Genomic DNA, 57,671 nt, shown 5'->3' on the forward strand with positions numbered 1-57,671 from the left:
GTAAACAGTTTTTTACTCATAATTCTCCGTCTCCATGTATATCTCTATGTTGTTCTTTAAATTATACAAAAAATACCCTATAGAAAGAGCACTTTTTTAAAGTGTCTATACTATAGGGTACATTTTATCCAGAGTGGCTTTTTTTGTTTTCATTAAAACCCTTTTGTTGAATAAGAAAAAGTGCTGCTGCTTGAACCCCTTTTCTGCTCTTGTTTCCTTTTACATAACTGAGATCCATTCATTATGCTCTTGAATATGAAAGAACGTATTACCGATGATGAATTAATACCTTGTTGCTATTCATGTAGTATTATAATTAATGAAAACACTAGGTCTTTCAAGAAGGAAGATTGCATTGCACGTTACTCCAAACCATTATTTAAGCCAACTAAACCTCTACTAAAACCATAATGACCAATTGGCATAAGTGCTGGTCCACCCTCGATAAGTTTTGCCCCAGCAATCCTCTTAAAGTAAATCTACCCGATCGTTTAAGTACAAACTTTTACAATTGTTATTTTTTTAGGAATGTGTGTAATGTTCAACAAAAATTATTTCAATCATTTTACTTTAGCTACTCCTAATGCAAAATGGCTCCATAGTATATCTTCTACTAATTCAGCTTGTGATTCTTCACAATCCACAATTAAGATTACCTCAGAATGTTTTCCTTTTAAAACTCTTTTCTTTTTCTTTATCACCAACTCCATAAAAAGCCGAATAGCAAATCCAAGAACAAATCCAACAAACGCACTTATCAGCCCCCAATAAATTGGTCCCCAGGCTAATTTAAACCCAATACTTGCTCCAATAACGGAAAATGCAGTAGCTAGACCCATCCCAATATCAATCAGGCTTGTTCCGTCTGAGCGATGAAGGGTGTCAAGAATTTTACTTTCTTCGGCTCTATTATCCAGAGGAACAGCAAATATGCTATTTTTTTTAATCCCCTTTTTTTCTAAAGTTGAAATGGCCATTTCTAAAAATCCGCTGGTTTCAAATGTTGAAAATAGCTGCACATCTATCACTTCACTTTTTTCCCTTTTAGTATTTTGAACCCCTTCGATTGATAATGCTCACTTAAATGATTCCTAATCTCTTTTTCGAAAAGTTTGTTATTTTCTACGGTATTGATATAAGAATCATACGCTGCAAACCCATAGTGTGAAGGAATAAAAAGAAGCCATTCTGGCTTTAAAACCGAGGTTGCTTCCTTTACTTTTCCTAAAAGTAAAAGTACAACAGCTTCTTGAACATGAGAATAATAATAAAATACTACTAACCATATGATGACAAAGAAAGCAGTTAATATCCTATGTATATAAAGCTGCCCCAGCCCAGGGATAAACAACGACCACATAACGGAAAGCATGGGATTTCGCTTATCTAAGTAGTTAATCTCAAACGCTCCTAATGAAAATGAACTAAAACGGTGCTCCTCCCGCTCGGCTAAAAGATAGACCTTATTCATATCTACTGTAGTCCGGTAACTGTCCCAAATACCGAAAAGGTAAACAGGAATATACATTAGTAGCCATCTAGTGTCTAATACCTCTTTTGCCATGTCAATATTCCCCTGAAAGGAATAGATCATGGATGAATTAACATGGGCTTTAACATTTACAACTACTTCCCAAATAAATAAGGCATATCCTCTAAAATATTTGGATAATAGCATATGACCAAATCCAGGAAAGGCTGCGGACCACCATGCAATAATATAAGGATTTCTTAAATGCAATTGGGTTGTTCCTAAAATACTGACATGGGCTTTATATCTTCTGGCAGTATTATCATTTGTATAGTTGTTCATTTAATCCACCTTTAGGAATTATTAATACTATATTTCCAATAGTGGGTTATATTTATCCTGACCTGTTCATGCTAACCTTTATTAGTCCAATAAGAAAAAAGCATCTTCATTTATTGTAGAAATGCCCCCATTAGTATAAGTACATTTATTCACAATGATAAAAGAAGGTTGTAAGATTACCTACTTTTAATGATAAGAGAACTTATCCCTACAATCCAAATATACGCAAAGAAAAAAATCCATAGATAAAGAATTGAAATCGACTCGTTTCCTAAAAGGGTGAACACTGCTAAAGCAATAAATAAAATAGCCAAAGTAATATGTGATGCAAATGCAAAAAAACGGAAAATATTATGAATGACTCGTTCATCTGCTTCAGGTAAGTTATCTTTTTTACTTTTTTGTTTAATCACTTGAATTACTGTCAGAATGATAGTTGCTACCAAACCACCTGTAAGCACTTCATACGGAAATTCACCTTGAAAAAAATAAGCAAGAGATGAACCCAGTACAGTACCTATAAAGGTACAAATAATAGCAAAGAACGGTGTCCATTTTTCTAAAACCCTTTTCCATTTCTTTCTGTTTTTTACACTCATTTAGCATCCTCCTCTAAAATAAATATCTCATCAATTGGCATATCAAAATATGTAATTATTTTTAATGCTAATTCCAGACTAGGATTATACTTGTTATTTTCAATCGCATTCATAGTTTGACGAGTAACTTGTAGGTCCTCAGCCATTTTAATTTGAGATATCCCCTTTTTTTTACGGATTTCTCTAATATGGTTAATCACCGTCATTAATCAGCCCTCATTTAACGTAAAGATATCTTTACAAATATTTTAACAAAGGACCGCACGAATGTAAAGATATCTTTACGTTCGTGCGGCTCCTACATTTCAATTTTTAGTTATTTATATATCTATAATTTAACTCCTCGATTATTTCTCTTCACTTCTTGTTGAACCTGCATCGTTACTTTAAGCGAAGGATTTTACATTCCCTTTAAATTTTTATCTGAAACAAAAACCTACTCCAAATATTTAGCCTTTTCCCCGTTTTGGAGACAAATTGTAAAAACCGAATTTATTCTTGGAGTGGCTGAACTACTTGTCGACACGATTAATGTTAGGGAATATCAACATATGCAAGAGAAACTGTCCGAAATCATCATTGGTATTGAAACCATGAAAGCACTCTTAGAAAAGGCAGAAAATGATGCTGAATTAGATCAATGGGGATATATGCGTCCAAATATGATCCCATTACAAGTCGCCAGTAACATTTTTCCAAAAATTTATCCCCGTTTCAGCGAAATTATACAGATCATTGGTGCAAGCGGAATGATTTCTTTACCAGCAGAAAACGCCTTTGATTCTGAAATTAGACCAGAGCTCGACCAATATCTTCAAACAGATGGTATGAATGCTTTGGACCGTGTGAAACAATTTCGTTTGGCATGGGATCTTACAATGAGTTCCTCCGGTACGAGGCAAACCCAGTATGAAAGATACTTTTTTGGTGATCCTGTTCGCTTATCCAGTAACTTATACAAAAACTATCAAAAGGATCAACATGTAGAAGATATTATCAAATTTTTAAATCAAAAAAATTAAGGGTATGAACAAATTGTCATTTTTTGCAGTATCCTTCAGCCATAAATCAAAAACTTCTCCATACCCAACAAGAAACAGGCGTTTCTACTATTGCAGAACCACGCCTGTTTCACAGAAGTTTCTGTTCCTTTTTATTTGAACGGCAAGTTTATTAGCAAATTTTAATAAGGGTAGTAGTGGTGGTGGTACGGATAGTGCGGGTAATACGGGTAGTGGTTATGGTAGTAGGGGTAGTGTCGGTTTCGAATCTAAAGCACCAATTATTTCATTATATCCATTAATCATACAAACAGTCATACTCCTCATTTCATTTTACATTAGAGCATATGCATATTTGGGATAAATTCCTGGGTATTCGTCCTGATTCTTAAAATATTATATAACAAATGCGGATAGGGTAATTATTTAAGCTAACCTGGGGCTACTAGGAATACATCCAATCCAAGCTTTGATCTGAGCATAAACTGGTTATATGTCTAATTTCATTAAGGAGTGAACCTCGAATTATGGTTTATACAACAAATGTCACCCTATGCTCAGAATCCCTTGGGTCTTCAACATTGTTTGTATCGTTTCACGTATATGCGGCTTAGAAACGGAGATAATTTCTGGTTTTATTTGACGAATGTCGGGGAATCAAGAGTTTATGGCTTTAGGTTTTTCGGAGGAAGATGGAATCATTATTCGGTTGCTTTAAGAGATATTATTTCCGCCCATTGTTCTCCCCCGAGTCCAACTCTATATTAAAACACTGCTCCTGACCTTCGAAATTGTATCGTTCAGTCTTACTTTAGAAGTTTTACATTCGGATTGTTTTGGTCAACTTTAAGCCAAAACACATCTTTTTCACTGCCATTTGCTATGCCCCTGTAATTTATGGCTTCCAATTATTCATAACTCATAAAAAATCCAGTAAGTAAGACTGGATTTTTTTCGTCGTATTTTGGGTCAAATAAAATATTTAATAACAACTTCTTTTTGAAGTAAACTGCATCGTTAGCACAACAAGAAAAAGAGACCGCCGCAGCGATTCCATCTTAAGCTCTTGCCCCAGTTAGTTCAATAAAAAGCGGATCGCTGCAATAACACAACTTTTTTAAAAAACCCTGCTGCCAGACCTCAGTAAAGGACAAAGGCGTAAATTTAGCGTTGGTTTTTAAATTATTTTCCTTTAAATGAACAATAATAAAACTAAATGTCAAAAAGTAAAATGGTGGAAAATGAGAAAAACGAAAAATCTTTTCAATATGAACTCCATTCCTTTTTTGTTGTTAGCAGTCATTCACTTAGGTATTTTTATTATATTGTTAAAACATAAGAAACCTAAGGATATGTGGATGTTACTTTTTTCAAATATAGGTTTCGCTTTTTTATTTGAGTACCCGACCCTCAACTTATTTCATGGTTATAGATACAAACCGTCCATTATGAAAAAGCCTATTTTTGATTCAATCTTAGGAGCTATCTTCTCTCAAGCGTTTTATGTACCAATTACTGCTGCTTTTTTAAGCTTAAACAACAAAAATTGGAAATGGAAATTCAGTTTCAGCTTTTTTTATTATTGTGTTGAGAAATTATTTTTACAATTAAATATCTATAAAGTAAGTTGGTGGAAGCCTATATATACACTCGTTTTATTGAATGTATATTTTTTTGTTAGTGATGGGTTTTATAAGGCGATTTCAAATAAAAGAAGATGGGCAATGGGAATTGCTCATTACTTGGCGATTGAAGTAGTTTGGATTACTTTAATGTATGTTTCTGCAATGAAAGGTTTTATTCGGTTTGGGCGTGGATATATCCATACGTGGACTGAACATTTTAAAATAATACCTGTATACAGTTTGATTCTCTCTTTTATCGCCGCCATAACTTCATCAAAGGATGGATTGTTTTATAGGGTACTGCTCCCATTTATACATATTATAATGGATATAACCTTGGTAAAAATGGAGATTTTAAAAGTGAAGATTAAACCATTTTTAGTTACTGGTCCAAGATACTTACTAATGACATTTATTTCAAGATTCTTTTATAAAACCATTTACAAAAAATAAAGTAACTGTTATATTTCGATATCACATTATTTAATAAATTTCTTTAATTCGTTTTCCATACTATCTTCCATTCATAATTAATTCATTAAGATTCTATTGCCGTTATCCTTCTTCAGCTAAACTTAAGGTTAGTATAGTGCTCAAAAAAAGGTGTTAATTATTCTTCGATTAACACCCCTGCTGTATAATATTTACAATTTTGATGGACTATCAACACTACAGACCTCTTGTTTGATTAAAAAAATTCAACAGGTATTGGAATTCATGTTTTTAATGGATGCTAGAAGAACCCCTTCACCAAAACATAAGATTTCATTCACGTTATTCGAACTCTTCAGTAAATTACTTTTTCAATTCCATCTGTTAAAAAATCTCGCATGTGGATGAGATGGATTTCATTCGTGGCCTTGAATTACAAATTACCCTAACAGCATTCATTTGTTTTGGGGACGTGAAGGTTGTGGAGTCTGTGGAGGTTTCGGCAATTCTACAGGAACTCCGCTACATCCTCCGCCACATCGAAATCCACATCGCAGTCCAAATCTGCTAGGTATTTTATTTTGTTGGCTATGTTGAACCATAGGAATAGGAGCATCTATCCGGTACTCGTCCATTTCTAGCATTTGTAATTCATTTTGAAAAGTTTTCATATTAATACCACCCTCCCCTGTTTTCGAACTAAAGACATATATTAAGAGGTAATAAGAACCCATAAGTTACCGTTTGTCCTCTATTCAATATATTATGTTTAGTTTTAAAATATTGTTACGGAAGGAATTGACTATTTTCCATTTAGACCCGCGAGTTAAATACCTTTCGTTCCCATCTTTATATGAAGAATTTCTTTAAGAATCCATTAAAATCAATTTTATTTCGAGGAAGTTTATCCTCAAAGCTATTCATTTTATCTCCTTCAGAATTAAGAATTTACTTTTTAAACAAATGCACCCGTTCGTATAAGCTGCCGTTTGTTTAAGTTAATACTCCGGATAATCCCAGCAAAAAATATCATAATAATGAAAAAAGGAATGTGAGTTTATGACAAATGAGACTGTTATCGAGGAATTAAACACATTATTAAGAGGTACATATATGGGAATACATGGGTTTGAACAATATATTCAAAAGTTAAACCATCCTGATTTAAAAAGAAGCTTTCAACAAATTCAGCAAGAGCAAAAGCAAAATGCCCAAAAAATAGCAGAACAAATTCAGAATTTGGGAGGAGTTCCAGCAGACGATGAAGGGATCTCTGGTTCAATGATTAACTTTATGCATAAAATGATGGTCCCTGATAATGAAAGAAGAATCATTGAGGAAGCTATAGAGGGTTTGGACAAATATGGAGTCCATTATTCAGCGGAGCTTGTTAAAGGTGATTTGGATCCAAACAGTAAACAAATTGCCGATGAAACAATTAATGACAGTCGAAGACATGCTGAACAGTTAAGGCAATTAATGCATTAAAAAATCAAGATACAAAAGACCTTCAGCCTTGTTGATGGTCTTATTTTATTTTTTGGAGATTTAGAAAAAAATTTAACAAAGCCTATGAAAAAATGTTGTCGCAGCATCAAGAGTTTACTCATAGTAAGTAATTTAGTTATTTATAAACAAACCCTAATTAATCTTTCGTTCTATGATAATGAATGAAAAACTCCATAAAAAAATGGAGTAAAGACAACCATCCTTACTCCAATACTTAATAGATCTTCGAAACTTGTCAAAACTTTTTTTATGCTTATACCGTCTGTTTCACCTTTACCTCCTGTCGTTTTTCTATAATAAGCATTCCGCCAATTAATCCTAGCAAGGTGAAAGCTGCTGGGATGATAAATCCGTAATGATATCCGATCATACTTGGTGCTCCTTGGAAATGATCTAATATTTTTCCAAATAGGCTTGGCAGTAAAACAGCACTTAGGAATCCCCCGGTGTTGGCAAACCCTGAAACAACACCGACCTCTTCAATCGGAAAAGATTGACGTACAACCGCAAAAGTCAGTGCACTTGCCCCGTTCCCATATCCAATCAGAAAGAAAAGAATGACGAGTAAGGAAAATGGAGGCTTTCCATTACATACTAAAAATGTGGCCCAGCTGATAAAAATAATAATATGAGCCACCACGTAGGGCCGTTTAATAGAATGTAATCTTCCAGAAATCCAACCGGTAAGCGGTGCGCCGATAATTGCCCCAAGCAGCCCAATCATGATGAGCTGACTCGCATGGGACCGGGTCATTCCGAATACTTCCATTCCATATGGCACTGCCCAGGTTCCAATAAACCCAACATATGTACCAACAGCACCAAAGTGACAAAAGAAAGTTGCCCATGCCTGGCGGTTGGTTGTAATCCTGCGTAATAATGCAAAGGTATTTTCTTTCTTTTTAACAGCTTTTACTTTCGGTTTCGATTCGGTAATTCCCTTGTCTTGAGGAATTTTTACCAGAACAAAATATAGCATGATGCCGGCAATACATAAGACAACCCCTGTAATTAAAAATGGAGCCCTCCACCCAGCAATAGAAATCCATTTTGAGAAAGGAACCGTCGCAAGTAAAAAGCCAAAGCTCCCAGCCATTCCGGCAAATCCAATTAACTTGACAAATTCATTCGCTTTAAACCAGATACTTAAAATTAGGACAAGATTGACCCAAATCGTAGCATCCCCCATCCCTACGAGAAATCTGGCAATAAGTAAAACATATTCGTTTGCTGCAATACTATAAATTAAGGTTCCCACACCGTTAAGCAATGTACCTATTATGAGAAAAAAATTAGGACCATATCGATCAGACAGGATCCCAATAGGTATTTGCAAACATGAATAAGCTAAAAACTGAATACTTGTAATTAACCCAATCATCGAGGCTGTCATATTGAAATCTTTCATTAATTGATTAGAAATTAATCCAGGTGCCGTTCTTTGTGTCACAATAATAAGGTATGCAAACAGCACACTTACCAACACGACCCACCGGTATTTGCTATTTTGTTTATTCACTCTTCACTACTCCTGATCTCTTTTTATACTTTTCATATTATACTCCATATTTTCTCCTTGGGAATGGCTTTATCAAATGTAGACGTTTACTTCAAAAAGAAATTTAAGGCAAGTGAGCGCGCCAATCAGCGCGTAGCCTTTTCCTATTAGAGGATAACCCTTTTTAATTAGCGGATAACTCCTTCCTATTAGCGCATAACCCTGCTATTAGCACATACCCTTTCCTATTAGCGTATAACCCTGCTATTAGCACATACCCTTTCCTATTAGCGCATAACCCTGCTATTAGCGCATACCCTTCCTATTAGCGCATAACCCTGCTATTAGCGCATACCCTTCCTATTGCGGATAATATCACCCTCTCCTATTAGCACATAACGCCCGAAATGGACGGCACACCCTCAATTTACGCTTTTTCAAAAAACTGCTAAAATAGTAGATAGAGAAAATGCTTACATAAAAATGGGGGTGCAGGGATGCTGGAATTGCTGGTTACAATGGTGGAGCGGCTTGGTATTTTGGTGACAATTGCTTTGGTATTAACACGACTTCCTTTTTTTAGAAGTATGATTTATCAAAATCAACTGAATCGCAAACAGCAAATAACCGCTATTTTATTCTTTGGTTTTTTCGGCATTATCGGCACATACTCCGGGCTGACTCTTAATACAGACAGCCTTCAATTTAACAAATGGAACTCTGGACTTACCGGTAATGAAGCTATCGCCAATTCCCGAGTCATCGGAGTTGTATTAGCTGGACTTCTGGGCGGCTATCGTGTTGGGATTGGAGCGGGGCTGGTTGCTGGTATTCACCGATTTACGCTCGGAGGCTTTACTGCCCTGTCCTGCGGTACGGCGACCATTATTTCCGGTATTCTGGCAGGACTGTTTTACCGGAAAGATAAGCATGTGAAATTAAGCTCTGCTTTTTTCATCGGTGCCGTAGCAGAAACATTACAAATGCTCATTATTTTGCTGATTTCCCGCCCGTTTGAAAAGTCCTGGGCACTGGTTGAAATCATTGGTATGCCGATGATACTTGCAAACGGACTAGGCTCTGCTTTATTTCTATTAATTATTAAGTCTGTCATTAATGAAGAGGAAAAAGCAGGAGCCATCCAAGCACAAAAAACACTGCTGATTATGCAGAAAACACTTGCTCACCTTAGAAATGGGCTTACTGCGGATTCTGCTAATGCCGTATGCGAGATTATTCATAAAGAAATTAATACAAGTGCTGTTGCGATTACTAACACTTCGGAAATTTTGGCCCATATAGGTGTTGGGGATGATCACCACTGCACGGGCAGTCCGATTCAAACACAAGCTACATGGGGCGTCATCCAAAATGGGAAAATGACCGTAGCTGACCAGGAAGCTATCCATTGTCAGAAAAAAGGATGCAAGCTGGGGGCATCGGTGATTGCACCATTAAAACAGCGGGACAAAACAATAGGAACACTCAAATTCTATTTCCGCTCTGAGAAGGAAATCACTCCTGTTATTATGGAACTAATGACTGGACTGAGTTCGCTTCTCAGCAACCAGCTGGAAATGGCAGATTCAGATAAAGCCTATCAGCTTGCAAAAGAAGCTGAAATCAAAGCGCTGCAAGCACAAATAAGTCCTCACTTTCTATTTAACACATTAAATACCATTCTTTCTTTAATTCGGGTTAATCCGGCTAAGGCACGGAAATTGCTCGTCAATCTGTCACATTTTTTACGTCAAAATTTATCGGTGACAACGCAGAATCTTACGACACTAGATCAGGAATTAAAGCAGGTAAAAGCTTATCTTGCCATTGAAGAAGCGAGATTTATTGACAAGTTAACGGTCATTTATGACATTGAGAAACAAGCATTACTGCAAAGCATACCTCCTCTCACCTTGCAGCCAATCGTGGAAAATGCGATAAAACATGGCATGAAAGATAAGGAACGCGGTGGTATGATTCAAATAACGGTCTTCACACAAAATCATGAGGCCTATATTAGTGTAAAGGATAACGGTCATGGAATGAGCGAAGAACGGCTGGAACAAATTTGTAAAGCACCGATTTCTTCTGATATCGGCAGCGGTGTAGCCCTTTACAATGTAAACCGAAGACTGACAAGTATGTATGGCAGTCAAGCAGCATTAAAAATTAAAAGCGAACTTGAAAAAGGAACGGAAATTTCTTTTTCTTTTCCTTTTATGGAGGTGAATGAGCCATGGAACCAACCTTTATCCGAGCAATCATTGTCGACGATGAACCGTACAGCAGGGACGAATTAAGACATTTATTAGGCTGCTTCCCTTCCATTCAAATTGTGGATGAGGCAGAAACAGGCGAATCCGCGGTGATGAAGACGATACAGCAGCAGCCTGATGTTGTCTTCCTTGATGTAGAAATGCCAAAAATGAATGGAATGATGGCTGCCAAAGCCCTAATGGAGCTAAAAAAAGCCCCTTTAGTCGTTTTTACCACAGCCTACCCGCAATTTGCCGTCGAAGCCTTCCGCTATGACGCCGTTGATTATTTGCTTAAACCTTATGATGAGGATCAATTAAAAGAAACCATCGAGCGGATTGAAAAGAAATTTATCATGAAAAAGGAAGCGGATCCTGGTAAATCAACTGGTAAACTTGCAGTAGAATCAGATGGTGAAATCTATTATCTTGAACCAAAGGATCTTCTTTATATTGTCAGAGATGACAAATTAACAAAACTGATAACAAAAAATGGAGTATATGAGACGAAAACCCCCTTGAAAGACCTTGAAAGCCGGCTCGTTGACTTCGGTTTTTTCCGGATTCACAAAAGCTTTCTAGTAAACTTGGAACATGTCACCCGCCTCTCTCCCTGGTTCAATGGTGCCTATCAATTACAGATAGATGGAAGAGAGGAAATGTTATCGGTCAGTAGAAATTATGTGAAGGCCTTAAGGACAAAACTGGAAATATGATGTACTATAACACTATTTTAATTTTTTGCATTTTAATCCTGTTATAGTACATCATAACCCTCGATTTCTACCTTTTAATCTTAAAACACACCGTAAGGCTTCTAACTTTTTTATAATAGTAAATGTAACCGCATTCATTTCTTTATAAAAAAAGGGGGAAGAAAAATGTATACATTCCTTGCAGGTATTGTCCTTCTCATCATTGGTTATTTCACATACGGAAAATTTGTAGAAAAAATCTTCGGAGTAAAAGAAGAACGAGCCACTCCGGCCTATGTCAATAATGATGGAATTGACTATGTGCCAATGAGTACTTCTAAAAACTCATTAATTCAGCTGTTGAATATTGCCGGCACAGGACCGGTATTTGGTCCGATTATGGGTGCGCTTTATGGCCCGGTTGCTTTCATCTGGATTGTGGTCGGCTGTATTTTTGCCGGAGCTGTTCATGATTATTTAACAGGTATGATTTCCATCCGCAACAAAGGTGCTCATCTTCCTGAATTGGCAAGCAAATTTTTAGGGAAAATCATGAAGCATGTTGTCAACGCTTTTGCTGTTCTGCTTTTATTATTGGTTGGCACCGTGTTTGTAACCACACCGGCTGCCCTATTAAATGTTTTAATGGATGGAAAATTGGCCCTTGGCATTATCATCGGTGTTATTTTCATTTACTATCTTTTAGCAACACTTCTGCCGGTGGATAAAATCATCGGGCGTCTTTATCCCTATTTCGGTGCTTTACTTGTCATAAGCTCTATTGGTGTTGGAATTGGACTAATTGCAACTGGTGCAGACATTCCTGAACTTTCATTGAAAAATTTCCACCCAGATCATGCACCAATTTTCCCATTATTATTCTTTACTATTACATGCGGCGCGTTGTCTGGCTTCCATGCAACCCAAACACCTATTATCTCTCGTACAACGCAAAAGGAAAAACAAGGTCGTAAAATTTTCTATGGCATGATGATTGCAGAAGGAATTATTGCGATGATTTGGGCTGCTGCGGCCATGAGTTTATTCGATGGTTATAATGGCTTGAATGAAATTCTTGCTGCTGGCGGACCTGGTGCGATTGTGAGTGAAGTTTCTGTCAAAATGATGGGGGCAATCGGCGGAACAATTGCTGTTCTGGGTGTTGTTGTCCTGCCAATCACATCTGGCGATACAGCTTTCCGCAGTGCCCGTATGATTATTGCTGAATACTTGAACATCGCTCAAAGAAAATTATCCAGCCGTCTTTGGATTGCAGTTCCATTATTCGCCGTTTCTATTGTTTTAACACAAATCGACTTTAACCTTTTATGGAGATATTTCAGCTGGGCAAACCAAGCAACAGCCGTCATTGCCCTGTTTGTTGGCGCGATGTATTTATACATTGCCAGAAAGAATTACTGGATTTCGCTGGTCCCTGGTTCCTTTATGCTGGTAATGGTAATTACGTACATCCTGAATGCAAAAATCGGCTTCAATCTGCCAATGAATATTTCCTGGATTGGCGGTTTCGTCGGATCTGCTATTTTAATCGGATTATTCTTCCGGGCGGCAGCGAAGGCTCGTGCCAACAACCTTCCACTGGAAGAAGATATTTCAGACTGGAAAGAGATCGCCTAATATGGGATGCTGCAGTCCAGAATATCGTAAAGTTGTGAATGAACAAGAATCAAAGATAAATCAAAAAGAAAAGGAAACAATTCCTCCACTAGCGAAGATTGTCATTGTGATCATAACAGCAGGAGCGATTGCAGCCACAGCTTTTCTCAGATAGCAAAAAAGTGCACGCGGTGTATGCGTGTACTTTTTTTGTCTAGAATAAGGTAAATTTTTCCGGTACAATAGTTGAAGGAAAGTGTGGTGTATTTCATTTGTTTAAACTTTTATTAATTGAGGACGATACAACCCTATTTCAAGAAATGAAAGACCGTTTAACCGGATGGTCCTATGATGTTTACGGCATTTCTGATTTCGGCCAGGTTCTGCAGGAATATACAACCCTCAAACCTGATTTGGTCCTCATCGATATCCAGCTTCCGAAGTTTGATGGTTTTCATTGGTGCCGGATGATCCGCTCACACTCCAATGTTCCTATTTTATTTTTATCATCTCGGGACCACCCTTCTGATATGGTCATGTCGATGCAGCTTGGGGCGGATGATTTTATCCAGAAGCCCTTTCATTTTGATGTGCTGATTGCCAAAATCCAGGCGATTCTAAGACGTGTTTATAATTACAATACAGAACAGATTGAGTTGAAAACCTGGTGTGGTGCTGCCGTCGATTATCAAAAAAACACCGTCACAAATGAGACTGGCACGGTGGAATTGACTAAAAATGAAATGTTCATTTTAAGACAATTAATTGAGCAGAAAAATAAAATTGTCAGCCGCGAAGCCTTAATCAAAAGCTTATGGGATGATGAACGTTTTGTCAGCGATAATACCTTAACTGTTAATGTCAATCGAACGCGGAAAAAACTTGATGTACTTGGTCTTGGCCGGTTTATTGAAACAAAGGTTGGACAAGGGTATATGGCCGTTGAAGAGGCGGAAACATTATGATAAAAAAATTTCTCATGGAACGCAGGAGCTGGATTATCCTGTTTCTATTTCTTCAGCTGTTAACCATTTTTATTGGTTTCCTTGATGCGGCCATCCCTTTTCCTCCCCTGCTCTATATTGTGTTTTTATCATTTGTCATCTTTAGTGGTTTTCTAGTGATCCGATATCATAAGGAAACGAAATTTTATAAAAGTCTTGAGGAATGGGATAATAATCTGGATTTAATAGAGATAGCGGATGCCTTGTCTCCTTTTGAAAAAATGATTGAAACAAGTGTGATTCAGCAAACGGAACGGCTGCAGCAGGAAGCTGCCCAAAATCGTACTGCATTGGAGCAGGAAAAAGATGAATTGTTGTCATGGATTCATGAGGTGAAAACACCGTTATCAGCGATGAAGTTAATAATTCATGATCTGGATGATGCGAACATAAAGACAAAATTAAACTATGAGTGGCTGCGGATTCATCATTTGCTAGATCAGCAGCTCCATCAAAAACGTATTCCCTTTATGGAAAATGATTTATACATCGAAGAAACTGATCTAAAGGCTCTCATTTTTAAAGAAATAAAAGATTTGCAGTCTTGGTGTTTTCAAAAAGGGATTGGTTTCGAGATTGATTTAGCTGTACCCCATGTGCTGACAGATGGAAAATGGCTGTCATTTATTATCAGACAGCTGTTAACGAATGCGGTAAAATACAGCGAGGAATCCGATATTTTTATCAATAGCTTTGATTGTGACGGTCAAACGATGCTGAAAATTAAAGATTTTGGCCGTGGAATTGATCCAAAAGACATGCCGCGAATTTTTGATAAAGGCTTCACGTCCACAATTGTACATCAAGACAATGCGGCAACAGGCATGGGCTTGTACTTAGCTAAAAAAGCTGCACAACCGCTTTTAATCAAGATTGAGGTGCAATCCAAGCTTGGTGAAGGAACTACCGTCAGCTTAACGTTTCCAAAACAAAATGATTTTGTACATATTACCGGCATGTGACAAAAATGTCACATGCTTTTATAAATTGTTCGCTCATTCGCAGGAAGATAAACCCACACCCCGCTATACTAAAGCTATCGAAATAAGGAGTGTGTCGAAAATGACCATATTAGAAGCAACGAAAATCTATAAAACCTATGGAAATAAATTTAATAAACAGGAGGTCTTAAAAGGTCTTGACTTAAGCATTGAAAAAGGAGAATTTGTCAGTATCATGGGGGCATCCGGATCCGGAAAAACGACTTTGCTAAATGTCCTTTCCTCCATTGATAAGGTAAGCCAAGGCTCCATTCAAATTGAGGGAAAAGAAATAACCCGAATGAAGGAAAAGCAGCTCGCAGAATTTCGCAAAACCCATTTGGGATTTATTTTTCAAGAATATAATTTATTGGATACTCTCACGGTGAAGGAAAATATCCTTCTTCCGCTGACAATTACGAACATGTCAAAAAAAGATGCCGAGCAAAGATTTACGGAAGCCGCCCAAGATTTGGGGATTTATGAAATTAAAGATAAGTATCCTAATGAAATTTCCGGCGGGCAAAAGCAGCGGACATCTGCTGCACGGGCATTTATTCATCAACCAAGTATTATTTTCGCCGATGAACCTACGGGTGCGCTGGATTCTAAATCCGCCTCCGACCTGTTAAATAAATTAAGTCAATTAAACCAAAAGCATCATGCGACGATTATCATGGTTACACATGATCCCGTTGCGGCGAGCTTCAGCAGCAGAGTCATTTTCATTAAGGACGGCCAAATATATACCCAGTTAAACAAGGGGGAAGAACCGCGGCAGACATTCTTCAAAGATGTGATGAAAACACAGGGTGTCTTAGGGGGCGTACAATATGAGCATTAAGCAGCTTATTTTTCGAAATTTGAAAAAGAACTTAAAAAACTATTATCTTTATGTATTTGCCTTAATTTTTAGTGTGTCGCTATATTTTGCATTTGTTACCTTACAATATGACCCTGCTCTGGATAAGGCAGAAAGTTCAATGAAAGGTGCCGCGGGAATTCGGACCGCCTCCATCCTGCTTGTTGCTATTGTCTCCATCTTTTTGCTGTATGCCAATACTATCTTTATCAAACGCCGCGGCAAAGAAATTGGCCTATTCCAGTTGATTGGGATGACCAAAAGCAGAATCTTTCGCATTTTAAGTGCAGAAAACTTTATACTATATTTTGGTTCTTTACTAATTGGAATATTGATTGGATTTTCCGTTTCAAAATTAATGATTATGATTCTATTTAAGGTCACCCAGATCAACGCTATTGCGACTCTGCATTTTTCATCACATGCCTTCATCCAAACCTTAATTGTCTTTGCTGTGATTTACTTATTCATCATGTTGATGAATTATATTTTTATCAAAAGGCAGAGTATTTTAGCGTTATTTAGAGTCCTTTCGACTGCCGAATTAAGCGTAAAGAAAACGTCTGTTTGGGAAATCATAATAGGCTCCGCCGGCATCGTCTTGATTCTTTCAGGATACTATGTTTCTTCAAAATTGTTCAGCGGTGATTTTACCACAATGAAGGACCTTTTCCTTGCCATGATCTTTATTCTTGTATCCGTGATCATCGGCACTTATCTGTTTTATAAAGGCTCCGTCAGTTTTATTTTTAATATCATTCGAAAAAGGAAAAATGGGTATTTAACGATTCATGAAGTTTTATCCCTTTCTTCTATCATGTTCCGAATGAAATCAAATGCAATGCTGTTGACCATTATTACTACGGTATCAGCGCTAGCCATTGGCTTATTATCGCTGAGTTATATCTCTTACTATTCCGCAGAACAAGGAGCGAAAAATAATGTAGCAGGTGATTTTTCCTTTACGAATGAAACAGATGCTGCTCGGTTCACAAAATCACTAACTGCAGAGGGCATTGATTTCCATGAAAGAAAAATAGAAGTTTTACAGGCAGAGGCCAATATAAAGAATATATTAGATGCCAATTTCGAGGAATTACAATTAGACCCGAAAAAAATGAATATTCCAGTCATCAGCGAAGAGGCTGTTAAAAATATCAATGTACCTCCAGGCGAAACGGTATTTGCCGGGTACAGTGACCTGCTGCAAAAATTTATGGCATTTAAGGATTCTGGTAAAATTGAAATAAAGAGTAAATCGCAGGCTATTCCCCTCACCTATTTAGGGTTAAGAAAGGAATTTGTGATTTCAGGATATTTTACAAACGGCGGACAGCCGGCTGCTATCGTTGATCAATCTGATTACGAACGGCTGCAAAAAGATGTCGACCCGGAGATTCAAAAGAAATCTTCCTTGTTTATTGGTATTGATTTGAAAAAACAAGCCCAGTTAGAAAAAGCGAATCAGCTTTTTCAGAATTTGCATTTTACTGACAGAGATATGGCTGAATCAAGGCTTGAAATTAGCAATAGACAGAAACAGCTTATGGGTCTAGTTATGTTTATTGTTGGCTTTTTAGGCTTAACCTTCCTAGTTACTTCTGGCTGTATCCTATATTTTAAACAAATGGGTGAAAGTGAAGAGGAAAAGCCAAATTATACGATTTTACGAAAGCTTGGCTTCACGCAGTGGGACTTGTTAAAGGGAATCCGCGGTAAGCAGCTCTTTAGTTTCGGGATTCCATTAGCGGTTGGTTTAGCCCATAGTTATTTTGCGGTCCAATCTGGCTGGTTCCTATTTGGAACAGAAGTTTGGGCACCGATGATTATTGTCATGGTTTTATATGCTGCCCTATACTCCATTTTTGGCATACTTTCCGTGCTTTATTATAAAAAGATTATCCGCGAAGCACTTTAATTTGCTAACTGCTGATAAATTGGCATTATTGCAGATATTTTATTAAAAACGGCAGATATAGTTAAAAATCTGAAGATATACCGCCAAAAATGACAGATTTATCACCGAAAACAGCAGATATAGTTTCTAAAAAACGGCCGCCAAACATCAATTGGCGGCCGTCCCTCTACTTATTCCAGTCCTTCATCCATCCTCTGTTTAAATTCAACAAAAAATTCAATTGATGCCGGGTTTGCCAATGATCCCAAATTTACCGCTTTCTCCACAGGCGTTCCCATCAGGATTTTTTTAATCGGAACTTCCAGCTTTTTACCGTTTAATGTTTTAGGAAGCTCTTCAATAGGAAAAATTCCATTTGGCACATGCCGCGGTGAACAGTTTTGCCGGATCACTTGATTAATCCGTGTTTTCACATCATCGTTTAATACCGCACCCTCTTTTAGGACTATAAACAATGGCATATAAGATTTTTCGCTGGAGACTGGAATATCTACGACTAAACTATCAACTACTTCTGGAATCCTTTCTAGTGCACTGTAAATCTCACTCGTTCCCATGCGGATTCCGCCGCGGTTAATCGTCGCATCCGAGCGGCCATAAATAACTGCTGATCCGCGCGAAGTAATTTTAATAAAATCACCATGACGCCAGACGTCAGGATATACATCAAAATAACTGTCCAGGTAACGTTCCCCTTTTTCATCATTCCAAAAATAGATGGGCATGGACGGCATTGGTTCTGTAATAACCAGTTCGCCAATCTCATCGATTCGTTCTTCCCCATGTTCATCAAATGCCCTTACCGCAGCACCCAGGGCACGTGCCTGCAATTCTCCTGCATAGACTGGCAGCAATGGTGACCCACCGACAAATGCTGTACATAGGTCAGTTCCTCCGCTTGTGGAGAAAAGCCATAGATCTTCTTTCACTTCCTCATATACCCATTCAAAACCGCTCACAGGGAGTGGTGATCCAGTTGAACCAAGGCTTTTTAATGAAGAAAGATCAAATTGCTCTTTCGGTTTCACACCAGCTTTCATGCAGGCTGTTATAAAGCTTGCACTTGTACCAAAAACCGTCATCTTGGTTGATTCAGCAAATTTCCATAATGTTTCAGCATTCGGATAGCCTGGATTCCCGTCATATAACAGTATCGTCGAGCCTGCCAGCAGTCCGCTGACAACCACGTTCCACATCATCCAGCCTGTTGTGGTATACCAGAAAAAGCGGTCCTCTGGTTTTAAATCATTTTGCAAGCCGCCCAATTTCAAGTGCTCCAGTAAAATGCCTCCCTGGCTTTGTACAATTGCTTTCGGCTTTCCAGTCGTGCCTGAAGAATACAAAATCCAGAGCGGGTGCTCAAATGGCACAGCCTCGAACCTTAGTACTGCATCTTCATTTTCTTCCAATGCCTCATCCCACAATACCGCATCTGTTAAACCGTTTACATTTGGATGCTGATTCAAATATGGGATGATAATAGTTTTTTCCAGTGTCGGAAGTTCTTCCTGGATTTTTGCGACCAGTTCAAGCCTGTCAAAATTCTTTCCTCCATAACGATAACCGTCTACAGCAAATAACACTTTCGGTTCAATTTGTTTGAATCTGTCAATCACGCTCATAATGCCAAACTCAGGAGCACAGCTGGACCATACAGCACCAATGCTGGCACATGCCAAAAAAGCGGTAATGGTTTCATGAATATTGGAAACATAAGCGGCAACCCGGTCTCCCGGGCCGACTCCCAGTGATTTTAAGTATGCGGCAATCGCAGCTGTCTTCTTTTTTAATTCATACCAGGAAATTTCCCCTTGCGGCCGGACTTCTGTTTTATACATAATGGCGGCTTTGTCACCGGCATTATGGCGGAATACATGTTCAGCATAATTTAATTCAGCCCCCTTGAACCACTTTGCACCCGGCATGCGGTTATTGACTAATACTGCATCATAAGGGGTTTTCGCCTGGACATCATAGAAATGCCAAACGGCTGACCAAAAGCCTTCAACACTGGTCACTGACCATTGCCATAGTTCGTCATAGGTTTCAAAATGAAGTCCCCTTGTCTCTTCCAGCCATCTCATAAATTTTTTTAAATTTGATTTAGATTGCAATTCCTGGGAAGGCTCCCACAACAGTTTGCCCTCAACTTTATCTACTGTCATTCCTAGTCATCCCCATCCCTGAATTGTTTTTATTTTTAAAATTTTCCTATTACCTAGCATATACGATTTACGTTTCCTATTTTCCTTCTTGACTATAAAAATATTTTGGACGAATATAGATTTTCTTGATAAAACAACACATTTTCATTTCCGTTTCGTCCATTCCATGTGGGGAAACCAGCATATTTTAATAAGAACGAAGGAGGAAAATAAGTTAGGAGGACATTCTTTTGGACACTGTTATGCATTTAAACTTAAGAGCAGATCCCACCCAATATATCCCCCAAATCCGTAATGTTCCTGGGTATGATTATATTCATCTTGTACGGCATCCGAAATATATGACGGATCTTTCTCTTTTGAATGAAAAGGTTTATTACCTTAGCGAAATATACTCACCAAAGGAATTTGTGAAGGAAAACCATGTCACTCTATTACATGCACACCATGGTCAATTAGGCGTTCTGCTGATGCCGTTTCAAGAAAAAACCAAACTGCCTCTTGCCACCAGTATCCGCGGCCGGGACGCCACGATGGCTAATCAGCCGGCAGGCTTTTTGGAAGGCATGAAAATGCTTTTTACACAAGGGCAGGTCTTTTTCCCGGTTTGTCAGTATTTAGCGGACCGCATCAATCTGTGGGGCTGTCCCCATGATAAAATCAGGATTCTATATGGCGGTGTCGACCTGAGTCAGTACCATTACCGAAAACCAAAACAAACTGAATCCCAGAACATTTTATCTGTCGGCAGATTAGTAGAAAAAAAAGGGCACCACATTCTGATGAAGGCCTTCCAAAAAATTAAAAATAAATTCCCTCATGCCACCTTGACCATTATTGGCAGGGGTGAATTAGAAGAAAACTTGCGTTCGCTTGCCTCCAAGCTTCAATTAGGGGATTCTTTCCGTCTGCTCCACCACCTTCCAAAGGAAAAAGTGCGTGAACATATGGCTACCGCAGATCTATTCTGTGCGGCGAGTATTGTTGCCTCCAATGGGGACGTTGAAGGAATTCCAAACACGTTAAAGGAAGCGATGGCGCTTGGCGTGCCAGTTATCTCCACGACCCATGCCGGGATACCGGAATTAGTCACCCATGAGGAAAATGGATTTTTAGTACGGGAAAACGATGCAGATGAACTTGCACTTGCCCTCGATTATATGCTGTCAAATCCGGAAAAATGGGAAGGCTATACCATCAGCGCCAGACAAAAGATAGAGCATCTTTTTGACCAAGAAAAACAGCTTCTGAAGCAGGCTGAATTTTACGATGAGCTGTTAGGAGGAGAAGGATGAGAAAAGCATTTTACGGAAATGGAAAAGGGATGAGAAAAGACAAACAAGGGAACAGAATGACGGCCAGCCCCTACCGCTTCATCAGCGTAACAAAGGAAGAAAAAGAATTAGTGATTTATAACCCCACTGAATATCCCCTTATTGGGCAGGGAGCTCATGCAGCCGTATTTAAGCTTTCTGAAGATCGATGTGTAAAAATTTATGCTGATGCTGAACAGGCTGCAATGGAAGCAGAGGCACTTAAAGCCGGGCAGCATTTATCTTTTTTTCCTAGATTATATGAATCTGGTGAAAACTATGTCGTGATGGAATACATCCAAGCACCAACCTTAAAAGAATACCTCAAGAATTCCACCTATATCCCTGCTTCTATCGTAAAAAACATGCTTGGCATTTTAAAGAAGTTAAAAAAAGCCGAATTTACGATGCTTGATTTTCCGTTAAGACATATCTTTGTCCTTGAAAATGAAGAACTCAAACTCATTGATTATGTGTATGCTTTCAAACGAGAACACCCTGTGCCTATTAAATTATTAAAAGATTTAAATACCATTTTCTTGAGAGACCAATTTTTATTGCAGGTGAAAAGACTGGAACCGGAAATATATCGCGAATGGGAGAAATATTTCAAGCAAAACAGATTTGATTATCGAAACCTTACTGCTGAGCCCGGCAGTGATGGTGAAGCAGTGAAAGTGAATGACGCCGATCTCCATTCTCTTATTGGAAAGGGACACCAGGGGGCTGTATTTCGTGTTTCCGAACATCAGTGCATCAAAATTTATGGAAGGCCCAGACATGCCGAGCAGGAAAGCAAGGTCCTCCTTAAAGGAAAAAAATTACCCTTTATCCCGAAAGTCTATCAAACTGGAGACAACTTTGTTCTAATGGAATTTTTGGCGGGCCCTGATTTAAATTCGTTTTTAAAAAAACAGCAGCAATTATCAGAGGATGTCACCAGACAGCTGCTGGCCATCTTAACTTTGATGAAGAAATCAGGATTTAAACTGATTGATGCTCCATTAAGGCATACCATCATCACAAAAGACGGTTTTAAATTAGTAGACCACGTCTATTCTTTCGTACGGGACCAGGAACGACCGTTAGAATTATTTCGCAATCTTCATGAGAGAGGTTTTTTAAATACTTTTCTCGAGCAAGTAAAAGTGATGGATAAAGAAACTTATAAAGAATGGACAAAAAATCCGATTCCAGTCGATAAGGAAGGAACGGTATGGATACGATGAATATTTTAGTAACGGGAGCTGCAGGTTTTATTGGTTTCCATTTGTCAAAACAGCTGCTAACTCAAGGTTTTCGAGTGATTGGTATTGATAATCTTAATGATTACTACGATGTCCGCCTTAAAAAGGAAAGGCTGCGTATTCTGGAGCAATACCCCCTTTTTCAATTTGAATTGATTGACCTTGTGGATCGAGAGAAATTAAATCGTTTATTTGCTGATAATCCGGTTGATATGGTGGTCCATCTGGCGGCTCAAGCGGGCGTGCGCTATAGTCTTGAGGATCCCCATTCCTATGTACAATCCAATTTGGTTGGGTTTATGAATGTGTTAGAAGCATGCAGGAATGTTGAAATTAAACATTTGATTTACGCCTCCTCCAGTTCAGTTTACGGAGCAAATCAGAACACCCCCTACTCAACAAAGGATTCTGTCGATCATCCCATCAATATCTATGCAGCCACAAAAAAAGCTAACGAGCTAATGGCGCACAGCTACAGTCATTTGTATAAGCTGCCAACCACCGGCCTTCGTTTTTTTACCGTCTATGGTCCTTGGGGACGTCCGGACATGGCCTATTATACCTTTACAAAAAATATCATCGAAGGCAAACCAATCAAATTGTTTAATAATGGAGACATGAAAAGAGACTTTACGTATATTGATGATATTGTTGAAGGAATCACCCGCTTGTTAAAATGTCCTCCTTCACCGGGACCTTCTTTAATAGATAACCAAAGTTCAACGAATGCCCCTTATAAAATCTATAATATTGGCAGTCATAAACCGGAAAAATTAATTCATTTTATTCAGGTGCTGGAGAATTTAATTGGTAAAAAAGCCATTATTGAGTCCTATCCCATGCAGCCTGGCGATATGAAAGTAACCTATGCAGATATTGAAGACTTACATGCCGATACAGGCTTTTTTCCGACCACTACGATTGAAGAAGGGCTGTCTCAATTTGTCAATTGGTATTGGGAATGGAGAAAGTCCACGACGATTTAACATGCTGAATTTCTTAGGAAAAATGAAACCTATGATTCTCACAGATTATACTCACCATTCATAAACTAATTACGGAGTTTACTAAAGGGAGGTTTAACCTTAATGCTGAACGAGGAACCTCACCATCGTCCTAATTCTGAAGATGCGATGGTTGATTTATTTGGTTCAATCGCCATGGAAGAGATGGCCATTTCACATTTATTAAATGCGGAAGCTAAAAAAATGCAGGCATTTGTGGGGCAGGAGTTGGATTTTCCGACCAATCCAAGTAATAGAGAAATTTTACAATTTAATAAGGAGGCATCTCGATTTATCGAAACATTAGTCATGAAGGAATGGCTATTACTTAGGAAGCTTCAAAATGTGGCAGATTTTTTTTCAAACGAAAAAGAACATCATCATGGACACGATTTTGATCTCGATCATGAACAGCCGCCGACGCTTTGTCCAGACCCTCCAGAAGTCTAAAAGTATGAAAGGGGGAAATCAAAGATGAATCCTAAAAAAACGATGATCCCCCCCCTCTGCTGCCTAAATACTGCTCTTAAAGAATATATTTGTATACTAAATGAGATGGTAAGCGCCCTTTTGATCCGTAAAAATGAAAATCATGTTGATGTACAATTGAGTGATACGATTAAACATGGCGTCGTTCCCCAGCTCCAATTCATTGCTGATTTACAACGGCTGCTTTTGCGAAAAATCGTCTGCCTGCTTGAACAGTATCAACTTGATGATTGGGAGTTTTCCATGGAAGATGATTCTTCCCTGCAAAGGTTAAAAATCATCGAATTATACAGGGGGCTGAACCAGTTTTGTCCAAATGATGAACTTGTTGATGAAACGATTGAGTCATTGTTAAAATTAGAGACCCAAAAAGCAAAGATATTGCAATCAATTACCCTCTTTAAACGGAATAATGACCCGAAGACGGTATGGAAGCCAAATTAAAAGTCCAAATCTTAGCGCATTTTGCGCTTTTTTCATTTGAAGACCTTTCTTTTTTAATGCCTTTTTTAACGTGCTAAAATGAAGAAAAAAGATTTAATATCAGAAGGGTTTAACAAATGAATATAAATTTAATCGGATGGATTGCTGCACTTATTTATGCATTAATTGGTGGGTTTGTGTTCCAAGCCCTGCATACCCCTATCCCTTGGCTTCTTGGGCCGATGACAGCGGTTTTTATCGGGGCTAGATTCGGAAAGATTCGGTATAACTGGCCAAGCAGGATGCGAAATGCAGGTTTAATTATTGTGGGATATTCCATAGGATTGTCTTTTACCAAGGATGCACTCACTATTGTTATAGGAGAACTGCCGTCCATGCTGCTAATGACCGTTTTGCTGGTTTGTTTTTGTGCTGCAATTGCTTTTTTTGTGTCCAAACTGACCGGAGTCGATTATCCGACCGTCCTCACAGGCAGTATTCCTGGGGGGCTTTCGCAAATGATTATTTTTGCGGAGGAAATGAAAGGGATTGATTTGACCACTGTAACATTTCTGCAAGTGGCAAGATTGATGATGATCATCTTTTTTGTGCCCTTTCTTGTTTTTGGGCCATTTTTCCAACATACATCCCACTCGTCTTCAGCAAATACACTTATGAATAACGGGATGATCACCCTGCAGGAGCATGCCGGAATTTTTATTCTCTTACTAGTTATTTGTATTGTTTCTGCGTTCCTTGCTAAAAAGCTGAAATTGCCTACACCATTTTTATTAGGGCCTATTTTAGGATCAGCCATCGCCAATATCTCAGGCCTGCACGGTCCTGCATTGCCTGTTTCGCTGATGGATCTTTCACAATTTTTAATTGGCGGCTACATAGGGCTGCTGATGCATCCAGAGAAACTGGAGCATAAAGCACGGGTTATTTCCCTTGCTTTGATCAGCGGAATTGTCATGATTATAGGTTCCTTGGGGCTAAGCCTGCTTCTCGTCTACTTTAGCGATATTACCCCTTCCACAAGTTTTCTGGGTGTGGCACCGGGCGGGATGGACCAAATGGCCATCCTTGCACACGAAGTGGGAGCAGATTTATCTGTTGTAACTGGATATCAATTGTTTCGCTTATTTTTCATCTATTTTGCCGTCCCGCCGTTTTTAAGGTTTATTTTCTTGAAGCGGAAAACACAGGTTGAACAAAATTAAATTTATAGCCCGCCAATATTTATTTACTTAACAGGTTCACTTGTGATGTGCGAAAAGGGAAAAACAAGTTAAATCCCTTATTGTACATCACATGTTTTTTAATACTTCATTTAGCAGACAATTCACATATGTTTCCTTAAGTTAAAATTAAGGAATGGATCTAACTATCTTGGATAAATTTGTCCTTGATCAGCTTTATGAAGGACTTTTGCTTTGGCTTTCTTCACCGATAAGTCCTTCATCGGCTTTATGAAGGACTTTTGCTTTGGGTTTCTTCATCGATTTGTCCTTCATCGGCCTTATGAAAGACTTTTGCTTTGGGTTTCTCCATCGATTTGTCCTTCATCGGCTTTATGAAAGACTTTTGCTTTGGGTTTCTTCACCGATTTGTCCTTCATCACCTTTATGAAGGACTTTTTCTTTGATTTCTTCATCGATTTGTCCTTCATCACCTTTATGAAGGACTTTTGCTTTGGCTTTCTATGTCGATTTGTCCTTCATCACCTTTATGAAGGACTTTTGCTTTGGCTTTCTATGTCGATTTGTCCTTCATCACCTTTATGAAGGACTTTTTCTTTGATTTCTTCACCGATTTGTCCTTCATCACCTTTATGAAGGACTTTTGCTTTGATTTCTTCACCGATTTGTCCTTCATCACCTTTATGAAGGACTTTTTCTTTGGGTTTCTCCATCGATTTGTCCTTCATCGGCTTTATGAAAGACTTTTGCTTTGGCTTTCTCCATCGATTTGTCCTTCATCCGCTTTATGAAGGACTAACTCTTTGGCTTTCTTCACCGATTTGTCCTTCATCACCTTTATGAAGGACTTTTGCTTTGATTTCTTCACCGATTTGTCCTTCATCACCTTTATGAAGGACTTTTTCTTTGGCTTTCTCCATCGATTTGTCCTTCATCGGCTTTATGAAAGACTTTTGCTTTGGCTTTCTCCATCGATTTGTCCTTCATCCGCTTTATGAAGGACTAACTCTTTGGCTTTCTTCACCGATTTGTCCTTCATCGGCTTTATGAAAGACTTTTGCTTTGGCTTTCTTCACCGATTTGTCCTTCATCGGCTTTATGAAAGACTTTTTCTTTGGCTTTCTCCATCGATTTGTCCTTCATCGGCTTTATGAAGGACTTTTTCTTTGATTTCTTCATCGATTTGTCCTTCATCGGCTTTATGAAAGACTTTTGCTTTGGCTTTCTTCACCGATTTGTCCTTCATCGGCTTTATGAAAGACTTTTTCTTTGGGTTCTTCACCGATTTGTCCTTCATCGACTTTATAAATCAGGGACATTTCCAAATTTTATATATCCATCAGGTGTTTTTGATCCCAAATCTACTTTTCACCACCTGATCTCAACGAATTTAAAACCCTTCAATAATTTTTTCTCTGAAAAACACAATATGTAAAATTTGGTAAAAATACAAGAAATCAATTTTTCAATCAACAAGAATTTATGTCCATTTACCATCGATTGTTAATTTGTTGCACTTAATAAAGTAACAATCCAATTTTTGCTTGGCGGGCTATTCTTTATTCCAAAATTTAGAATCTCCATTCCACCATAAAAACCCTTTCATCCCCACTGTAAAAGCAACCGGCATTTCTATAATTTAGGTTTAAATGCAGGAGTTAAAAATTTTGTCTAATTTTGATAAAAAATTACGATGGACTATTTTTAAATCCCTGTTATAATGCAATATATAAATATATTACACTTACAAAGGTGGGCACTATGGGGAACACATGTAGATATGTTGTCAATGCTCTTGGTAAGGGTGGGGAAACATATTATACACAATGTCGTGACAAACACGAATTAAAAAAATGGATTACTGATAATCAAGAAAGACTTGTCATGAATGAGCTGAATATTACTGACAAGAATCAAAATCCCTTATTAAAGCTTTTTAAGTCTAAAAAACTATTTTAAAAAATTAAGACGCAGGGGTGCTTAAACCTGCGTCTATTTCATCTGCTCTGAAACAAATTTCCGCTTTTGGATATAAAGGAGCCTAATGGATAATGCGATACCTGCCGCAAGCAGTCCTGTCGTTAACCCAATCCAATATCCTCTGACCCCAAGCTGGGTATAATGGGCGAGGATAAAGCCAACAGGAAGACAAATTGCCCAATAAGCGAATAATGTCATGATAAAGGCAATGTTGACATCCTTATATCCTCTTAATGCCGCTTGAGCCGTTACTTGGATTGCGTCGGAAATCTGAAAGAACAGTGCAAAAATCAGAAAATAGGCGGTTAAATGAATCACTGCTGTTTCATTAGAATAAAAACCGGCAACCTGATAACGGAACCCAACTACAAACAATCCGCTTACCAAGGCCGTCAATACAGCAAGTACAATTCCGAGCCAGCTGTAATCCCGCGCATCTTTATAACGCTTTGCTCCAACTTCATACCCTACCAGAACAGTCAGCGCCATGGAAATGCTCATTGGAATCATATAAAGGAATGTAACAATGTTTAACGCTGATTGATAAGCCGCTACCGTTGTTACGCTAAATTTACTAATTAATATGGTGACAACAGCAAACATGCTCGTTTCAAAGAAAGTAGAGAGCCCCATCGGCACTCCGATTTTCAAAATTTCCTTACATCTCATCCACGTAAATTGCTTGAAATTAGTAAAAATGCGAAAAGTTCGAAATGGTTCTTCTGCTTTTACAATATAAATGGTAAAAGCTAAAATCACCCAGTAGGTAATCGAGGTTGCATACCCTGCACCAGAGCCTCCAAGCTCTGGAAATCCCCATTTTCCAAAAATTAATACATAATTCAAAATCAAATTAAAAGGCAGCGAAGAAATCATGATAATCATAACTACTCGTGTTCTGCCTAATGCATAAATAAATGATCGTAAGACATTAAATAAAAATAACGGCAAAATCCCTAAACTAAGTCCTATTAAATAACCGCGGGCGGTCTCATGCACTCTGGAAGGGAGATCCATCTGAGTTAATAGCGGCTCTAATAAAAGGAACCCGCTGATTAGAATAATCACGGTTATAAATAGGGACAGATACATCCCATGTCTGACAACGGCTGCCACTTCACCGCTTCTTTTCTCACCAAAGTACTGTGCTGCAATTGGCGAGACTGCCAGCAGGATACTGCTTAATCCAGTAAAAATCGGGCTCCAAATCGATGAGCCGATTGCTACGCCGGCAAGTTCGGAGGAATTATATTTACCGGACATGATCGTGTTAAAAAACACCATCGAAAACATACCAAGCTGTGTAATTAAAATCGGAATTAACAAAATGAAAATTTGCTTTGTTTTATCTTTTAACGAAAAAGTTTGATTCATGCTGCATACTCCTTGAACATTATGTACCAAAATACCATTATAAGCTAAATTCATGGATTTTTCCCATAAGAAATACAAAAAGACAGGAATAATCCTGCCTTTTTCGTAATACAAATCTTTTCAGCTTTGCTTTATCCCGCATTACCGGGCAGTAAAACCCTGCTAATTGAATTTTATTGTCCCTGGCCGAAAGTGCTTTGGCCATGATGATAGCCGTATCCCGGATAATAACCTCCATGGCCGTGGTGATAGCCGTGGCCTGGATAATAACCTCCGTGGCCGTGGTGGTAGCCGTGGCCTGGATAATAACCTCCGTGGCCGTGGTGATAGCCGTGGCCAGGATAGTAACCTCCATGACCGTGGTGATAGCCTTGACCTGGATAATAGCCTCCATGGCCTTGATAGTAGTCCATACCTGGAGTACCAGCTCCTACATTCGCACCCATTCCGGGCATGCCTGCTCCAACATTCATACCCATTCCTGGAAACCCTCCAGGCATCCCCATAAATTGTCTATCCATTCTGCATCTCCTCCTCATATGGTTGCACAATAGTGTATGTGTCTACCTAAAAAAAGGAATAGGTATCTGCCCAAACTAGAGGAAAATGCTAATGAAACCAATTTTTTAAAAATGAATGGAAACATGTGATTCTGGTCACCTCCTCCATTGCCCAAGTATTTTACAATATAATCAAAGGAGTAAGGTGACGAATATGGAAAAACCATTAGAAAATGTAACGATATTTGAAGACTATCACCATCGCCAGGTTGTATTAAATTACTATCAGGATGAAGACTTTTTATGGAAGCGGGATGGGTTTCATTTTGCAGCCATTCAGGTAAAAGACCGTACATTAGTTTTCATTAAAGAAAACGGTCCAGCCGTCCAAATCATGCTCAATGATTATCAAACTTCTTCAATTAGTACCGATTTTCAAGATTATTTTATTTTTAGAAATGGAAAAGACAGACTAGAAATTTATTTTCCGCATTGAAAAACTAGGACTCTTCTTTTTATTAACGCGGCGGCCCGTATAAAATAAAAGACTATCGAAAGTTTTTCGACAGCCTGACTCGGTCTTGATATTAATTTTAGTGAAATAAGCTGTTCAGTTGGTAGTTAGCAGGGACAATCTTTAAATCTATTCAGATAAAGTGAAAAATTGCCGAGAAAAATACACTTTCTCGACAATCTGACTGGGACTCTTTCTTAAGCCCCAGTTATTTTTTCGCAATTTTAGATGGATTGTTGATTTTATACAATACAGGATCTGCAACTAAAAATTCTTCCTCCACATCTTTTCCTTTCGCCAGCTTCTTCGCCACAACCTTCCCATCAAATTCAAGATCCATTCCGGTTTCAAGCTCAAGTTTTTTCAATGTTTTGCTATGGCTGCACCAGGCAAGCCCAAGTTCAAGCGGCGGCTCTTGAATGATGTGCACATTTTCCAGCACAACTACCTCATCATTTTCCTCATTAAACGGATTATAGGTGAGGGCAAATTGTTTTACTTTAGCAGTAAAGTGGACCTTATCTGCTGGCAGCTCCACCTTTTCCTTCTTCGGCTTTTGCGGTTTCGATTTAGAGGCCTTTGCAGACTTGGAATCACTTTTTTGGCTCTCCGGTTTTTCTTTCGGTTCCGAATCAACCGTTTTCGTTTCGGCCTTACCTGAAGCTGCTCCCTTGCTTTCTTTATCAGCTGCAGCAGAAATCAGGCTTTCTTTTCCGAAACTTGACTGCTGCATCTCTTTTAAAAAGGCTGGGTGAATGCTGCTGAGCTTCCCATCCGAAAATTCAATGATGACCGTATTGAAGTCTCCAGTATTCCCATAAATTTCGTATCCTTTAATGGAAACAAGCTGCTGAACATTTCGATCCTTATACCAAAATTCCTTTTTCGCAGCAGAAAGACCCCACTCCTTCAGCTTTTCTTTCAAGTGATCCTCATCCCGAAATGTTTCATAATCGCCCTTTGGCGGCAGATACTGAATTTGTTCCGTTTGAGGTGCTTCGGTTGTCATAAATCGTACACCCTTCCCTTTGAATGATGAACCTATTATAGCATGTTCCTTCATGGATGATAAAATGACCCTCCTAATGAGTCTTAAGATTTCGCATTAGATAATAAAACCTTCAGTAAAAACATATTCTGTATCGAGGAATTATTTTCCATGTGGAGGTTAAATCATGATAAGAATAAACTATCTGATTATCAAACCGGAAGACCTTTTTGATCAAATTACCGAATCTCAGCATCAAACCATTATCAAACAAATGGCCGCCTACCAGCAGGTCTATCAATACCCCTCTATCCAGCATTTAAAATTTGAACTTGCCTTCCGCTCCCATATCATGAAAGCGGCCCGGGAATTAAATAGCAGCGGAGTGAAATTTACAACCTTCACCTATTCCTTCCCAAATAAAAAGTACTGGGACCGGCTGAGTAATGGCGGATTTCTTCTCAAACAAAATGCCAGCCCATCCACTGCTATTCTTGACATTATCAATAACGGAAAACTTTATGCCTTCGAATGTTCAACCGCCATCGCCATTATTTTCTATATTGCCACCCTCTACTCAATTGGCAGCAAGCGGTTTGATTACCTTTTCACCAGACTGTACCTGATGGACTGGCAATTCGACGATGATCTCCCGATTCATCAAAAATATGGTGACGATTATTTGCCAGGTGACGTCCTTCACTTTAATAATCCTGATTTTGACCCAAAACAACCCCATTGGCGTGCTGAAAACGTGGTTTATTTTGGTGACGACAAATACTATGGCCACGGGGTCGGCATCCGCAATTCAAGTGCCATCATTAATTTTTTGAATAAAAAAAGAAAGCCGAATCCGAAAATTTCAGCTTATCTGATGAACATGATTACCCGTCCTGATTATTTGTCGTTTTTATAAGGGATGGTCACAATAAAGGTCGTCCCGCTTCCCTCTTTCGAATAGACTTCAATGTCTCCCTTCACTCTTTCTATGCTTTGCTGTACCAAATATAATCCTTGCCCGCGATTAGGGCCCTTTGTGGAAATACCTTTGATAAAGATTTGCTTCTCCATCTCTTTGGCAATTCCGCCCCCCGTATCATGTACTTCCAGTACAAGAATATCTTTATAAAAATCAAATCGCAGAGTCACTTTTTTTACCGGCCGATCTTTGACTGAATCCAAAGCGTTATCGATTAAATTTCCAAGAATCGTGATCATTTCATGGATGATTTCCTGTCTTTCAGGTTTAGGAATACTTCCATCCCCTTCAATCACAAATTCACAGCCCTTTTCCCTTGCATAGCTGAGTTTTCCTAAAATAAATCCTGCCAAAACAGGATCTTTAAAACGGCTGACGACAAATTCAAGATCGTTTCGCTGCTGGTCCGCAACCTTTGCAATGTAAGAAGAAACCATCTCATAATCTTTCATTTGAATTAACCCGGAAATGGCATGCAATTTATTTCGAAATTCATGTGCCTGAGTCCTTAGGGCTTCGGCATAGAGCTTGACTCCGGTGAGCTGTTCGGCAAGTATTTTGATTTCTGTTTTTTCCCGGAAAGTCGTTACTGCTCCGACAAGGGTTTCATTTACTTTCACCGGTACCGTGTTTGCGATAATGGTGATCCCATTTAGTTCGTGTTCCTGGTCTAATAAGGATTCTCCTTGTCCGAAAACCGTATCAAGCTGAAAATTTGGCATGTATTCTTTAATTTCTTTTCCAATCGGCGAGCCGTTAAAACCTGCTTGATGAAAAAACCGGATTCCTTCCGTATTTACAAGTGTAATCATTCCTGTCTGGTCCACCGCTAAAATTCCTTCTTTTGTCGATTGAAGGATGGCGCTTCGTTCTTCTAACAATTTTGCAATCTCTTTCGGCTCCAGGCCAAATAAAATTTGTTTCACTTTTCTTGCCAAATAAAGAGCACCGAGAATTCCTACGATTAAACCGACTCCTACACCGACATAAATATTCATTCTGCCTTTCCCAATGGCTTTATTGACCTGTTCCAACGAGATTCCTACAGCTACAGCGCCAACTTGTTTATGCTGCTTGTCATATACAGGTGTAAATGCCCGTAACGACATCCCCAATGTTCCCCTGGCAATCGAAACATGTTCTTTTCCATTTAAAACCGGTCCCTCATCTCCACCAACGAAATGCTTTCCAATTTCTTTCTCGTTAGGATGGGATTTGCGGATTCCTTTCATATCCATGACCACTACAAAATTAACCCCGGTTACACGTTTTATTTCACTTGTAAAGGTTTGAATTTCGTTTTCATCCACATGATGGGTGAGGCCATTTATCACAATTGGAGAACGGGCTGTAATCCGAGCTATATTGGAGGCTTTTTCAGCCTGGCTTTTTTCTATCCCGTCTGAAAGCCAATTGGTTATTAATAAATCGGAAACAAGCAATGCCAACACAACCACCATCAATACCAGCATGATAATGGTCGTTTTTAACGTAAATCTATAGGTTTTAATTCTAGTAAATTCATTCTGCCCCACCACACTATTCCTCCTGAAGAATTGCCGCCTTACTTCATGGCATACCGGTTAACAGGTCTTCCCACCCCGCCATATTGAATGTGGAGCTCCACTTTTCCTTCTTTTTCTAAATAATCCAGGTACCTGCGTGCTGTGATACGCGCTATTCCAATACTTTCCGCTACCTCTTCCGCAGACACCGGTTTAATCTGTTTTGAAATAAACATCGTCACTTTTGTCAATGTATTGGAATTAAGGCCCTTCGGTAACTGCTCATCCTCTATCTCTTCTTTTTCATGTTTAAAAATAATTTCGTCTAAATCATCCTGTGCAATGGATTCCTTTTCAGAAAATTTTATCTGGAATAATTTATAATTCTCCAGCGACTTTTTGATCCGTTCAAAAGTGAACGGTTTAATGATGTAATCCATGGCTCCCTGCTGAAGCACTTGATGGATAGTATCAACATCATTTGCAGCGGTAATGGCAATGACATCAACGGATAATGCCTCAGAACGAATCTCCCTCAGCATTTCCACTCCCCCCAAATGCGGCATGTATAAATCAATGATAGCGAGATCTGGCTTTAATTCACGAGCCAGTCTAATTCCTTCCTCTCCATTTGAAGCTGTCCCAATGATGGTAAATCCCTCTATTCTTTCAATAAACTGACGGTGAACTTCTCTGACCATTGGATCATCTTCTACTAATATGACTCTTATCGGAAACATCTTTTGCCCCCATCTCTACTTATAAATCCTCTTATATTTTATAAAATACAGCTAATTCTCACAACCTTGAATGAACTGTACCATTACTTCCGTTTTGTTTCACGTCTTTGTTATATAACAATAAGAACAATAAGAACAATATGACCAAAATAACAATGTTATCTGAATTTTAATTATTATTTTCTCAAGGGATAAGAAATTTTGTTGAAACCGTTATCAACTTTAAAACAAAGGGGAATGAGAGATGAAGATTAATTTTAAAAATCTAACCGTCCAAGTGCTCTGCGGGATTATTCTAGGAATCCTGATTGGATTTCTTTTTCCGAAATTTGGGGCTGAATTAAAATTCTTAGCAGATATTTTTATCAAACTAATTAAAATGGTGATTGCTCCAATCGTTTTCTTTACGATTGTTATTGGAATCGGTAACATGGGAGATTTAAAAAAGGTTGGGCGCATTGGCGGTAAAGCACTGATCTATTTTGAGATTATTACCACTTTTGCCCTGGCGATTGGCTTAATTGTTGTAAATGTCATCAAACCAGGTTCCGGGTTTAATACTTCTGGTGCAAAAGCGAGCGATATTTCGCAATATACAACTGCTGCAAAAGAATCAAGCCATGGAGCAATCGATTTTATTCTTAACGTGATTCCGGATAACTTTGTCGGGGCGATGGCTAAAGGCGATCTTCTTCCAATCCTTTTCTTCTCTGTATTATTTGGTATTGCACTCGCTTCTTTCGGGGAAAAAGGAAAACCGGTTGTCCAATTATTTGAACAATTAACAGAGATATTTTTCAAGATTGTCAATATTGTCATGAAGTTTTCACCTATTGCAGCTTCCGGCGCGATGGCCTATACCATCGGTAACTTTGGTCTTGGTTCACTCTTATCACTAGGAAAATTAATGGGCAGTGTTTATCTCACCATGTTCCTGTTCATCGTGTTTGTCCTAGGTGCAGTAGCGAAACTTTACGGCTTTAATATCTTAAAATTCATCAATTATATTAAGGAAGAAATTCTATTAGTTCTCGGAACTTCTTCATCTGAATCAGCACTGCCAAGAATGATGGAACGTTTAGAAAAATACGGGTGCTCTAAATCAGTTGTCGGTCTAGTTGTACCTACTGGTTATTCCTTTAACCTGGATGGTACAGCCATTTACCTTTCAATGGCAGCCCTATTCATTGCACAAGCATATAATGTAGACATTACGATTTGGCATCAAATCACATTAATGGGTATTCTAATGCTGACTTCTAAAGGGGCAGCAGGTGTTACAGGCTCTGGTTTCATTACCCTTGCAGCTACCCTTTCAGCCTTCCCGGTTATTCCAGTTGAAGGTATTGCCTTATTAATTGGGGTTGACCGCTTCATGTCGGAGGCACGTGCGATTACAAACTTAATCGGAAACGGTGTTGCAACAGTAGTTGTTTCTAAAATGGAAAAGGAATTTCATCCAGCAATAGAAGGTAAAACGAAAAAAGAGGATATGTCAGTTAGTGCTTAATAGAAAAGCATAAGCGCCTTTGGATGGGCTCCTGCCTTGACCATTCTCATAGTCAGAAAAAGTAACAGAGGTGCGAAACGGTTTTCGCACCTCTGTTTTTTTATTAGTAAAAAAGGATAAAATTTTTGACCTTAAAATTGTCCAGCTCAAGCGACTAGCCCCTCGAGGTCAAATAACCATAGGCTTTAAGAGCCGAAGGTTATTTGCTATGCCTGAGGCTGACCAAGGCACTTGCGCTTTTCTTATCTCTTATTTAAAATTAACAAACGCATCAGCAGCATTTACTTTTTGGTCAATGACTTTATTGTCTTTCAGCCATTCTCCAACTTTCTTCCATGTTTCTGGATCTTGGTAACCGAATGGTTTGTCTTTGGCATCCATTAATGGTAAAAGGATGTCTAAGCTTTTCGTTTCAATATCTTTTTCAAGTGGCGATGATTTTTCTTCGTGTTTCAAAAGGATGGATAGTCCTTCCCCTGGATGGGCTTCTACATATTTTTGTCCTTTTGTCATGGCCGTGATAAATTTTTTATATACGTCAGGTTTTTCTTTCAATCCTTTTTCACTGCCGACCATGACTAATTCATAATAATCCGGTACACCATAATCTGCCGGGTTCAGTGTCCGCATTGGGTGGCCTTCTTTATCGAGTAATAGTTTCTCATGATTGATATATCCGCCAATTAAGGCATCCGTCTTTTTCGTTGCCATTGCCGGAATCAAATCCCAGCCTACATCAACCATCTTAACCTTCTTGGTATCGCCTCCGTCCGCATTCACCATTGTATCAATAATCGCTTCATCAAGCGGGATTGACGGATAGCCGACAGTTTTTCCAGCCAGGTCTTTTGGAGATTTAATCGTCCCCTCTTTAGGTACCATTACTTGATTTAACGGATGACGCACAATAGCGGAAAAAGATTGGACTGGAATATCTTCTCCACGGGCAACCAGCACCTCTGGCTGATAGCTCATCGCCATGTCAATTTTTCCAGCTGCCACCAGTCTTAACGGGTCATTGGTATCCGCTGGCATTTCAATATCAACATCCAAGCCCTGCTCCTTAAAATACCCTTTTTCGTCCGCTGTAAAAAGAAATGAATGAACCGCATTTGGATACCAATCAAGCATAAGGCTTACTTTTTGAAGCCCCTTATCTTTATCCGATGATGGATTGGTCTCTTCTTTTCCACATGCTCCCAGTACAACTAAACATAAGCTAAAAACAATAAACAGCATTTTTTTCATTGAAAGAACTCCCTCTTATTGAAGTAAAAATAAATGATGTAACAGACCGAAGATTTACCGGCCCCGCGCTAAATTTTTCAATAACCGCTTTTCTATTAAACGAATGAATAAAAATAAAATAATTCCCATCAACGATAATAGGAAGATGGCAGCAAACACAGAGTCTGCCTGGAGATTTCCGGACATCCGCCGGCTGAAATATCCCAATCCCTCGCTTGCTCCAAGCCATTCACCGATTGTTGCCCCAGTGACACTGTATACAACAGACATCTTTAGACCAGATAAAATAGAAGGCAGAGCCATCGGCACTTGAACCTTTTTAAACACCATCCACCGGCCTGCCCCCATGGTTCTCAGCAATTCACGGTATTCATCCCCTCCTGCCTTAAGCCCGTCATAGGTACTTACGACAATTGGAAAAAAGGCGATTAAGAAGGTAACAGCGACTTTGCTCCAAATGGTATAACCGAACCATAAAATAAAGATGGGCGAGATGGCAATCAATGGCACTGTTTGGGAGATGACTAGGAATGGATAGAGTATTTTTTCTAACGTTCGGAAAAAATGCATCCCCACTCCAAACAGAAGACCGCCAATTAAAGAGATTCCAAATCCAATCAAGACTTCCCAAAAGGTTGCTGGTAAATGAACACCAAAAAGAAGGTCCTTATTTTTCAGCAGTGCCTCCCAAATAGAAGAAGGAGAAGGCAAAATAAAGGATGGGACTCCCCCGGCCTGCACAATCCATTCCCAAATAGCGACAAAACCAATCACTACCAGGACAAATAAGCCGTAATCACTTGTCCACTTTTTCCATTTAATTTTCATGATGAATCAGCCGCTCCAATTCTTTTCTTAATTCGATAAACTCTGGTTGATAGATTTGGTCGGAATTCCTTGGTCTTGGAAGATTCACTTTCCATTCACGAACATGGGCATCACCTAAAAGATAGATTCTATCACTTAATAGAATTGCTTCCTCTAAATCATGGGTAATAAACAAAACGGTTTTTTGTAAATCCTCCCATAACCCTAATAACCAGGTGTGCATATTCCGCTTGGTCATAGCATCCAGTGCCCCGAACGGTTCATCCAGCAAAAGAAGCTCTTTCCCTGTCATAATCGTTCTTAAAAACGCTGCCCGCTGTCTCATCCCGCCAGACAGTTCATCCGGAAAAGCATTTTCATATCCCTTAAGACCAAACCGCGAAAACCATTCATGAATCTCAGCCAGATTGCCTTTCTTCCCCTCCACTTCTAATGGAAGCATGACATTGTCCAAAACGGTTCTCCAAGGGAGCAGCAGGTCTTTTTGCGGCATATAGCCTACTTTTCCTAAACGCTCTCCGGATATTTCTCCATTGATACCGATTTCTCCCTTGTCTGGTGCAAGAAGGCCGGTAATTAATTTGAACAAGGTGCTTTTTCCAGATCCGCTTGGACCAATTACAGACACAAATTCTCCTGGGGCAACACGAAGATTAATATTTTCAAAAATCGGCGCCGTCCCTTGAAAAGCATATGTTAATTCGTTGATGGCCAGCATGGACGAGCTAAACAGTCCAATCGCCCCCCTCATATGCCATATCCCAGAACATATATTCAAATCGTGAAGTGGTCAGAAAATGCTCTTCTAAAACAGCTAATTCCCGCTCCGGTTTCCCATCCGTTAACCGATCCAAAATATCTATCAGCCACAATGCTAACGCTCCATATTCATCTGAAGAATACATCTTTACCCATTCGCCATACATGGGATGGTCAATGGAATTTGGATAAGTCTCTGCAAGCAGTTTCCCAATCTCCCAATAACTCCACATGCATGGGAGAAGCGCCGAAATCAATTCTTCAAGTGAACCGTTTTGAGCAACCTTTAACATATAACTTGTGTACGCTAAATTATTCGGCATCGGTTTCGTCTCTTCCAGCTCTTGAGTGGTGATACCAAACCGCCCGGCATATTGGCGGTGGAGGTCCATTTCGCCGTTTAGTGTCTCATCAAGCAATTTTGCAAATGCGGCCATCGTTTCTACGTCCGTCGCTTTCACTGCACCTAACGCAAACATTTTGGAATAATCAATTAAATAGACATAATCCTGCTTCATATAACGGATAAATGACTCAACAGGCAGCTCGCCCGTTCCTAACCCTGCCACAAATGGATGCTGGTGAGTTTTTTCCCATATACCCTGCACATTTTCAAAAAGTCTTTGGGAAAATTTCATCTTCCTGCTCCCCCTTTTTTAATTTCAGAATTTGTATGTTTTTGACCTTAAGAATTGTTCAGCACAAGCAGCCACGCCCCTCGAGGTCAAATAACCTTCAGCTCTAAAAATCAAAAAGAGCTTTAGGGGCAGAAGAACATTTCCGAGCCTTTAGGCTGACCACTAAGGAAGGCTAATAAGAATAATCATCGCAGGAACAAGCTGTGCTTGTTCCGAAGGCGATTACGCTTTTCTTGTATTGCACCATTTTGCAATAAACATAGCCATCACTTTGGTAAAGTCCAGGAGCTGCTGGATTTCTACTTTTTCATTCACAGCATGGGCATCTTCTAATTTTCCCGGCCCAAAAATAACGGTTGGAATTCCTGCCTCACCGAGCCATCCGGCATCTGTGACCGTCGATGACATCCCAACTTCAGGAGATTGTCCCAAGCATTTTTCATAAGAGCTGATTAAATGATGGATACCTGGATGGTCGATGTCTAATTCTAATGATGGAAAAATTTCACCCCTGTCCACAATCATCGATTTCCCGCCCCACTTAAATTGCGGCGGATTTTCACGAAGCCAGGGATCCGCCGCTGCAACTGCGAGAATATGCTCCTCTATTTCCTTAATAACCGTTTGATAATCTTCATTCGGATAAAAATGAACCGTTATCCAAAGTGCACAGCGGTCGGCAACAAATGCTGCATGACGGCCGCCTTCAATGACAGCAGGATTAATCGTATTCGATCCAGGTGGAAATCCCTCATAGCTCTTGGTAACGGCCCAATGACGCTCAAGATCCTGCAGCCCGGAGATTATCTTCATCATTTTTTCAATGGTGCTGGCTCCCTTTACGCCTCCGCCTGCATGAATCATTTTCCTTCTAATCCCGTCATGATGTGTTTCCTTGCTTTCGATGGTGATCCAGCCGGTAATCACTCCGCCTTGTCCTTGTATATGTAAATCACTCGTATCCACTACAACTGCATAGTCCGCATGATACCCTTTTTCCGTACACGCAAGCGTTCCAGCCTCACCCGCTTCTTCCCCGATAACTGACTGAATCTGAAGGTCTCCCTTTAGGGTAACCCCGAGGTCCTGGAGCAGTTTAACAGCGAAAATCGATGCAGCTAAGCCGCTTTTCATATCGGCTGTGCCCCGTCCATAAAGATAGGAATCTTTGATTCTAGCTTCAAATGGTGATGAATCCCATTCTTTTTCATCTCCAACCTCGGCGACATCAACATGACCATTAACAATTAAGCTGTTATACTCGTCTGACGCTTCTCCATGGAGAATGCCGATGACGTTCGAATCTCCGGGGTACACTTCCCATTGATCGGTTTTAAAGCCCATTTCCTCAATGGTACCTTTCATAAATTCCTGAATGGCATTGGTATTTCTAGCCGGCGGACTGACGGTTGGAAATGAAATAAATTTACGTATCAGTTCTATCAGCTCCGCTTTTCTTTCTTCCACCTGCTGTGAAATTTTTTCTTTAAGCTGATCCATTTATTTTCCCCCTTTCCATTAAAACGAAGAAATTTTATTTAGTTTTTAAAACTTGAACATCATTTGCCGCATCAACATGCACCACTTTTTTTCTTAGAAAAACAACTAACATAATAAATCCAAGCAGGGCTCCTGCAAATGAGCTAAAAATAAATAATGGAATGAACCCAAATAGTGTGGCTTTTTGCCCTAAAAATAAGGTGGCAATCGGATAACATAGAATCGCCCCAATGATTCCTGTCCCGATAACCTCACCGATTACCGCATGATAGATTTTCTTTGTTTTTGCAAAAATGAGGGCCGCGAGTAATGCACCTGCCATACTGCCGGGAAAAGCAAAAATGGAGCCCGTCCCCATTAAGTTTCGCAACAATGAAACACAAAAAGCCTGCGCCACAGCATAAACGGGACCTAATAGAACTGCTGACAAGACATTCAAGAAATGCTGTACTGGAAATACCTTAGTAAAACCAATCGGAATCGCCACCATGCTGCTGGATACGGTGCCGATGGCAATTATCATTGCCGTCAGCGTCAGTTTATATGTTTTCCTCATTTCGCTCTGCCTCCATTCTTAAGGCCTTTGCTGCTTCCATAGGAGATGCTGCATGGCTGATAGCGGAAATAACGGAAACACCATCTGCCCCGGCTTTGATGACACCGGCAGTATTTTCACTGGTAATCCCGCCAATTCCCACGATAGGAATGGTAAATCCTTCTGCACGCAATGTTTCAATCAGTTTTGTCCCTTGCGATGGTTTAGCATCTTTCTTCGTGGCGGTTGGAAAAACCGGACCGATTCCGAAGTAATCTGCGCCTGCTTGTTTTGCCAAAATCGCTTCTTCCAATGTGTGTACAGAAACCCCAAGGATTTTGCCTCTTATTTTTTCACGTACCTTTTGGACTGGCTCATCCTCCTGGCCAATATGGACCCCATCTGCATTGAGTTCAAGAGCCAGTTCAAGATCATCATTGACAATGAACGGAATCTGATGCCTTTGACAAATATGCTTGAGCTCCTTAGCGAGCTGATATTTAGCCTGCCCTGTTAATGCCCCTTCCCCTTTTTCACGAAACTGGAAAAAAGTAATGCCGCCTTTGATGGCCTCTTCTAACACTTCTGCCGGCGGTTTAAGGCAGTTTTGACTGCCCATGATAAAATACACTTTTACAGCTTCTTTTAAATTGGTCATCTTCCAGCATGCTCCTTTACCATATTTCTTTTTCTATAAGCCGAATGGTTGGTTGGTCCGTGGCCATGACCGATATCGATTTGATCTTCAATCGCTGCCTGGATAAATCCTTTTCCGGTCACAACAGCATCATAGATATTGACTCCTTTTGCCAGCTCTGCTGTAATGGCAGCCGAGAACGTACATCCGGTACCATGGGTATTTTTCGTGTTCATCCGCCTGCTGGTAAAAGTGTAAAATTCGCTGCCGTCAAATAATAAATCAGTAGATTCAGCAGGGTCCTCATCATGGCCGCCTTTGATGATGATATTTTTTACACCCAGTTCGAATAATTTTTTAGCTGCTTCTTGTTTTTCATGAGCGGTATGAATGGTCATCCCTGTTAAAACTTCTGCTTCCGGTATGTTCGGTGTGATGACTAAAGCATGCGGCAGTAAGAATTTTTTTAAGGCTGAAATTGCCTCATTCTGAAGTAAGGATGCGCCGCCTTTAGCAATCATGACTGGGTCAACGACGATAGTTTCCCATTTATATTTTTTGATTTGGCCTGCAACTGCTTCAATAATTTCTGCATTAAAAAGCATGCCTGTTTTGATCGCATCGGTACCCATATCATCGCCTATAGCTTGAATCTGGCTAATGACAGCTTCAGGTGTCATAGGATAAACACCATGAACACCTAATGTATTTTGCGCTGTTACTGCTGTCAGTGCGGACATTCCGAAGACCTCTAATTCTTGAAATGTTTTAAGGTCTGCCTGTATTCCTGCACCGCCGCCCGAATCGGAACCCGCAATCGTTAATGCTTTTCTCATCAAAATCGTCTCCTTTTCTATTTATCGCTGATAATTTTTTGATTTAGCCCAAATATTTTTTAAAAGAACCTGCTTGCTGAATCTCTTCATCAGAAACGAGTGATAATTGATTTAAAAATTCTATTTGGAAACTGCCAGGACCCATATGTGCTGTTTTGTCAGCAGCTTTTTCCGCAGCAACACCATAAAAAGTTAACGCTGCCACAGCTGCTTTTAAAACATCCTGTTCCACACCGGCAAACGCTCCAATCACAGATGTTAACAGACATCCAGTACCCGTTACTTTGGTTAAAAGCGGATGGCCGTTTTCTACGACATACGTTGTATTCCCATCTGTCGCGATATCTTCTTTTCCGGTAATGACCACATGACAATTCAATTGCCGTGCAGCTGTTACAGCCAAATTCATTACATTTCCTGCCTGTGCTCCTGCATCGACACCCCTAATTTCCCATTGTTTTCCTATTACATTAGCAATTTCTGCTGCATTCCCACGGATAACGGAAACATTTACATTTGAGAGGATTTTTCTGGCACTTTCCGTACGAAATGGAGTGGCCCCGGCACCAACAGGGTCGAAAATGACCGGAATATGATGTTCATTCGCACTTTTACCAGCTAGAATCATAGCTTCAACCGTTTGTACCGTTAACGTGCCAATATTTAATACTAATGAGCGGGCAATTTTAGCCATATCTGCCGTTTCTTCAGGAGCATTAGCCATAACCGGCGACGCCCCGAGAGCCAGCAATCCATTTGCGGTGAAATTCGTTACAACAGTATTGGTAATGTTATGTACAAGAGGATTTTCCATTCTTACCTTTCGCAGCAATTCACTTACATTGTCTTGATCCAAGGTGATCTCTCCCTTTTTTATAAAAATAAAAAACCAGATCCAATCAGGACCTGGCTTGTTAGCATGAGAATAAAATGATTTCTTATTGCTACTTTCCTACGCTGGTATTATCCAGATCAGGTCCGAAGGGTTAAAAACTCAAGGTTTTCTCTCAGCCTGTTAAAAGGCACCCCTAGTAGATTGAACGGTATTAAATTAAGTTCATCATACTCCCTTGTTCATGAGAAGTAAAGGAATTCATAGCAAATGTTCAGATATTTCCCTAAAAACAATGTGGAGGTATTCTGACTTTTTAATCGTTTTTTGCCAGTTCCATTAATTCCTTCAACTCATTCGTAAATCCTTTAACGGCACGATTTTCAACAACCGTTACAGGAACACCTAAAAATCCATATTTCTCCACTTCTTTTTGAAATTCAGGATGAATGGAAATATCCCTTGTCTCAAATTCAATTCCTTCCTCTGAAAGGACCTTTTTTACCATCGTACATTCGATACAATCATTTGTCGTATAGACAATCACGTTCTTCCCCATTCTATACTATCCTTCCTGCTAATCTAATATTTTATGATATCACTAGTGTTTTGCAACTATTATATAACACCTATTCAAATTCCGCTTCATTCCGACACTCATCATCGAGAAATGTCTGATCCTGCGCTTTCCCGAGGAATATTACTAAAATCATTATGTATGAAAAGCCGACTTTTGCCAAACTATTTTAGCCAAATTGTCCATTTCTGACAGACAATTTGGCTAAAATGCCTCTTTATGGTGCCTGATACCACTTTTCCTTTGTTTGTATCAAATGATTGATAACCGCTTCTTTTGTATCAGGTCTTGCCAGGGCAATGTCGATAGTTGCCTGGATATAGCCGATTTTGTCGCCAATATCGTAGCGCTTTCCTTGAAAAGTATAGGCGAGAACGTTCTGGTGATTGTTTAGTTCGCTAATCGCATCGGTTAACTGAAGTTCGTTGCCTTGTCCAATTGGAATCCGCTCTAAAATCTCAAAAATTTCCGGCATCAGGATATATCGGCCCATGATTGCTAAGTTGGATGGAGCTTCCTCTTTTTTTGGCTTTTCTACCAAAGCAGAAATGGTCGTTACATTTGCTTCCTTCATTTCCCCTTTTGGTTTGATTATTCCATATTTATGAACATCTTTTTCCGGAACCCCCTGAACTGCTACGATTGAACTCTGATAATGGTCGAAAATGTCTAACAGCTGTTTTAAACAAGGAACATCATTCAACACGATATCGTCACCCAACAGAACCGCAAATGGTTCATCACCAATAAAGCTTTTTGCACAAAGGATTGCATCCCCTAATCCTTTTGGCTCTTTTTGCCGTACATAGTAGATTTTCACTAAATCTGATATTTTTTGAACTTCCTCTAAAACTTCTAATTTTTTCTTTTTTAATAGTGTATCTTCCAGCTCATAGGATTTATCAAAGTGGTCCTCAATTGACCTCTTCCCTCTGCCGATTACCATTATGATTTCTTCAATTCCAGAAGCAACCGCTTCTTCTACAATATATTGAATGGTTGGTTTATCAACAATTGGCAGCATTTCTTTTGGCTGTGCTTTCGTTGCCGGTAAAAATCGAGTTCCAAGGCCGGCGGCTGGAATGATGGCCTTTCGGACTTTCATAAAATCCCCCCTTTCATTACTCTTTACTCTCTTTTATATGCATAAGGACAACCCACGGTCACGACGGGCACCTATTTGCCACCCGTTTCCATCATAAATAGGTTCACAGTCTAAGTCCCCCTGTTAATACTTGTTTAAGAACTCCCCATTTATTAAAATCGGGAGTTCTTTAAGTTCTTTAAGTTATTCAGGTTTTTCATGCATTCATTCAAGGGCCGGTAAACGGTTTTAATAAATCTTTTCATAATGTCCGGCAGTTCTTTCGTACGTCTTGTTACCAATGCCGTAACCATTGCCTTTTTTTCCTCTTTAGAAACATTCCATTCATCAGGGATAAGAGTGACAATCTCTTCAATTAAAAGGATTGGAATAGTTTGAATTAATTCCAATTGCTCAAAGAAGTCTTGCTCATTTTCAATAAATAAGGCCATCAATTGATGTGTGGCACTTTTTATTATGTCTGCGGGTAAATTCTCAATTTCCGCCTGTTCCCATGCATAGCCGCCAAATACTTCAGCATGGTCAATCACCCATAATCGAAAAGCGTGCTCATTTTCCTCCCTAAGAAGGATATTCTTCCTGGTCCGATCACGGTTATACAGCCAATAATCAAATAAAATAATCCCTGCCAGAGTTTGTTGATTATTAATTCGGCAAATATTTGAGGCCTGATGTCCATTTAAGCAATCAGGGATATATTCTGAAACAAATTGATAGGGTACATCGCTCATATCCGCAAGTTCAGGCACTTGGGCTGAAAATTCCTTAGGAATATCAATGATCTTGCCGAATGGAATCGGAAGACCAAGATACCTGCCAAGGCAGTAACTGACCCATTCGTTCGGCAATGATTTTTCAAATCCATCCTGGAAAAACTTTACGACATAATCTTTCCCATCATCAAAAGTAATCAAATGGGCATTTGATTTTCCTTCCAGCTTTTGTTTATAAGAAACGGGGTTCATGATGGTGTATCCCCCTCCCCACGGTTATCCTTGTCAACCGGAACAACCTTTTTCAAAAGTTCCACATATTGATTTGCGACAACCTCAATAGCAAAATTTTCCTCCACCCGTTGAATGGCCGCCTTTGACATTTGCTGATGTAACTCTGGATCATCGAGAATGCTGTATAGCTGTTTCACTGCATCATCAACATTTTGCCCGCGATATAACAAACCAGTTTGACCGTTCATGACAATTTCATTGATTGGCATGATGTTTGAGGCCACAACCGGAACACCGCAAATCATGGATTCAATGAAGGTATTCCCGAAGGATTCCGATTTCGTTGTCGCTAATGTACAGCCGCCTGACTGACGAATTTTTGCCAGAACATGGGGCATTTGCTGATAAGGAATAACGGGAAACCATTTAATGATATCCCCCAGCTGCTCCTCTTTCCACACTGCAGAAAAATCCTCCCGCTGAACACTTTGAGCCCCGCCGATTAACCAAATTTCAATATCCGAGCGCTCACTTTTAATCTTTTTGGCAACCTCGACTAGCATTGGCCAATTTTTACGTTTGTCAACTCTTCCAATCCATCCAATAATTTTCTTATCCTTAGGCAGGATCGGTTCACTTTGGAAATCCACTTCGTCTGGTGAAAGTGCATGGAAAAAAGAGGTATCGACTCCATTGTAAATCACTTGAATGGGGATATCCTCAACCAGGATAGAAACTAATCTTTTTTGATATTTCGAGGGGACAATTATTAGCTGCGGTTCGATCCTTTTAAAGGTTTTTAAATGGGGTGTTAGTTTGATTAGCTCTGGTGTACGGGCTTCTATAATAACGGGGCCTTTAAATTGAGCCTTTCGAATCCACTTGTAAGCTGCTTTTGTATCCACGACAATAATAGCATCATACTTATTTTGCTTAATAATATTGATAATTTCTTCATCATCTCTTGTTAAGTAGACTTTCGCAACGTCTTGCATGATATGAAGGCCGCCATGATCTGTCGTATACAGGAACTCCGTTTCAATGCCATATTTTTTAAAATAGATTGCACGGTTCCGCCAGCCGGCATTTACTCCACCAACGGTGAGTAAGCGCCAGATGACAAGCACTTTCATACTAGAATCACCTCTCACTTTTAAGCTCCTCCTCAGATATTATTATTCTTTAAAATTATCTCCTTTTGCCGCCGGAATACTGTTTGCGGCCGCCTGTTTTCTTATCCTTTCCTTTTACCTTTTGTTCATCTTTGGATTTGGACTTAGATTTTTTATCAGACTTTACTTTTTTACTCTCCTTGACTCGGCTGATATTATCACCAGATCCGGTAAATCTGCGCTGGTGTTCCTGTTTATTAGTAGTTTTTGTATTTGTTGTAGTTGTTGCCGTTGTTGTAGTGGTTTTTCCTGACTGGCCCAGAGCCTCTAATTCGCGCTCATCCCAATATTTATCGATTTCTTCTTTCACTGCATCAGGATCTGCTCCACGTGCAAGCATCGTTTTTATCCATTCTTCCTTAAACACCTTGTGCATTAAACCTTCCAATAAGGTCACGTAATTTTGTTCGTCATCCCTTGTCAATAACTTTTTACTCTCAGCTTTCAGTTCCTTCTTATTTTGTTTTTTCTTTTCTGGATCTGTTGTTTCATTTAGGACTACTTGATAGATTTGACGGGATAATTCTTCCATGTGCATGTAATGTTCCCATTCCTTATATAACTCTGGTGACAGTGCTTGTACATGCGATAGAAAAATGGCTTTATTTTCATCCCCTAAAGAATTTAATAATTTCCTAGGGTAAGGATAAACCCGGTCACGCCAAACCGTCCTCGCTACATCAATTACCTTTAAGCTCCCATCCTCCTGTAAATAAATCTGCCGTTTATGGTGGTCAATCCGTTCATATCCAATTTCTTTGAACACGATTAACATTTTAATTAATTTATCGGAAAGCTCCTCGGTCAGCGGCTGTGATTGCAAGTATTCCCTTAGGTCGACACCTCTCACAAAATCCATTGCGATATAGAGTTTGCCTTTTGCGTGAACTTTTGGAAAAAGATTTGTATGCTGGCCAAGAGAAAGTGCATAATGCTCCCGGTCACAATCTTCCTGGTTTCCAAAAACCTTCACACAAATATCATCATTATAATGAAATACAGCTCCCTGCCGTCCTTTTCCAATCATTTTTAATGGTGACTTGTTCACCACTTCTACATCCGCATTCATCAAATTTGTCACTTTAATCTTTTTTATCCATTTTTCCAATTGAACGGTATCCATAATTTTCCCCCTTTCCACATTATATGTTGGAATATAGGTTTTGGTTTTGGCCATAAATTAACTGCCAGCCATTTTTTCCTATAATTCTATTCATTCATGAAAATTCGTACCGCCTCCTATAGTTAATTCAAGTGATTGTCTTTTTGTAAAGGCAAATATCCAGTTTCGATGGATATTTCCATTTTTTTAAGAAAAGCCTATTCTTCGATTACATCTTATAAGGGAAGGATAAATGCCCTTTTTTTCAGTATTAGGACAAACGTCCTCGCTTGTCCGGGATGTAAACATACTATATTTCTTGAAAAGGTCTTTATTCTTAAAGATGAGAGGAGTCGGATATCAAGATGTTTAATATTTTTGTATTTATGATTGTGGTGGTATTGTTGGTTGCCTTACTTTTTGCATCTCAGCTGCAAATGCATTCTGCTGCTACTCCGCTATTACAAGCCATTCGTACTTTGTTGGGGGCTTAATCCCTTATCCAATTAAGTATTTAATGCTGCCGTCCTGGAAGCCGTGTCTTCCAGGGCAAATTTTTTGTTTGCTAAATAAATACACACCGAATTCATTTTTATATCATATTCTAGACAATTAACGGGGTTAAAAAGAAGGAGGGTAAAATAATGGGAAAGGATAAAAAGAACCATAAGGATGAAAGTAAAGATAAAAAAATCGAGGATCATAAAATAAATGAAAATAACGAAAATACACCCAACCAAGATGCTGTCATGAACTTAGCCAATAATCTATTTAAAAACGAAAACTCATTTGATTTCGGCTCGATTATGAGAATGGCTACAAATCTATTATCAAATGATTCGCTCATGAATTCTGTCCAGGAAATCGGCCAAGGCGGGAACAGCCAGCCAAAGCCTGAGGGTACCAACTCAAAACCGGAACACATAAAACCAAGTGATACCCCTGAAGTAATGTCCCCTGATATGGGGCTTCAAGGGGGAATGGGTGCGCCTTCAATGGATCCATTAATGGGAATTTTCCAAGGGATCAGCCAATTAGGCTTTGGAGCAGAACCAGCAATTGGTCCTTCAAATCCTGCGGCTCCAGTGGAAGGACAAAAGGAAAAGCCTGTTTTAGGAAATAATCCGAATGAAGCGGACTTCAGTATGATCAAAGAACAACTTGCCAAAATAGCCAGCGATATTTTAGATATAAAGAATGAACTGAAGACATTAAAAGAACTGAAGACTACGAATGAACCAAAGGACGAAAAAAAGAAAAAAGTAAATCAAATTAGTACAGATAAAAACTCCAAAAGAAACAAGAAAAAGAAAAAATAAATCTTCCTTGTCTTTGGGCATAAAAAAACCTTGAAATCAAATCAAGGTTTTTTTTATGCCTAGGGGCGGGAAAACGGTCCTGCCAAATGTCCGTCTTTAACAACCACGCGGCCATTTTTGATAACCGTATCGGTATGATTTACCCCATATGAATATTGTAGTTTCATATAATTTTCGCAATTAAAAATGGTTACATCTCCTTTTTTACCAACTTCAAGACTTCCGATGTCCTTAGAGCGATTAATCGCGTGTGCCGCATTAATGGTTGCTGCTGTTATCACCTCGGCTGGTGTCATCCCCATTTTTAGGCATCCTAAATTCATGATAAACGGAAGTGAGATGGTCGGAGATGAACCGGGATTGCAATCTGTGGATAATGCAACCGGAACACCAAGGTCAATCATTTTTCTGGCATTAGCAGATTCAGCCATCAGGAAGTAGGCTGTTCCGGGAAGCAAGACCCCGACTACCCCTTTTTCGGCCATGGCCTTCATGCCTATTTCTGAAGCTTTTAACAGGTGATCTGCAGAAATTGCCCCTATTTCTGCAGCAAGCTCTGCCCCTTTATAAGGCTCAATTTCATCAGCATGAATTTTTGGCATCAGCCCAAAGTACTTACCTGCTTCTAAAATGATTTTTGCCTGTTCAGGAGTAAAAACCCCTTTTTCGCAAAAAACATCATTAAATTCAGCCAGCCCCCATTCGGCAGCTTTTGGAATCATTTGTTTGATCAGGAGTTGAACAAAGTCATCCGGCCGGTCTTTGTATTCCTTCGGTATGGCATGTGCCCCCATAAATGTTGAGACAATATCTATGGGATGCTGTTCATTGAGCTGTTTAGCTACCTCCAGCTGCTTTCGTTCGGTTTCCCATTCCAGCCCATAACCGCTTTTTGCCTCAAGCGTTGTAACGCCATGAAGTAAAAATTGATTTAAGCGCGTATAGCTTTGTTGAAAAAGTTCCTCATGTGATGCTGCCTTTGTTGCTCTTGTTGTGGCGTGTATCCCGCCGCCTTTATTCATGATTTCCATATAGGTCGAACCTTGCAGCCGCATATTAAATTCATTTTCACGGCTGCCTGCAAAAACTAGATGTGTATGAGGGTCAACAAGCCCTGGTGTGACCAGTTTGCCGCTTGCATCCACCATGTCTGCCTCAGTTAGACGGCCATTGACCCTTGCCATTAGTTCCTGATCTGTCCCCACTGCCTGAATAATTCCATCCTCAATCCAGAGACTTCCATTTTCAATAATTCCAAGCTCAGACATTTCACCTTTTACACGGGGGGCATTGGAAGTCCCCCTTAATGTCACCAGCTGCGACGCGTTTCGAATAAAAACTGCCTTCTTCAATTCAAACATCCTCTCAGTCTATTGGACTCGTTATGTGAATTGCAGATATAATTCGGAAAACTGCAGATATATTGTAAATTTTTTTTAACTGCAGATAAATCACTAAAAGCCGCAGATATTCTCCGCAAACTCGCAGATATTTTGCTAAATCCCGCAGATATCCTTCGCAAACTCGCAGATAAATTGCTTAAACTCGCAGATATCCTTGGTCAACCAGCAGCAAAACCAGTCAAATTAGAAATCGAGCAGCGGCTTTTAATAAAAACCAAACTAGTTATGAATCCTCCTCCAACATGGGCATCTTAATGCCTTTTTCCTTCGCCGTTTTTATTGCCAGATCATATCCTGCATCGGCGTGCCGGACAATTCCCATTCCAGGATCAGTCGTGAGAACCCTTTGCAGGCGGACCTCTGCATCTTTCGTACCATCCGCGACAATGACCATTCCGGCATGCTGTGAATAGCCCATTCCTACTCCGCCTCCGTGATGAAATGAAACCCAGCTGGCTCCGCCGACTGCATTAATCAGGGCATTTAATATAGGCCAGTCAGACACCGCATCACTTCCATCTTTCATTCCTTCTGTTTCCCGGTTTGGGGAAGCAACAGAACCTGCATCAAGGTGGTCGCGGCCAATTACAATCGGTGCGGACACTTCACCGGATGCGACCATATCATTAATCAATTTTCCAAAGCGTGCACGGTCCCCATACCCTAACCAGCAAATCCTTGCAGGGAGCCCTTGGAAAGCAATTTTAGCCTGAGCCATTCGGATCCATTTGCACAAATGCTCATCCTCTTTAAATTCGCGGAGCAAAACCTCATCAATTTTTCGAATATCCTCAGGGTCTCCTGACAAGGCTGCCCAGCGGAAAGGCCCCTTTCCTTCACAGAATAATGGGCGGATATAGGCCGGAACGAAACCTGGAAAATCAAAGGCGTGTTCTACCCCTTCATCCTTCGCAGCCTGACGGATATTGTTTCCATAATCAAAAGTAACCGCTCCTTTTTGCTGCATTTCAAGCATAGCTTTTACGTGTAAAGCCATGCTTTGTTTTGAAAGCTTTACATATTTTCCAGGGTCCTTCTTGCGTAATTCAGCCGCCTTCTCAATACTGAACCCCGCCGGAATATATCCATTTAATGGGTCATGGGCAGATGTTTGGTCGGTTAACACATCTGGGTTGAAGCCTTTTTGAATGAATTGCGGCAGCACCTCAGCAGCATTTCCTAATAAGCCGATGGATAATGCCCTGCCGGCTGTCTTCGCTTCATTTGCCATTTTTAATGCCACATCTATATCATTTGTTTTTACATCCAAATATTTGGTTTCAATCCGGCGTTCTATTCTCCTCTCATCCACTTCAACAGCGATACATACGCCTTCATTCATGGTCACCGCTAAAGGCTGGGCCCCGCCCATTCCGCCAAGACCGGCCGTCAAGGTGATCGTATGTTTTAATGTACCGCCATATTTTTGACGTGCCAGTTCGGCAAATGTTTCATAAGTACCCTGAACAATGCCTTGACTGCCAATATAAATCCAGCTTCCTGCTGTCATTTGACCGAACATCATCAAACCCTTTTGATCCAGCTCATGGAAATGCTCCCAATTGGCCCAGGCAGGTACAAGGTTAGAGTTTGCCAGCAATACCCGTGGGGCGTCCTTATGCGACTTCCACACTACGACAGGTTTTCCCGACTGAATTAACAGGGTTTCATCATTTTCCAATTGTAAAATCGTCTTTACAATAGCATCAAAGGATTCCCAGTTGCGTGCAGCCTTTCCAATACCGCCGTAAACAACTAAATCTTCTGGTTTTTCTGCTACTTCTTGATCAAGATTGTTCAATAACATTCGAAGGGCTGCCTCCTGGATCCAGCCCTTTGCATGTAATTGTGTTCCTTTGAAATTTTTTATAACCCTTGGCTGTGAAGTCTTTGCATCCATTCTCCACACTCCCTTTCAGGTTTTTACTTCCTATTACTATAAAATGTAAATCCTCTGAAAAATATCGATAAAAATGCAAAAATTATTAAATAGAACCATTAGAATGTTTTTGTCAGTCGAGGTAAACGATAAGGGGAAAGGAATGGGAGTGATGTGATGCAAAAATTTATTATGTTGTTGAGTGCTTTATTTATTTTCCTTGGTTTCAATTTGGGGTATGCATGTGCAAAAACACATGAATCCCCATCGTCAGTTAGAGGAATTTATGTCCAGGCTTCCAACACACAAGGACCAAAGTTTGAAAAACTGTTACATCTTGTGACTCAATCCGATTTAAATGCAATGGTCATCGATGTCAAGGATGATCACGGCACCCTTACCTTTCAGCCGTCAAAAAGTTCGCCTTACTATTCCATCAGCAGACCATATATGAAAGACCCAAAAAAACTCATGCACATTTTATACAAAAATCATATCTATCCAATTGCCAGAATTGTGGTTTTTAAAGACAATGTATTAGCAAAATCGAATCCGGACTGGTCTTTTAAAACGAGGGAAGGCGTTTGGAAAAATAGCAGAGGTGATTCATTTACCAATCCGTTTGTCAAACAGGTGTGGGATTACAATATTGGGATTGCCATTGAGGCAGCAAAAATAGGATTCAAAGAAATTCAATTTGATTATGTCAGATTTCCGGAAAAATTTGAGACCTTTGAATCATCTCTCCAATATGTCGGGCAAGCAGAAAAGAAAAGCCGGGTGTCCGCCGTATCGGAGTTTGTGAAAACCGCTCATGAAAAACTACATCCATATGGTGTCAAAATGTCAGTCGATGTTTTTGGGAACGCCACTGTCATCCCGGAAGCACCAGGAATTGGCCAGAACTTTTCACAAATTGCCCAGCATGTCGATGTCATTTCTGCGATGATTTATCCAAGCCATTGGACAGAGATTTTTGGAATCAAAAAACCGGATTTAGAACCCTACAGGCTTGTTTCTGAGTATGCTAAAGTTGAAAATTCACGTCTTCAGAAATTGCCCGCACCTCCTGTTTCACGGCCATGGCTTCAAGACTTTACGGCCTCTTACCTGGGAAAAGGAAATTACAAGAAATATGGAAAAAAGGAAATCGAAGACCAAATACGAGCTCTCCATTCTCAGGGAATACATGAATTTTTATTATGGAATGCTGAAAATAACTACACACCGAATGTTAACTATAAAACTAACTAACACAAAAAGGGCTAATGCCTTAAACAGGTATTGGCCCTTTTTATGTAACTATTTGTAAAATTGTCCCCTCATGTTGCAAAATCTTATCTCTTCTGTGTGTCTGACAACAATATCATTTCCTTCTCAATATGACTTGCACGGATTCCAAACTTTGGTTTTAGCTGTTTAGCATCAATTTTCTCGTTAAGCAGAATTTTGATGGCAAGATATGGCATATTAATGCCGGAGAGGCAGCTTATATGCATGCCTCCGCTCATGCGCGGGTTGATTTCAAGCAATTTTGGAATGCCATTGTTGTATTTTACTTGTATATTAAATACATATGGAATTTTATATTTACGATGAAATTCATGGGCCAGCTGAATCAGTTCCCGGTGGTCTACCAGTTCCCGCACCCTTCCGTCGCCTTTCATTCTTGGGATAGCAGCATATAATTGATCCTTGGATGAAACACAATCAATACTGTACTCCCTGCCATCCAAATATTCCATTACCATTAAATCTGGGAAGGTATCCTGCTGTCCTAGGATATCGCAGGCATAGTGGAAGGGAATACGAAAACTGGTACCGTGCCGAAAAAGCTGCTCTATTGAATCCATTTCATCCTTAATCACACGGAACCCATTCGCCCCTTCCCCAATTACAGGCTTAAAACAAACCTTATGTCCTTTGTCTTTTAAAGCCGCATATGCCTGTTTGAACCCAGCAACATCATTTACGACGATATAGTCAGGGATTGGAAAAATGGAACCGCCTTCATTTTTCAAAAGTTCTTGATAGGTAACGGCCTTATTGTCCATCATTTCCATCAGTACTGGGTCTGGGCATACCAAGACTTTTACCCCAATCGCCTCAAATTCAGCTACTCTTTTTGAGATTAAAACATTTTCCATCCTTGGTACAAAAATCTCAATTCCATGGGTCTTACAAAAATCAAGGCAAAAATCGACGTACTTATCACCTGTTATTTCCGGCTCTTCAAATGCAAAATCACAATATTGTAAGTACAGTGCATCACGATTTGGATGACTGCCATATATAATAAATTTCCGCTGATCCTCATTGTTTCGAATCATTTCCATGTAATGCAAAACAGTCGTAAACCACCTATTAAACCAAATCTTCATTTGCTACCTCTTTCATTTTTGTTCTAAAATTCCCACTATGTTCCAATGCAGAGATATTATATCAAAAAAATATTAAAAATCAAATTTCGTTTCCGCTGTTAACATAATATTTATTATGTAAATCAATGATCGTTTGTTAATTTATTCTAAAGATTCAGTAACTTTTTATCCTCATTCCTGCTTAATATAGTAAAATAAACCTAACTAGATATTCATTTTTAGACCACAGTTATTTCCTTCCACCCGTCCATTACTTTGCAAAAGAAAAGAGGGAACAAGATGAGCCGGATGTCAAAGCAAGAAAAAAGCTGGGTATTTTACGATTGGGCCAATTCTGCCTATTCCATCCTCATTACAACAGCTGTATTTCCGCTATATTTTAAGGCAGCTGCAAGCTCAGCCGGTCTTTCAGGAGCCACTTCCACTGCCTATTGGGGTTATGCCAATTCATTTGCCACCCTTCTGGTTTCAATTTGTGCACCCATTCTTGGGAGCATTGCTGATTTCAAAGGTTTTAAGAAACGTTTTTTCACGTTTTTCTTTGCCTTAGGGATTATTTTCACCTTGATGCTGGCAGCTGTCCCAAGCAGTCATTGGCTGATTTTGTTACTCTGTTATATGCTTACCGTTATTGGATTTGGCGGCACAAGTATTTTCTATGATGCTTTTCTTGTCGATGTCACAACAGAGGAGCGGATGAACAAAATTTCCTCCAACGGATTTGCAATGGGGTATATTGGCAGCACCATTCCGTTTATTTTAGGAATTGCCCTCATTATCCTTTCACAACAGCACATCCTGCCCTTCTCTGTTACCGTTGCCAGCCAGCTTGCCTTTGCGATCACAGCATTATGGTGGGGGCTGTTTACGATACCAATGCTGAGAAATGTAAAACAGATTTATTATAAAGAACGTGTGCCAAATCCGGTATCTAACGGTTTTAAACAATTAGTCAAGACGGTAAAAAAAATTAAGTTATACCGCCCATTATTCCTCTTCTTACTGGCTTATTTCTTTTACATTGACGGAGTTAATACCATTATTACGATGTCTACTGCCTATGGAACAGATTTGGGGATTGATTCTACCAGTCTTTTAATCATCTTATTTGTGACACAAGTGGTGGCAGCACCCTTTGCCGTGATTTATGGTAAGCTGGCAGATAAATATCAAGGAAAAATCATGTTATTGGTTGGAATATTTGTCTATATCATTATATGTACTTATGCATATTTCTTAAAAACGGTATTGGATTTCTGGATTCTGGCCATGCTTGTCGCTTCCTCACAAGGAGGGATTCAGGCATTAAGCCGGTCTTATTTTGCCAAACTGGTACCTAAGGAAAATGCCAATGAATTTTTCGGATTCTATAGTATTTTCTATAAATTCGCGGCCATCTTAGGTCCTTTCTTAGTCGGGTTTACAGCCCAGATGACGGGGAATACAAACAGCGGTGTATTTAGCCTTATTGTTCTATTTATTATTGGAGCCTTCATCCTGCTTAGGGTACCGGAATCAAACAATATACAGAAATCAAACACATTTTCCCAATAAAAAAAAGACTCATCTTGAGTCTTTTTTGCTCATTTTTTCATTAATTTTTGAATGGTTACGAGCACCTCATCCAAAACTTCTAAGTCGCCTTCTTGAATTCTTTCCACTACACAGCTTTTCATGTGACCCTCTAACAAAATTTTCGCTACACTGTTTAAGGCCGATTGGGTAGCTGAAATTTGGTGGATGACGTCATCACAGTATGTGTCTTTTTCAATTAGTCCTTTAATACCACGAATTTGACCTTCGATACGGTTTAATCTTGTGATCATGTTATTTTTTACTTTATCTGAGTGATGACTTTTTCGCTGGTTCCCCTCTTCGTTGCAGCAGGATGAATCTAACATTTCTCCTTGTTCCAAGTCATTAGACATTCGCATCGGCCTCCTCTTTTTTTCATTATAACATACCCCCATACCGTAAGGCGAAAGGGAATGTGAATTATAACCCATGCTTTTATCATGAGTATTTTACCATTATTCTAAGCTACAGGGAGATATTTTTTCCATTTTCGAAATTCTTCGGCTTTATCGCGTTAAATCCTTTATTTTACACTTTGTTCATTTTAGCACATGATGTTAAGATGAGAACTATATTTAAGAGTAAGTCATTTATGAGTAAGTCGCAAAAACTATAAACCGGAGGGATTTATATCAACCATTTAAAGTTGAATTACAC

The 57,671-nt window shown here is 39.5% G+C and carries 57 protein-coding genes, 1 pseudogene and 1 riboswitch; of the genes and pseudogenes, 25 read left to right on the forward strand and 33 right to left on the reverse strand.

Annotated elements, in window-relative coordinates; all coding sequences use genetic code 11:
• Nucleotides 1-560 precede the first annotated feature (560 nt).
• The 4 genes from M3183_RS15570 to M3183_RS15585 all read right to left on the reverse strand — a co-directional run bounded on the left by M3183_RS15570 (nucleotide 561) and on the right by M3183_RS15585 (nucleotide 2,618).
• Nucleotides 561-1,019, reverse strand: coding sequence for a hypothetical protein (locus M3183_RS15570; RefSeq protein ID WP_251471196.1), 459 nt, complete (start codon nucleotides 1,017-1,019; stop codon nucleotides 561-563).
• Between the two features lie 5 nt (nucleotides 1,020-1,024).
• Nucleotides 1,025-1,813: a hypothetical protein gene (locus M3183_RS15575; protein WP_251471078.1), complete on the reverse strand. Its 789-nt coding sequence runs from the start codon at nucleotides 1,811-1,813 to the stop codon at nucleotides 1,025-1,027.
• A gap of 176 nt (nucleotides 1,814-1,989) precedes the next feature.
• Nucleotides 1,990-2,412 (reverse strand): hypothetical protein, encoded by a 423-nt coding sequence (locus M3183_RS15580; RefSeq protein ID WP_251471079.1) that lies wholly within the window; start codon nucleotides 2,410-2,412, stop codon nucleotides 1,990-1,992.
• Nucleotides 2,409-2,618: a helix-turn-helix transcriptional regulator gene (locus M3183_RS15585; protein WP_251471080.1), complete on the reverse strand. Its 210-nt coding sequence runs from the start codon at nucleotides 2,616-2,618 to the stop codon at nucleotides 2,409-2,411. Before M3183_RS15585 ends, M3183_RS15580 begins: the two co-directional genes overlap by 4 nt.
• Nucleotides 2,619-2,810: 192 nt before the next feature.
• Between M3183_RS15585 and M3183_RS15590 the strand changes: the two are divergent.
• The 3 genes and pseudogenes from M3183_RS15590 to M3183_RS15600 all read left to right on the forward strand — a co-directional run.
• Nucleotides 2,811-3,434, forward strand: a pseudogene (locus M3183_RS15590) (4-hydroxyphenylacetate 3-hydroxylase C-terminal domain-containing protein); the annotation flags it as partial.
• A gap of 1,220 nt (nucleotides 3,435-4,654) precedes the next feature.
• Nucleotides 4,655-5,491 (forward strand): hypothetical protein, encoded by an 837-nt coding sequence (locus M3183_RS15595; protein ID WP_251471081.1) that lies wholly within the window; start codon nucleotides 4,655-4,657, stop codon nucleotides 5,489-5,491.
• A gap of 1,038 nt (nucleotides 5,492-6,529) precedes the next feature.
• Nucleotides 6,530-6,958, forward strand: a complete 429-nt coding sequence (locus M3183_RS15600) for a DUF2383 domain-containing protein (RefSeq protein ID WP_251471083.1) — start codon at nucleotides 6,530-6,532, stop codon at nucleotides 6,956-6,958.
• 274 nt (nucleotides 6,959-7,232) lie between these two features.
• On the opposite strand, the gene M3183_RS15605 is transcribed toward M3183_RS15600, so the two are convergent.
• Entirely contained in the window at nucleotides 7,233-8,498 is a 1,266-nt protein-coding gene (locus M3183_RS15605) for an MFS transporter (RefSeq protein ID WP_251471085.1), read from the reverse strand.
• Between the two features lie 476 nt (nucleotides 8,499-8,974).
• Between M3183_RS15605 and M3183_RS15610 the strand changes: the two genes are divergently transcribed.
• From M3183_RS15610 to M3183_RS15645, 8 genes are all read left to right on the forward strand, one after another.
• Nucleotides 8,975-10,777 carry a sensor histidine kinase gene (locus tag M3183_RS15610; RefSeq protein WP_251471086.1) on the forward strand — a complete coding sequence of 601 codons (1,803 nt, stop codon included), beginning with the start codon at nucleotides 8,975-8,977 and terminating at the stop codon, nucleotides 10,775-10,777.
• Entirely contained in the window at nucleotides 10,714-11,448 is a 735-nt protein-coding gene (locus M3183_RS15615; RefSeq protein ID WP_251471087.1) for a LytR/AlgR family response regulator transcription factor, read from the forward strand. The genes M3183_RS15610 and M3183_RS15615 overlap by 64 nt, the downstream gene beginning before the upstream one ends.
• A gap of 165 nt (nucleotides 11,449-11,613) precedes the next feature.
• A complete protein-coding gene (locus M3183_RS15620; RefSeq protein WP_251471088.1) occupies nucleotides 11,614-13,065 on the forward strand; it encodes a carbon starvation CstA family protein in 1,452 nt (483 codons plus the stop codon).
• A gap of 1 nt (nucleotide 13,066) precedes the next feature.
• Nucleotides 13,067-13,219: a hypothetical protein gene (locus M3183_RS15625; protein ID WP_251471089.1), complete on the forward strand. Its 153-nt coding sequence runs from the start codon at nucleotides 13,067-13,069 to the stop codon at nucleotides 13,217-13,219.
• Between the two features lie 97 nt (nucleotides 13,220-13,316).
• Nucleotides 13,317-14,009 carry a response regulator transcription factor gene (locus M3183_RS15630; protein ID WP_251471090.1) on the forward strand — a complete coding sequence of 231 codons (693 nt, stop codon included), beginning with the start codon at nucleotides 13,317-13,319 and terminating at the stop codon, nucleotides 14,007-14,009.
• Complete coding sequence (locus tag M3183_RS15635) at nucleotides 14,006-15,010, forward strand: sensor histidine kinase (protein ID WP_251471091.1); 1,005 nt, start codon at nucleotides 14,006-14,008, stop codon at nucleotides 15,008-15,010. The genes M3183_RS15630 and M3183_RS15635 overlap by 4 nt, the downstream gene beginning before the upstream one ends.
• A 100-nt stretch (nucleotides 15,011-15,110) precedes the next feature.
• Entirely contained in the window at nucleotides 15,111-15,872 is a 762-nt protein-coding gene (locus M3183_RS15640; RefSeq protein WP_251471092.1) for an ABC transporter ATP-binding protein, read from the forward strand.
• Nucleotides 15,862-17,808: an FtsX-like permease family protein gene (locus tag M3183_RS15645; protein WP_251471093.1), complete on the forward strand. Its 1,947-nt coding sequence runs from the start codon at nucleotides 15,862-15,864 to the stop codon at nucleotides 17,806-17,808. The genes M3183_RS15640 and M3183_RS15645 overlap by 11 nt, the downstream gene beginning before the upstream one ends.
• Nucleotides 17,809-17,978: 170 nt before the next feature.
• On the opposite strand, the gene M3183_RS15650 is transcribed toward M3183_RS15645, so the two are convergent.
• On the reverse strand, nucleotides 17,979-19,973 hold the full coding sequence (locus M3183_RS15650) for an acetoacetate--CoA ligase (protein ID WP_251471095.1): 1,995 nt from the start codon (nucleotides 19,971-19,973) through the stop codon (nucleotides 17,979-17,981).
• Nucleotides 19,974-20,203: 230 nt separating this feature from the next.
• Here M3183_RS15650 and M3183_RS15655 point away from each other — a divergent pair, with 230 nt between their 5' ends.
• From M3183_RS15655 to M3183_RS15680, 6 genes are all read left to right on the forward strand, one after another.
• On the forward strand, nucleotides 20,204-21,268 hold the full coding sequence (locus M3183_RS15655; protein ID WP_251471096.1) for a glycosyltransferase: 1,065 nt from the start codon (nucleotides 20,204-20,206) through the stop codon (nucleotides 21,266-21,268).
• Nucleotides 21,265-22,515, forward strand: coding sequence for a hypothetical protein (locus tag M3183_RS15660; RefSeq protein WP_251471097.1), 1,251 nt, complete (start codon nucleotides 21,265-21,267; stop codon nucleotides 22,513-22,515). The genes M3183_RS15655 and M3183_RS15660 overlap by 4 nt, the downstream gene beginning before the upstream one ends.
• Complete coding sequence (locus tag M3183_RS15665; protein ID WP_251471197.1) at nucleotides 22,512-23,519, forward strand: NAD-dependent epimerase; 1,008 nt, start codon at nucleotides 22,512-22,514, stop codon at nucleotides 23,517-23,519. Before M3183_RS15660 ends, M3183_RS15665 begins: the two co-directional genes overlap by 4 nt.
• 102 nt (nucleotides 23,520-23,621) lie before the next feature.
• On the forward strand, nucleotides 23,622-23,987 hold the full coding sequence (locus M3183_RS15670) for an alpha-helical endospore appendage domain-containing protein (RefSeq protein WP_251471098.1): 366 nt from the start codon (nucleotides 23,622-23,624) through the stop codon (nucleotides 23,985-23,987).
• A gap of 24 nt (nucleotides 23,988-24,011) precedes the next feature.
• Nucleotides 24,012-24,470 carry a hypothetical protein gene (locus M3183_RS15675; protein ID WP_251471099.1) on the forward strand — a complete coding sequence of 153 codons (459 nt, stop codon included), beginning with the start codon at nucleotides 24,012-24,014 and terminating at the stop codon, nucleotides 24,468-24,470.
• A gap of 116 nt (nucleotides 24,471-24,586) precedes the next feature.
• Nucleotides 24,587-25,672: an AbrB family transcriptional regulator gene (locus tag M3183_RS15680; protein WP_251471100.1), complete on the forward strand. Its 1,086-nt coding sequence runs from the start codon at nucleotides 24,587-24,589 to the stop codon at nucleotides 25,670-25,672.
• Between the two features lie 299 nt (nucleotides 25,673-25,971).
• Here the strand turns inward: M3183_RS15680 and M3183_RS27150 are convergent, their stop codons facing one another.
• From M3183_RS27150 to M3183_RS15690, 4 genes are all read right to left on the reverse strand, one after another.
• Nucleotides 25,972-26,106: a hypothetical protein gene (locus M3183_RS27150; RefSeq protein WP_285880013.1), complete on the reverse strand. Its 135-nt coding sequence runs from the start codon at nucleotides 26,104-26,106 to the stop codon at nucleotides 25,972-25,974.
• A 72-nt stretch (nucleotides 26,107-26,178) separates the two neighbouring features.
• The gene (locus tag M3183_RS15685; protein ID WP_251471101.1) at nucleotides 26,179-26,364 is read right to left on the reverse strand and encodes a hypothetical protein; all 186 of its coding nucleotides are present in this window, start codon (nucleotides 26,362-26,364) and stop codon (nucleotides 26,179-26,181) included.
• Between the two features lie 72 nt (nucleotides 26,365-26,436).
• The gene (locus M3183_RS27155; protein WP_285880015.1) at nucleotides 26,437-26,571 is read right to left on the reverse strand and encodes a hypothetical protein; all 135 of its coding nucleotides are present in this window, start codon (nucleotides 26,569-26,571) and stop codon (nucleotides 26,437-26,439) included.
• A gap of 176 nt (nucleotides 26,572-26,747) precedes the next feature.
• Nucleotides 26,748-26,933 carry a hypothetical protein gene (locus M3183_RS15690; protein ID WP_251471102.1) on the reverse strand — a complete coding sequence of 62 codons (186 nt, stop codon included), beginning with the start codon at nucleotides 26,931-26,933 and terminating at the stop codon, nucleotides 26,748-26,750.
• A gap of 479 nt (nucleotides 26,934-27,412) precedes the next feature.
• On the opposite strand from M3183_RS15690, the gene M3183_RS15695 reads away from it, so the two are divergent.
• Nucleotides 27,413-27,610, forward strand: coding sequence for a hypothetical protein (locus M3183_RS15695; RefSeq protein WP_251471103.1), 198 nt, complete (start codon nucleotides 27,413-27,415; stop codon nucleotides 27,608-27,610).
• A gap of 33 nt (nucleotides 27,611-27,643) precedes the next feature.
• Here the strand turns inward: M3183_RS15695 and M3183_RS15700 are convergent, their stop codons facing one another.
• Together M3183_RS15700 and M3183_RS15705 are read right to left on the reverse strand one after the other, a co-directional pair.
• Nucleotides 27,644-29,005, reverse strand: coding sequence for an MATE family efflux transporter (locus M3183_RS15700; RefSeq protein WP_251471104.1), 1,362 nt, complete (start codon nucleotides 29,003-29,005; stop codon nucleotides 27,644-27,646).
• A 173-nt stretch (nucleotides 29,006-29,178) separates the two neighbouring features.
• Nucleotides 29,179-29,526: a spore coat protein gene (locus M3183_RS15705; RefSeq protein WP_251471105.1), complete on the reverse strand. Its 348-nt coding sequence runs from the start codon at nucleotides 29,524-29,526 to the stop codon at nucleotides 29,179-29,181.
• A 193-nt stretch (nucleotides 29,527-29,719) separates the two neighbouring features.
• Between M3183_RS15705 and M3183_RS15710 the strand changes: the two genes are divergently transcribed.
• Nucleotides 29,720-30,001, forward strand: coding sequence for a hypothetical protein (locus M3183_RS15710; RefSeq protein WP_251471106.1), 282 nt, complete (start codon nucleotides 29,720-29,722; stop codon nucleotides 29,999-30,001).
• A gap of 226 nt (nucleotides 30,002-30,227) precedes the next feature.
• On the opposite strand, the gene M3183_RS15715 is transcribed toward M3183_RS15710, so the two are convergent.
• Entirely contained in the window at nucleotides 30,228-31,028 is an 801-nt protein-coding gene (locus M3183_RS15715) for a hypothetical protein (protein ID WP_251471107.1), read from the reverse strand.
• 166 nt (nucleotides 31,029-31,194) lie between these two features.
• Between M3183_RS15715 and M3183_RS15720 the strand changes: the two genes are divergently transcribed.
• On the forward strand, nucleotides 31,195-31,923 hold the full coding sequence (locus M3183_RS15720) for a protein-glutamine gamma-glutamyltransferase (RefSeq protein WP_251471108.1): 729 nt from the start codon (nucleotides 31,195-31,197) through the stop codon (nucleotides 31,921-31,923).
• On the opposite strand, the gene dcuS is transcribed toward M3183_RS15720, so the two are convergent.
• Both dcuS and M3183_RS15730 read right to left on the reverse strand, forming a co-directional pair.
• The gene (dcuS, locus tag M3183_RS15725) at nucleotides 31,905-33,458 is read right to left on the reverse strand and encodes a DcuS/MalK family sensor histidine kinase (RefSeq protein ID WP_251471198.1); all 1,554 of its coding nucleotides are present in this window, start codon (nucleotides 33,456-33,458) and stop codon (nucleotides 31,905-31,907) included. The genes M3183_RS15720 and dcuS overlap by 19 nt on opposite strands.
• A gap of 92 nt (nucleotides 33,459-33,550) precedes the next feature.
• Nucleotides 33,551-34,231, reverse strand: a complete 681-nt coding sequence (locus M3183_RS15730) for a response regulator (protein ID WP_251471109.1) — start codon at nucleotides 34,229-34,231, stop codon at nucleotides 33,551-33,553.
• A 244-nt stretch (nucleotides 34,232-34,475) separates the two neighbouring features.
• Between M3183_RS15730 and M3183_RS15735 the strand changes: the two genes are divergently transcribed.
• Nucleotides 34,476-35,741: a dicarboxylate/amino acid:cation symporter gene (locus tag M3183_RS15735; RefSeq protein WP_251471110.1), complete on the forward strand. Its 1,266-nt coding sequence runs from the start codon at nucleotides 34,476-34,478 to the stop codon at nucleotides 35,739-35,741.
• Between the two features lie 249 nt (nucleotides 35,742-35,990).
• On the opposite strand, the gene M3183_RS15740 is transcribed toward M3183_RS15735, so the two are convergent.
• From M3183_RS15740 to M3183_RS15805, 14 genes are all read right to left on the reverse strand, one after another.
• Entirely contained in the window at nucleotides 35,991-36,989 is a 999-nt protein-coding gene (locus M3183_RS15740) for an ABC transporter substrate-binding protein (protein ID WP_251471111.1), read from the reverse strand.
• A gap of 54 nt (nucleotides 36,990-37,043) precedes the next feature.
• Nucleotides 37,044-37,817, reverse strand: a complete 774-nt coding sequence (locus tag M3183_RS15745) for an ABC transporter permease (RefSeq protein WP_251471112.1) — start codon at nucleotides 37,815-37,817, stop codon at nucleotides 37,044-37,046.
• Nucleotides 37,807-38,568 (reverse strand): ABC transporter ATP-binding protein, encoded by a 762-nt coding sequence (locus tag M3183_RS15750; protein ID WP_251471113.1) that lies wholly within the window; start codon nucleotides 38,566-38,568, stop codon nucleotides 37,807-37,809. Before M3183_RS15750 ends, M3183_RS15745 begins: the two co-directional genes overlap by 11 nt.
• Nucleotides 38,543-39,214, reverse strand: coding sequence for a thiaminase II (tenA, locus tag M3183_RS15755; protein ID WP_251471114.1), 672 nt, complete (start codon nucleotides 39,212-39,214; stop codon nucleotides 38,543-38,545). The genes M3183_RS15750 and tenA overlap by 26 nt, the downstream gene beginning before the upstream one ends.
• A gap of 222 nt (nucleotides 39,215-39,436) precedes the next feature.
• Complete coding sequence (locus M3183_RS15760; RefSeq protein WP_251471115.1) at nucleotides 39,437-40,714, reverse strand: acetylornithine deacetylase; 1,278 nt, start codon at nucleotides 40,712-40,714, stop codon at nucleotides 39,437-39,439.
• A gap of 34 nt (nucleotides 40,715-40,748) precedes the next feature.
• The gene (thiW, locus tag M3183_RS15765; protein WP_251471121.1) at nucleotides 40,749-41,270 is read right to left on the reverse strand and encodes an energy coupling factor transporter S component ThiW; all 522 of its coding nucleotides are present in this window, start codon (nucleotides 41,268-41,270) and stop codon (nucleotides 40,749-40,751) included.
• The gene (gene thiE, locus M3183_RS15770; RefSeq protein ID WP_251471123.1) at nucleotides 41,254-41,907 is read right to left on the reverse strand and encodes a thiamine phosphate synthase; all 654 of its coding nucleotides are present in this window, start codon (nucleotides 41,905-41,907) and stop codon (nucleotides 41,254-41,256) included. Before thiE ends, thiW begins: the two co-directional genes overlap by 17 nt.
• Nucleotides 41,904-42,725 (reverse strand): bifunctional hydroxymethylpyrimidine kinase/phosphomethylpyrimidine kinase, encoded by an 822-nt coding sequence (gene thiD / locus M3183_RS15775; RefSeq protein WP_251471125.1) that lies wholly within the window; start codon nucleotides 42,723-42,725, stop codon nucleotides 41,904-41,906. Before thiD ends, thiE begins: the two co-directional genes overlap by 4 nt.
• 40 nt (nucleotides 42,726-42,765) lie before the next feature.
• Entirely contained in the window at nucleotides 42,766-43,536 is a 771-nt protein-coding gene (gene thiM / locus M3183_RS15780; protein ID WP_251471200.1) for a hydroxyethylthiazole kinase, read from the reverse strand.
• Between the two features lie 118 nt (nucleotides 43,537-43,654).
• Nucleotides 43,655-43,762, reverse strand: a riboswitch (TPP riboswitch).
• A gap of 108 nt (nucleotides 43,763-43,870) precedes the next feature.
• Entirely contained in the window at nucleotides 43,871-44,113 is a 243-nt protein-coding gene (locus tag M3183_RS15785; RefSeq protein WP_251471127.1) for a glutaredoxin family protein, read from the reverse strand.
• 235 nt (nucleotides 44,114-44,348) lie between these two features.
• Nucleotides 44,349-45,236, reverse strand: a complete 888-nt coding sequence (galU, locus tag M3183_RS15790; RefSeq protein WP_251471129.1) for a UTP--glucose-1-phosphate uridylyltransferase GalU — start codon at nucleotides 45,234-45,236, stop codon at nucleotides 44,349-44,351.
• Nucleotides 45,237-45,388: 152 nt separating this feature from the next.
• On the reverse strand, nucleotides 45,389-46,201 hold the full coding sequence (locus tag M3183_RS15795; protein WP_251471131.1) for a HipA family kinase: 813 nt from the start codon (nucleotides 46,199-46,201) through the stop codon (nucleotides 45,389-45,391).
• A complete protein-coding gene (locus M3183_RS15800) occupies nucleotides 46,198-47,334 on the reverse strand; it encodes a glycosyltransferase family 4 protein (RefSeq protein WP_396953729.1) in 1,137 nt (378 codons plus the stop codon). Before M3183_RS15800 ends, M3183_RS15795 begins: the two co-directional genes overlap by 4 nt.
• 37 nt (nucleotides 47,335-47,371) lie before the next feature.
• A complete protein-coding gene (locus M3183_RS15805; protein WP_251471133.1) occupies nucleotides 47,372-48,478 on the reverse strand; it encodes a serine/threonine-protein kinase in 1,107 nt (368 codons plus the stop codon).
• Between the two features lie 344 nt (nucleotides 48,479-48,822).
• Between M3183_RS15805 and M3183_RS27160 the strand changes: the two genes are divergently transcribed.
• Nucleotides 48,823-48,951: a hypothetical protein gene (locus M3183_RS27160; RefSeq protein WP_285880028.1), complete on the forward strand. Its 129-nt coding sequence runs from the start codon at nucleotides 48,823-48,825 to the stop codon at nucleotides 48,949-48,951.
• 150 nt (nucleotides 48,952-49,101) lie between these two features.
• The gene (locus M3183_RS15810; RefSeq protein WP_251471134.1) at nucleotides 49,102-49,776 is read left to right on the forward strand and encodes a hypothetical protein; all 675 of its coding nucleotides are present in this window, start codon (nucleotides 49,102-49,104) and stop codon (nucleotides 49,774-49,776) included.
• 59 nt (nucleotides 49,777-49,835) lie between these two features.
• On the opposite strand, the gene hutI is transcribed toward M3183_RS15810, so the two are convergent.
• Together hutI and hutU are read right to left on the reverse strand one after the other, a co-directional pair.
• Nucleotides 49,836-51,128 carry an imidazolonepropionase gene (gene hutI, locus M3183_RS15815; RefSeq protein WP_251471135.1) on the reverse strand — a complete coding sequence of 431 codons (1,293 nt, stop codon included), beginning with the start codon at nucleotides 51,126-51,128 and terminating at the stop codon, nucleotides 49,836-49,838.
• 274 nt (nucleotides 51,129-51,402) lie between these two features.
• Nucleotides 51,403-53,079, reverse strand: a complete 1,677-nt coding sequence (hutU, locus tag M3183_RS15820; RefSeq protein WP_251471136.1) for a urocanate hydratase — start codon at nucleotides 53,077-53,079, stop codon at nucleotides 51,403-51,405.
• Between the two features lie 156 nt (nucleotides 53,080-53,235).
• Here hutU and M3183_RS15825 point away from each other — a divergent pair, with 156 nt between their 5' ends.
• Nucleotides 53,236-54,312 (forward strand): putative glycoside hydrolase, encoded by a 1,077-nt coding sequence (locus M3183_RS15825; protein ID WP_251471137.1) that lies wholly within the window; start codon nucleotides 53,236-53,238, stop codon nucleotides 54,310-54,312.
• An 83-nt stretch (nucleotides 54,313-54,395) separates the two neighbouring features.
• Here the strand turns inward: M3183_RS15825 and M3183_RS15830 are convergent, their stop codons facing one another.
• Nucleotides 54,396-55,439 (reverse strand): ATP-grasp domain-containing protein, encoded by a 1,044-nt coding sequence (locus M3183_RS15830; protein WP_251471138.1) that lies wholly within the window; start codon nucleotides 55,437-55,439, stop codon nucleotides 54,396-54,398.
• 279 nt (nucleotides 55,440-55,718) lie between these two features.
• On the opposite strand from M3183_RS15830, the gene M3183_RS15835 reads away from it, so the two are divergent.
• Complete coding sequence (locus M3183_RS15835; RefSeq protein WP_251471140.1) at nucleotides 55,719-56,993, forward strand: MFS transporter; 1,275 nt, start codon at nucleotides 55,719-55,721, stop codon at nucleotides 56,991-56,993.
• A gap of 29 nt (nucleotides 56,994-57,022) precedes the next feature.
• Here M3183_RS15835 and M3183_RS15840 read toward each other — a convergent pair whose 3' ends face one another.
• Nucleotides 57,023-57,340: a metal-sensitive transcriptional regulator gene (locus tag M3183_RS15840; protein ID WP_251471203.1), complete on the reverse strand. Its 318-nt coding sequence runs from the start codon at nucleotides 57,338-57,340 to the stop codon at nucleotides 57,023-57,025.
• Nucleotides 57,341-57,671: the final 331 nt, after the last annotated feature.

The sequence above is a fragment of the Neobacillus mesonae genome, from assembly GCF_023715155.1.
Classification (GTDB): domain Bacteria; phylum Bacillota; class Bacilli; order Bacillales; family Cytobacillaceae; genus Neobacillus; species Neobacillus mesonae_A.

What these genes read in the sequence shown, in the direction of transcription:
- M3183_RS15575 (WP_251471078.1), bottom strand. Translation starts at nt 1,813, where the DNA reads ATGAACAACTATACAAATGATAATACTGCCAGAAGATATAAAGCCCAT.
- M3183_RS15580 (WP_251471079.1), bottom strand. Translation starts at nt 2,412, where the DNA reads ATGAGTGTAAAAAACAGAAAGAAATGGAAAAGGGTTTTAGAAAAATGG.
- M3183_RS15585 (WP_251471080.1), bottom strand. Translation starts at nt 2,618, where the DNA reads ATGACGGTGATTAACCATATTAGAGAAATCCGTAAAAAAAAGGGGATA.
- M3183_RS15595 (WP_251471081.1), top strand. Translation starts at nt 4,655, where the DNA reads ATGAGAAAAACGAAAAATCTTTTCAATATGAACTCCATTCCTTTTTTG.
- M3183_RS15600 (WP_251471083.1), top strand. Translation starts at nt 6,530, where the DNA reads ATGACAAATGAGACTGTTATCGAGGAATTAAACACATTATTAAGAGGT.
- M3183_RS15610 (WP_251471086.1), top strand. Translation starts at nt 8,975, where the DNA reads ATGCTGGAATTGCTGGTTACAATGGTGGAGCGGCTTGGTATTTTGGTG.
- M3183_RS15615 (WP_251471087.1), top strand. Translation starts at nt 10,714, where the DNA reads ATGGAACCAACCTTTATCCGAGCAATCATTGTCGACGATGAACCGTAC.
- M3183_RS15620 (WP_251471088.1), top strand. Translation starts at nt 11,614, where the DNA reads ATGTATACATTCCTTGCAGGTATTGTCCTTCTCATCATTGGTTATTTC.
- M3183_RS15625 (WP_251471089.1), top strand. Translation starts at nt 13,067, where the DNA reads ATGGGATGCTGCAGTCCAGAATATCGTAAAGTTGTGAATGAACAAGAA.
- M3183_RS15635 (WP_251471091.1), top strand. Translation starts at nt 14,006, where the DNA reads ATGATAAAAAAATTTCTCATGGAACGCAGGAGCTGGATTATCCTGTTT.
- M3183_RS15640 (WP_251471092.1), top strand. Translation starts at nt 15,111, where the DNA reads ATGACCATATTAGAAGCAACGAAAATCTATAAAACCTATGGAAATAAA.
- M3183_RS15645 (WP_251471093.1), top strand. Translation starts at nt 15,862, where the DNA reads ATGAGCATTAAGCAGCTTATTTTTCGAAATTTGAAAAAGAACTTAAAA.
- M3183_RS15650 (WP_251471095.1), bottom strand. Translation starts at nt 19,973, where the DNA reads ATGACAGTAGATAAAGTTGAGGGCAAACTGTTGTGGGAGCCTTCCCAG.
- M3183_RS15660 (WP_251471097.1), top strand. Translation starts at nt 21,265, where the DNA reads ATGAGAAAAGCATTTTACGGAAATGGAAAAGGGATGAGAAAAGACAAA.
- M3183_RS15665 (WP_251471197.1), top strand. Translation starts at nt 22,512, where the DNA reads ATGAATATTTTAGTAACGGGAGCTGCAGGTTTTATTGGTTTCCATTTG.
- M3183_RS15670 (WP_251471098.1), top strand. Translation starts at nt 23,622, where the DNA reads ATGCTGAACGAGGAACCTCACCATCGTCCTAATTCTGAAGATGCGATG.
- M3183_RS15675 (WP_251471099.1), top strand. Translation starts at nt 24,012, where the DNA reads ATGAATCCTAAAAAAACGATGATCCCCCCCCTCTGCTGCCTAAATACT.
- M3183_RS15680 (WP_251471100.1), top strand. Translation starts at nt 24,587, where the DNA reads ATGAATATAAATTTAATCGGATGGATTGCTGCACTTATTTATGCATTA.
- M3183_RS27150 (WP_285880013.1), bottom strand. Translation starts at nt 26,106, where the DNA reads ATGAAGAAATCAAAGAAAAAGTCCTTCATAAAGGTGATGAAGGACAAA.
- M3183_RS15685 (WP_251471101.1), bottom strand. Translation starts at nt 26,364, where the DNA reads ATGGAGAAACCCAAAGAAAAAGTCCTTCATAAAGGTGATGAAGGACAA.
- M3183_RS27155 (WP_285880015.1), bottom strand. Translation starts at nt 26,571, where the DNA reads ATGGAGAAAGCCAAAGAAAAAGTCCTTCATAAAGGTGATGAAGGACAA.
- M3183_RS15695 (WP_251471103.1), top strand. Translation starts at nt 27,413, where the DNA reads ATGGGGAACACATGTAGATATGTTGTCAATGCTCTTGGTAAGGGTGGG.
- M3183_RS15700 (WP_251471104.1), bottom strand. Translation starts at nt 29,005, where the DNA reads ATGAATCAAACTTTTTCGTTAAAAGATAAAACAAAGCAAATTTTCATT.
- M3183_RS15705 (WP_251471105.1), bottom strand. Translation starts at nt 29,526, where the DNA reads ATGGATAGACAATTTATGGGGATGCCTGGAGGGTTTCCAGGAATGGGT.
- M3183_RS15710 (WP_251471106.1), top strand. Translation starts at nt 29,720, where the DNA reads ATGGAAAAACCATTAGAAAATGTAACGATATTTGAAGACTATCACCAT.
- M3183_RS15715 (WP_251471107.1), bottom strand. Translation starts at nt 31,028, where the DNA reads ATGACAACCGAAGCACCTCAAACGGAACAAATTCAGTATCTGCCGCCA.
- M3183_RS15720 (WP_251471108.1), top strand. Translation starts at nt 31,195, where the DNA reads ATGATAAGAATAAACTATCTGATTATCAAACCGGAAGACCTTTTTGAT.
- dcuS (WP_251471198.1), bottom strand. Translation starts at nt 33,458, where the DNA reads ATGCTGGTATTGATGGTGGTTGTGTTGGCATTGCTTGTTTCCGATTTA.
- M3183_RS15730 (WP_251471109.1), bottom strand. Translation starts at nt 34,231, where the DNA reads ATGTTTCCGATAAGAGTCATATTAGTAGAAGATGATCCAATGGTCAGA.
- M3183_RS15735 (WP_251471110.1), top strand. Translation starts at nt 34,476, where the DNA reads ATGAAGATTAATTTTAAAAATCTAACCGTCCAAGTGCTCTGCGGGATT.
- M3183_RS15740 (WP_251471111.1), bottom strand. Translation starts at nt 36,989, where the DNA reads ATGAAAAAAATGCTGTTTATTGTTTTTAGCTTATGTTTAGTTGTACTG.
- M3183_RS15745 (WP_251471112.1), bottom strand. Translation starts at nt 37,817, where the DNA reads ATGAAAATTAAATGGAAAAAGTGGACAAGTGATTACGGCTTATTTGTC.
- M3183_RS15750 (WP_251471113.1), bottom strand. Translation starts at nt 38,568, where the DNA reads ATGAGGGGGGCGATTGGACTGTTTAGCTCGTCCATGCTGGCCATCAAC.
- tenA (WP_251471114.1), bottom strand. Translation starts at nt 39,214, where the DNA reads ATGAAATTTTCCCAAAGACTTTTTGAAAATGTGCAGGGTATATGGGAA.
- M3183_RS15760 (WP_251471115.1), bottom strand. Translation starts at nt 40,714, where the DNA reads ATGGATCAGCTTAAAGAAAAAATTTCACAGCAGGTGGAAGAAAGAAAA.
- thiW (WP_251471121.1), bottom strand. Translation starts at nt 41,270, where the DNA reads ATGAGGAAAACATATAAACTGACGCTGACGGCAATGATAATTGCCATC.
- thiE (WP_251471123.1), bottom strand. Translation starts at nt 41,907, where the DNA reads ATGACCAATTTAAAAGAAGCTGTAAAAGTGTATTTTATCATGGGCAGT.
- thiM (WP_251471200.1), bottom strand. Translation starts at nt 43,536, where the DNA reads ATGGAAAATCCTCTTGTACATAACATTACCAATACTGTTGTAACGAAT.
- M3183_RS15785 (WP_251471127.1), bottom strand. Translation starts at nt 44,113, where the DNA reads ATGGGGAAGAACGTGATTGTCTATACGACAAATGATTGTATCGAATGT.
- galU (WP_251471129.1), bottom strand. Translation starts at nt 45,236, where the DNA reads ATGAAAGTCCGAAAGGCCATCATTCCAGCCGCCGGCCTTGGAACTCGA.
- M3183_RS15795 (WP_251471131.1), bottom strand. Translation starts at nt 46,201, where the DNA reads ATGAACCCCGTTTCTTATAAACAAAAGCTGGAAGGAAAATCAAATGCC.
- M3183_RS15805 (WP_251471133.1), bottom strand. Translation starts at nt 48,478, where the DNA reads ATGGATACCGTTCAATTGGAAAAATGGATAAAAAAGATTAAAGTGACA.
- M3183_RS27160 (WP_285880028.1), top strand. Translation starts at nt 48,823, where the DNA reads ATGTTTAATATTTTTGTATTTATGATTGTGGTGGTATTGTTGGTTGCC.
- M3183_RS15810 (WP_251471134.1), top strand. Translation starts at nt 49,102, where the DNA reads ATGGGAAAGGATAAAAAGAACCATAAGGATGAAAGTAAAGATAAAAAA.
- hutU (WP_251471136.1), bottom strand. Translation starts at nt 53,079, where the DNA reads ATGGATGCAAAGACTTCACAGCCAAGGGTTATAAAAAATTTCAAAGGA.
- M3183_RS15825 (WP_251471137.1), top strand. Translation starts at nt 53,236, where the DNA reads ATGCAAAAATTTATTATGTTGTTGAGTGCTTTATTTATTTTCCTTGGT.
- M3183_RS15830 (WP_251471138.1), bottom strand. Translation starts at nt 55,439, where the DNA reads ATGAAGATTTGGTTTAATAGGTGGTTTACGACTGTTTTGCATTACATG.
- M3183_RS15835 (WP_251471140.1), top strand. Translation starts at nt 55,719, where the DNA reads ATGAGCCGGATGTCAAAGCAAGAAAAAAGCTGGGTATTTTACGATTGG.
- M3183_RS15840 (WP_251471203.1), bottom strand. Translation starts at nt 57,340, where the DNA reads ATGTTAGATTCATCCTGCTGCAACGAAGAGGGGAACCAGCGAAAAAGT.